Annotated in this window: 52 protein-coding genes, 4 tRNA genes and 2 pseudogenes (2 of these 58 running past the window's edge); 11 read left to right on the top strand and 47 right to left on the bottom strand. The window is 36.6% G+C overall.

Translation table 11 applies throughout. The features are described 5' to 3' along the window. Together BM305_RS06415 and BM305_RS06410 are read right to left on the bottom strand one after the other, a co-directional pair. Positions 1-1163, bottom strand: the 5' portion of a protein-coding gene (locus tag BM305_RS06415) for an amino acid adenylation domain-containing protein (protein ID WP_177214581.1). The gene continues 1903 nt to the left of window position 1, outside the view; 1163 of the gene's 3066 nt are visible here — the first part of the coding sequence; its start codon is at positions 1161-1163; its stop codon lies beyond the left edge, outside the window. A 187-nt stretch (positions 1164-1350) separates the two neighbouring features. Then, positions 1351-2448, bottom strand: coding sequence for a 4Fe-4S dicluster domain-containing protein (locus tag BM305_RS06410; RefSeq protein ID WP_092559872.1), 1098 nt, complete (start codon positions 2446-2448; stop codon positions 1351-1353). A gap of 451 nt (positions 2449-2899) precedes the next feature. On the opposite strand from BM305_RS06410, the gene BM305_RS06405 reads away from it, so the two are divergent. Continuing rightward, positions 2900-5128 (top strand): glycosyl hydrolase, encoded by a 2229-nt coding sequence (locus BM305_RS06405; protein WP_092559871.1) that lies wholly within the window; start codon positions 2900-2902, stop codon positions 5126-5128. A gap of 293 nt (positions 5129-5421) precedes the next feature. Here BM305_RS06405 and BM305_RS06400 read toward each other — a convergent pair whose 3' ends face one another. The 10 genes and pseudogenes from BM305_RS06400 to BM305_RS06365 form a co-directional block, all read right to left on the bottom strand. Beyond that, the gene (locus BM305_RS06400; protein WP_207649460.1) at positions 5422-5721 is read right to left on the bottom strand and encodes a hypothetical protein; all 300 of its coding nucleotides are present in this window, start codon (positions 5719-5721) and stop codon (positions 5422-5424) included. Then, positions 5718-6350: a GyrI-like domain-containing protein gene (locus tag BM305_RS06395; protein WP_092559869.1), complete on the bottom strand. Its 633-nt coding sequence runs from the start codon at positions 6348-6350 to the stop codon at positions 5718-5720. Before BM305_RS06395 ends, BM305_RS06400 begins: the two co-directional genes overlap by 4 nt. Before the next feature lie 39 nt (positions 6351-6389). Continuing rightward, a complete protein-coding gene (locus BM305_RS06390) occupies positions 6390-6779 on the bottom strand; it encodes a VOC family protein (protein ID WP_092559868.1) in 390 nt (129 codons plus the stop codon). Between the two features lies 1 nt (position 6780). Then, entirely contained in the window at positions 6781-7686 is a 906-nt protein-coding gene (locus tag BM305_RS06385) for a helix-turn-helix transcriptional regulator (protein WP_092559867.1), read from the bottom strand. A gap of 217 nt (positions 7687-7903) precedes the next feature. Then, positions 7904-8032 carry a hypothetical protein gene (locus BM305_RS19610; protein ID WP_272481947.1) on the bottom strand — a complete coding sequence of 43 codons (129 nt, stop codon included), beginning with the start codon at positions 8030-8032 and terminating at the stop codon, positions 7904-7906. Positions 8033-8130: 98 nt separating this feature from the next. Continuing rightward, positions 8131-8622 (bottom strand): pyridoxamine 5-phosphate oxidase, encoded by a 492-nt coding sequence (locus BM305_RS06380; protein ID WP_092559866.1) that lies wholly within the window; start codon positions 8620-8622, stop codon positions 8131-8133. A 257-nt stretch (positions 8623-8879) separates the two neighbouring features. Then, on the bottom strand, positions 8880-9134 hold the full coding sequence (locus BM305_RS06375; RefSeq protein WP_143099139.1) for a hypothetical protein: 255 nt from the start codon (positions 9132-9134) through the stop codon (positions 8880-8882). Positions 9135-9425: 291 nt separating this feature from the next. Further along, positions 9426-10199, bottom strand: coding sequence for a hypothetical protein (locus tag BM305_RS06370; protein ID WP_177214580.1), 774 nt, complete (start codon positions 10197-10199; stop codon positions 9426-9428). After that, the gene (locus BM305_RS18930; RefSeq protein WP_177214579.1) at positions 10196-10366 is read right to left on the bottom strand and encodes a hypothetical protein; all 171 of its coding nucleotides are present in this window, start codon (positions 10364-10366) and stop codon (positions 10196-10198) included. Before BM305_RS18930 ends, BM305_RS06370 begins: the two co-directional genes overlap by 4 nt. Positions 10367-10838: 472 nt before the next feature. After that, positions 10839-11042, bottom strand: a pseudogene (locus tag BM305_RS06365) (IS3 family transposase); the annotation flags it as partial. Between BM305_RS06365 and BM305_RS19820 the strand changes: the two are divergent. Then, positions 11031-11194: pseudogene (locus BM305_RS19820) on the top strand (IS3 family transposase); the annotation flags it as partial. The pseudogenes BM305_RS06365 and BM305_RS19820 overlap by 12 nt on opposite strands. 200 nt (positions 11195-11394) lie before the next feature. On the opposite strand, the gene BM305_RS06355 reads toward BM305_RS19820, so the two are convergent. Next, entirely contained in the window at positions 11395-11811 is a 417-nt protein-coding gene (locus BM305_RS06355) for a class I SAM-dependent methyltransferase (RefSeq protein WP_092559863.1), read from the bottom strand. Positions 11812-11859: 48 nt separating this feature from the next. Between BM305_RS06355 and BM305_RS06350 the strand changes: the two genes are divergently transcribed. The 5 genes from BM305_RS06350 (at position 11860) to BM305_RS06330 (ending at position 16385) form a co-directional block, all read left to right on the top strand. After that, a complete protein-coding gene (locus BM305_RS06350; RefSeq protein WP_456297651.1) occupies positions 11860-12090 on the top strand; it encodes a DNA-binding protein in 231 nt (76 codons plus the stop codon). Positions 12091-12106: 16 nt separating this feature from the next. Then, positions 12107-12793, top strand: coding sequence for a response regulator transcription factor (locus tag BM305_RS06345; RefSeq protein WP_092559861.1), 687 nt, complete (start codon positions 12107-12109; stop codon positions 12791-12793). Between the two features lie 8 nt (positions 12794-12801). Beyond that, positions 12802-13839: a sensor histidine kinase gene (locus BM305_RS06340; RefSeq protein ID WP_092559860.1), complete on the top strand. Its 1038-nt coding sequence runs from the start codon at positions 12802-12804 to the stop codon at positions 13837-13839. A 72-nt stretch (positions 13840-13911) separates the two neighbouring features. Beyond that, positions 13912-14595 carry an ABC transporter ATP-binding protein gene (locus BM305_RS06335; RefSeq protein ID WP_092559859.1) on the top strand — a complete coding sequence of 228 codons (684 nt, stop codon included), beginning with the start codon at positions 13912-13914 and terminating at the stop codon, positions 14593-14595. After that, a complete protein-coding gene (locus tag BM305_RS06330; protein ID WP_092559858.1) occupies positions 14592-16385 on the top strand; it encodes an ABC transporter permease in 1794 nt (597 codons plus the stop codon). Before BM305_RS06335 ends, BM305_RS06330 begins: the two co-directional genes overlap by 4 nt. Before the next feature lie 195 nt (positions 16386-16580). Here BM305_RS06330 and rlmD read toward each other — a convergent pair whose 3' ends face one another. The 3 genes from rlmD to BM305_RS06310 all read right to left on the bottom strand — a co-directional run bounded on the left by rlmD (position 16581) and on the right by BM305_RS06310 (position 20428). After that, entirely contained in the window at positions 16581-17987 is a 1407-nt protein-coding gene (gene rlmD, locus BM305_RS06320) for a 23S rRNA (uracil(1939)-C(5))-methyltransferase RlmD (protein WP_242940476.1), read from the bottom strand. A gap of 41 nt (positions 17988-18028) precedes the next feature. Next, positions 18029-18970: a 3'-5' exoribonuclease YhaM family protein gene (locus tag BM305_RS06315; RefSeq protein ID WP_092559857.1), complete on the bottom strand. Its 942-nt coding sequence runs from the start codon at positions 18968-18970 to the stop codon at positions 18029-18031. An 87-nt stretch (positions 18971-19057) separates the two neighbouring features. Continuing rightward, positions 19058-20428 carry a S1C family serine protease gene (locus BM305_RS06310; protein ID WP_177214577.1) on the bottom strand — a complete coding sequence of 457 codons (1371 nt, stop codon included), beginning with the start codon at positions 20426-20428 and terminating at the stop codon, positions 19058-19060. A 238-nt stretch (positions 20429-20666) separates the two neighbouring features. Between BM305_RS06310 and BM305_RS06305 the strand changes: the two genes are divergently transcribed. Genes BM305_RS06305 through BM305_RS06295 form a run of 3 tightly spaced genes read left to right on the top strand, consistent with a single transcriptional unit; the run spans position 20667 to position 25243 of the window. After that, positions 20667-23075 carry an endonuclease MutS2 gene (locus tag BM305_RS06305; protein ID WP_092559855.1) on the top strand — a complete coding sequence of 803 codons (2409 nt, stop codon included), beginning with the start codon at positions 20667-20669 and terminating at the stop codon, positions 23073-23075. A gap of 36 nt (positions 23076-23111) precedes the next feature. Next, the gene (locus BM305_RS06300; RefSeq protein WP_092559854.1) at positions 23112-23822 is read left to right on the top strand and encodes a response regulator transcription factor; all 711 of its coding nucleotides are present in this window, start codon (positions 23112-23114) and stop codon (positions 23820-23822) included. Beyond that, on the top strand, positions 23822-25243 hold the full coding sequence (locus BM305_RS06295) for a sensor histidine kinase (RefSeq protein WP_092559853.1): 1422 nt from the start codon (positions 23822-23824) through the stop codon (positions 25241-25243). The genes BM305_RS06300 and BM305_RS06295 overlap by 1 nt, the downstream gene beginning before the upstream one ends. A 13-nt stretch (positions 25244-25256) precedes the next feature. On the opposite strand, the gene BM305_RS06290 is transcribed toward BM305_RS06295, so the two are convergent. The 6 genes from BM305_RS06290 to BM305_RS06265 all read right to left on the bottom strand — a co-directional run bounded on the left by BM305_RS06290 (position 25257) and on the right by BM305_RS06265 (position 30692). Beyond that, positions 25257-25748 (bottom strand): tRNA (cytidine(34)-2'-O)-methyltransferase, encoded by a 492-nt coding sequence (locus BM305_RS06290; protein ID WP_092559852.1) that lies wholly within the window; start codon positions 25746-25748, stop codon positions 25257-25259. Positions 25749-25786: 38 nt separating this feature from the next. Then, positions 25787-26260 (bottom strand): chemotaxis protein CheX, encoded by a 474-nt coding sequence (locus BM305_RS06285; RefSeq protein ID WP_092559851.1) that lies wholly within the window; start codon positions 26258-26260, stop codon positions 25787-25789. 18 nt (positions 26261-26278) lie between these two features. Then, positions 26279-27436, bottom strand: coding sequence for a pyridoxal phosphate-dependent aminotransferase (locus BM305_RS06280; RefSeq protein ID WP_092559850.1), 1158 nt, complete (start codon positions 27434-27436; stop codon positions 26279-26281). Continuing rightward, complete coding sequence (locus BM305_RS06275; protein ID WP_092559849.1) at positions 27433-27918, bottom strand: Lrp/AsnC family transcriptional regulator; 486 nt, start codon at positions 27916-27918, stop codon at positions 27433-27435. Before BM305_RS06275 ends, BM305_RS06280 begins: the two co-directional genes overlap by 4 nt. 40 nt (positions 27919-27958) lie before the next feature. Then, on the bottom strand, positions 27959-28948 hold the full coding sequence (locus BM305_RS06270; RefSeq protein WP_092559848.1) for an AIR synthase family protein: 990 nt from the start codon (positions 28946-28948) through the stop codon (positions 27959-27961). Positions 28949-29105: 157 nt separating this feature from the next. Further along, a complete protein-coding gene (locus BM305_RS06265) occupies positions 29106-30692 on the bottom strand; it encodes a VanW family protein (protein ID WP_092559847.1) in 1587 nt (528 codons plus the stop codon). A gap of 266 nt (positions 30693-30958) precedes the next feature. On the opposite strand from BM305_RS06265, the gene BM305_RS06260 reads away from it, so the two are divergent. Next, a complete protein-coding gene (locus BM305_RS06260) occupies positions 30959-31570 on the top strand; it encodes a tetratricopeptide repeat protein (RefSeq protein ID WP_092559846.1) in 612 nt (203 codons plus the stop codon). 125 nt (positions 31571-31695) lie between these two features. Here the strand turns inward: BM305_RS06260 and nth are convergent, their stop codons facing one another. From nth to mfd, 25 genes are all read right to left on the bottom strand, one after another. Continuing rightward, the gene (gene nth, locus BM305_RS06255) at positions 31696-32343 is read right to left on the bottom strand and encodes an endonuclease III (protein WP_092559845.1); all 648 of its coding nucleotides are present in this window, start codon (positions 32341-32343) and stop codon (positions 31696-31698) included. A 4-nt stretch (positions 32344-32347) separates the two neighbouring features. Continuing rightward, positions 32348-34111, bottom strand: a complete 1764-nt coding sequence (locus tag BM305_RS06250) for a B12-binding domain-containing radical SAM protein (RefSeq protein ID WP_092559844.1) — start codon at positions 34109-34111, stop codon at positions 32348-32350. 61 nt (positions 34112-34172) lie between these two features. After that, a tRNA-Phe gene (locus BM305_RS06245) sits at positions 34173-34245 on the bottom strand. Between the two features lie 127 nt (positions 34246-34372). Continuing rightward, positions 34373-34774, bottom strand: coding sequence for a hypothetical protein (locus BM305_RS06240; protein WP_092559843.1), 402 nt, complete (start codon positions 34772-34774; stop codon positions 34373-34375). A 32-nt stretch (positions 34775-34806) separates the two neighbouring features. Continuing rightward, a complete protein-coding gene (locus tag BM305_RS06235) occupies positions 34807-38124 on the bottom strand; it encodes a cellulose binding domain-containing protein (RefSeq protein WP_177214576.1) in 3318 nt (1105 codons plus the stop codon). A gap of 238 nt (positions 38125-38362) precedes the next feature. Further along, a tRNA-Leu gene (locus BM305_RS06230) sits at positions 38363-38448 on the bottom strand. Between the two features lie 3 nt (positions 38449-38451). After that, positions 38452-38533: transfer RNA gene (locus BM305_RS06225), tRNA-Tyr, on the bottom strand. A gap of 53 nt (positions 38534-38586) precedes the next feature. Then, positions 38587-40689 carry a glycoside hydrolase family 13 protein gene (locus BM305_RS06220; protein ID WP_330393432.1) on the bottom strand — a complete coding sequence of 701 codons (2103 nt, stop codon included), beginning with the start codon at positions 40687-40689 and terminating at the stop codon, positions 38587-38589. 263 nt (positions 40690-40952) lie between these two features. Continuing rightward, on the bottom strand, positions 40953-42776 hold the full coding sequence (gene ftsH / locus BM305_RS06215) for an ATP-dependent zinc metalloprotease FtsH (RefSeq protein WP_092559997.1): 1824 nt from the start codon (positions 42774-42776) through the stop codon (positions 40953-40955). 27 nt (positions 42777-42803) lie between these two features. Beyond that, positions 42804-43325: a hypoxanthine phosphoribosyltransferase gene (gene hpt / locus BM305_RS06210; protein ID WP_092559841.1), complete on the bottom strand. Its 522-nt coding sequence runs from the start codon at positions 43323-43325 to the stop codon at positions 42804-42806. After that, on the bottom strand, positions 43322-44743 hold the full coding sequence (tilS, locus tag BM305_RS06205) for a tRNA lysidine(34) synthetase TilS (protein ID WP_092559840.1): 1422 nt from the start codon (positions 44741-44743) through the stop codon (positions 43322-43324). The genes hpt and tilS overlap by 4 nt, the downstream gene beginning before the upstream one ends. Before the next feature lie 71 nt (positions 44744-44814). Continuing rightward, a complete protein-coding gene (gene spoIIE, locus BM305_RS06200; protein WP_092559839.1) occupies positions 44815-47148 on the bottom strand; it encodes a stage II sporulation protein E in 2334 nt (777 codons plus the stop codon). A 261-nt stretch (positions 47149-47409) separates the two neighbouring features. Next, positions 47410-47483: transfer RNA gene (locus BM305_RS06195), tRNA-Met, on the bottom strand. Positions 47484-47531: 48 nt separating this feature from the next. Beyond that, complete coding sequence (locus BM305_RS06190; RefSeq protein WP_143099138.1) at positions 47532-47837, bottom strand: septum formation initiator family protein; 306 nt, start codon at positions 47835-47837, stop codon at positions 47532-47534. A 27-nt stretch (positions 47838-47864) separates the two neighbouring features. After that, the gene (gene yabQ / locus BM305_RS06185; protein ID WP_092559838.1) at positions 47865-48353 is read right to left on the bottom strand and encodes a spore cortex biosynthesis protein YabQ; all 489 of its coding nucleotides are present in this window, start codon (positions 48351-48353) and stop codon (positions 47865-47867) included. Between the two features lie 8 nt (positions 48354-48361). Beyond that, a complete protein-coding gene (gene yabP / locus BM305_RS06180; RefSeq protein WP_092559837.1) occupies positions 48362-48646 on the bottom strand; it encodes a sporulation protein YabP in 285 nt (94 codons plus the stop codon). An 81-nt stretch (positions 48647-48727) separates the two neighbouring features. Further along, positions 48728-48967 (bottom strand): RNA-binding S4 domain-containing protein, encoded by a 240-nt coding sequence (locus BM305_RS06175; RefSeq protein ID WP_092559836.1) that lies wholly within the window; start codon positions 48965-48967, stop codon positions 48728-48730. A 92-nt stretch (positions 48968-49059) separates the two neighbouring features. After that, entirely contained in the window at positions 49060-49332 is a 273-nt protein-coding gene (locus BM305_RS06170) for an HU family DNA-binding protein (protein ID WP_092559835.1), read from the bottom strand. A 17-nt stretch (positions 49333-49349) separates the two neighbouring features. Further along, on the bottom strand, positions 49350-50159 hold the full coding sequence (gene mazG / locus BM305_RS06165) for a nucleoside triphosphate pyrophosphohydrolase (protein ID WP_092559834.1): 810 nt from the start codon (positions 50157-50159) through the stop codon (positions 49350-49352). 23 nt (positions 50160-50182) lie between these two features. After that, on the bottom strand, positions 50183-50728 hold the full coding sequence (gene spoVT / locus BM305_RS06160) for a stage V sporulation protein T (RefSeq protein ID WP_092559833.1): 546 nt from the start codon (positions 50726-50728) through the stop codon (positions 50183-50185). 127 nt (positions 50729-50855) lie between these two features. Beyond that, the gene (locus BM305_RS06155; RefSeq protein ID WP_177214574.1) at positions 50856-51875 is read right to left on the bottom strand and encodes an asparaginase; all 1020 of its coding nucleotides are present in this window, start codon (positions 51873-51875) and stop codon (positions 50856-50858) included. A gap of 46 nt (positions 51876-51921) precedes the next feature. After that, positions 51922-53172 carry an ABC transporter permease gene (locus BM305_RS06150; protein WP_092559831.1) on the bottom strand — a complete coding sequence of 417 codons (1251 nt, stop codon included), beginning with the start codon at positions 53170-53172 and terminating at the stop codon, positions 51922-51924. Further along, positions 53169-53948 (bottom strand): ABC transporter ATP-binding protein, encoded by a 780-nt coding sequence (locus BM305_RS06145; protein ID WP_092559830.1) that lies wholly within the window; start codon positions 53946-53948, stop codon positions 53169-53171. Before BM305_RS06145 ends, BM305_RS06150 begins: the two co-directional genes overlap by 4 nt. Continuing rightward, positions 53945-54982 (bottom strand): peptidylprolyl isomerase, encoded by a 1038-nt coding sequence (locus BM305_RS06140; protein ID WP_092559829.1) that lies wholly within the window; start codon positions 54980-54982, stop codon positions 53945-53947. The genes BM305_RS06145 and BM305_RS06140 overlap by 4 nt, the downstream gene beginning before the upstream one ends. Positions 54983-55027: 45 nt before the next feature. Beyond that, positions 55028-57671: the 3' portion of a transcription-repair coupling factor gene (gene mfd / locus BM305_RS06135; protein WP_092559828.1), read on the bottom strand. 896 nt of this gene lie beyond the right edge of the window; only the last 2644 of its 3540 coding nucleotides appear in the window; its start codon lies beyond the right edge, outside the window; the stop codon is at positions 55028-55030.

Here is a 57671-nt window from a genome sequence, read left to right as displayed (position 1 = left end):
AATGGATTTTGAATAAATACTTGTCTGGTTTGTTCTTTTTCCTTATAGTAACCGGATGATATATATGGTGTTCGAATGTATATGTTCCCAATATTTCCAACTGGACACTTCACCATGTTATCATCTAAAATAAGTATTTCTGTTTGAGAAAGTGGCTTGCCAACTGGTATTATACTTCTGTTTACGTCCGAACTCTGAACGCGGTAAAACATTTTTGCGAGTGTAGTCTCAGTTGGTCCATATAAATTAACTAACTGAATACTATCTCCAAACTTCTCAATAAATTCTTTTACACAACTTCCACGAAGTATTTCTCCTGCTAAAAAAATATAATTAAGCGTTGATAATTTTTTAATGCTCTCAATATTTTGTGTCATAATACTAAACAGTGATGGCACCATATGTATTGCGGAAACTTTAGAAACCTCAATCCAATCAATCAATTTTTTAGGTTCAAGAATAATGTCCTGTGTAGGTGGAATGCAGAGTTTCCCTCCTGCACATAGTGGTACAAATATATCTCTTAGAAATGGATCGAATGATGGAGAGGTTAATTGACTCACTACAACATTTTCATTTAATTTAAACTCGTTAATTTCCCAATCTATAAAGTGTTTTAAACTTCTGCTTCTCCCTAATACTCCTTTTGGTTCTCCTGTAGATCCAGATGTAAAATATATGTATGCATACTTATTAACAGGTATATTCATTTTGTCAATGTCCATTGAAAATGAACTTAATTTTTCATTGTGTACATTTTCTATTAATTTTAATTCATCCTCAATGATTAATACTTTCACATTTTTTAATTCAGCAATTACAGCTTTCAGATTCTCTAGTAAACCACACTTTGTAACAATCCATGTTGGTTCTGATTTCTTAATTATCATTTCAATTCTTTTTTTAGGCATATTAATATCAATTGGAATAAATACGAATCCAGCCTTTAAAGTTCCAAGAATTGAAATTACCAAATCAGCTCCTTTTTCCACAAAAATTACTACATTTGCAGCAGCCTTTGAATTTTGAATGAGCTGCATTGCAATATGATTATATTTTCTTTGAACTTCTTCATATGTTAAACATTCATCACCACATTGTATGGCTATTTTATCTGAGTACATTTTCACATTATTCTCAATTGTACACATAATATTGTTCATGTACATATTCCCCACCAACCTATTTCTTTCTTTAGTTTATTCTCTCATTATTCAAGTTTAACTTGAATAACCAGCTATTCATTAACCGTTTAGTAAATCTTCATATAAAACAGCATGATACCAATGGTTGTAGTATACTTAAAATTAAATAATAATTACGAACCAAAGGATCATGCCATAACCTCTTCTATTCATTCATTTTATTCATAATCCACATTACATTCTTGCCTGCTGGACATACAAAAGAACATGCTCCACATTTCAGACACAAATCAGGAGAAAATGCTTCTTTATCCAGTTTAAGTTTCTTATCATAATGACGAACAATTTTTATTACTTTAATGCCCATTGGACAATTTCTTGAACACGCTCCACATTTTCTACATTTCGCTTCATTGTTGTATGTAATTCCAGAACCATATCCCACAAAGTTAATTGTTTCTGTTATGGTTTCTCCATTTTTCAACAAATGTGCATCCATAACACCGCCACCCAAGTAAATCTTCTTCTCCTTTTTTTCTCCTAACACCTTAGCGGCAACTTCTTCAACACTCATACCATAATCAACTCTAACAGCCTTTGCTATTCCATTCGTACAATCTGCTGCTGTTATATATCTGGTATTATTCAGATAGGTACCCTTTTGTATCTGTCCTATTGCAATTACTGTCTGAACATTCATAACAAGAATACCTTTATGTACAGGAATTTCTCCCCTGCTTAACTCAACATTTAGGACATGCTTAATAACCACTTTTTCTGCACCAACTGGATACTTATTAGGCAGTACTTTTACTTCCATGCCTGAAACTCGACCTATATTTTCAATTTTTACAGCTAAATATACCTTTCTTGCTTTTATTAATGAAGAAACTATTTTACTGCCCTCAATAATTTCATCCATTCTATTTCTTAAAAGCCATTCATCGTGTATTAATCCAGGATCACACTCTGCTCCATTTATGATTAACACTTTCTCTGATGCAGTTGATTTTATAACTTCCTCTAATTTTTTATATACTGAAAAACCATTTCCGCTCATTCCAGTAAGACCACTCTGCTTTATTCTATCTAATAAGCTTTCTTCCTTAGTGTTTATATTCTGTCCATCCTTATGTTTTTCTTCACTTAAGTCAACAAATCCACTTTCTTGAACAACCTTTCCTATAAATGCTTTTGGAAATTTGACTTTTATCCTAGAATAACTTTTTTTGCTTTGCTTTTGAATGTTCTTAATTATGCGGTTTCCCTTAACATATTTTTTGGTAATTATCGGACTGTCCACTAGAATCTTTCCCCCTCATTATACTTGTTATACAATTTTTATCATATACAATTAATATATCATATTTAATTCATTATTCAAGTTTTTTTTATAAAATTTTGGGCATAATTTATATATTTATGTTTATCATTATATTCACACGTAAATTTTTAATAAATTTTTACATCTTCATAATTTCATTTTTACATTTTTTTATTTTATTACTTAATGCTGCCATTCCCTTATATGCCTCTTTGCACCCTTTCACGTTTGTTAGTATAAATAGTAATCTCTTTCTGTTCAAATTTTTATAACTAATTCTTTGTTTAATTATATATCATATTGTAAAAAGTAATAATTAAATGGAGTCAACGTTTACATTATATGTTAAATACGCTATAATATTCAAAGGGACACTTATGCCCCTTTGGTAATTATTAACAATAATACTAATAGAAAAAGGAGAATGATTATGAAAGGTTCACTAAAGAAAGCATGCACAATTTTTACTGCACTTACCTTACTGCTTGGTTTAATTACAGTACCAATAATGCCAACAGCACAAGTAAATGCCGCAACACAACTGTACACAATTGAATGTGAAGATGCAGAATTATCATCAGATCTTCAGGTAACCAATAATATTTACGGACAAGTTAAGTCTGGTTACTCAGGATCAGGATTTGCTTGGATGCAGGGTTCAGGCACATTAACTTTTACCGTAACAGTTCCAGAAACAGGAATTTACTCAGTATCTACTAGATATATGCAGGAGCTAAGTCCAGATGGAAGATTACAATACCTGTATATCAACGGAATAAACAAGGGCTCTTTTATGCTTCCATACACTACTGAGTGGGCTGATTTTGACTTTGGAACTCAAAAATTAACCAAAGGCAGTAATACAATCCAAATCAAATCAGGCTGGGGATATGCATACTTTGACACCTTTACTGTGGATTATCCAAACGTTCCTAGTCTAGAAGTTCAGCCTGTATTGGCAGACAGCCAGTCAACTGAAGAAACTCAGCTTCTTATGAATTATTTGACACAGGTTTATGGTAATAATATTATTTCTGGTCAACAAGAAATTTATGGTGGCGGAAATGATGGTAACCCTGAATTAGAATTTGACTGGATATACAATTTAACAGGAAAATATCCAGCAATTCGTGGCTTTGACTTTATGAATTACAACCCATTATACGGTTGGGAAGATGGCACAACAAACCGTGTGATTGACTGGGTTAATACTAGAAATGGTATTGCTGCTGGCTGTTGGCATATTAATGTACCTAAAAATTTCACTTCCTATGAACTTGGAAACAGTGTGGATTGGAAGGAATGTACTTATAAGCCAACAGAAACAAACTTTAATACTGCTAATGCTGTAATACCTGGTACAAAAGAATATGAATATTTGATGCAGGCAATTGACGATTTAGCTCAGCAGCTGCTTATTTTACAGAATAACAATGTTCCAATTATTTTACGTCCTTTCCACGAAGCAGAAGGTAATGGAGGCTTGAACGGAGAAGGTGCATGGTTCTGGTGGGGTTCAGCAGGTGCAGAAGTTTATAAGCAGCTTTGGAATCTACTTTATACCCAACTGACTGAGACCTACGGTTTACATAATATAATCTGGACCTACAATAGTTATAATTACAGCACTTCACCTTCTTGGTATCCTGGTGACGACAAGGTTGACATCGTAGGATTCGATAAATATAATACAGTTTATAACCGCAATGACGGTTTAACTAGTGGCCCAAACGAAGATCCTATCTCATCTATCTTCTACAAGATGGTTACCTTGACTAATGGTCAAAAAATGGTTGCAATGACTGAAAATGATACAATTCCAAGCGTTCAAAACCTTAAAGAGGAAAAATCTGCCTGGCTGTACTTCTGTCCTTGGTATGGTGATTTTATTATGAGTTCTTCGTATAATAACCCTATCACTTTAACTACACTTTATCAAAGTGATTATGTCATTACGTTAGATGAACTGCCAAACTTAAAGAGTGGCGCTGCAACACCTACTCCTGTAGTGACTCCTACTCCTGTAGTGACTCCTACTCCTGTTGTGACTCCTACTCCTGTGGTAACTCCTACTCCTGTAGTGACTCCTACTCCTGTGGTAACTCCTACTCCTGTGGTGACTCCTACTCCTGTGGTGACTCCTACTCCTGTTGTGACTCCTACTCCTGTGGTGACTCCTACCCCTGTGGTGACTCCTACTCCTGTTGTGACTCCTACCCCTGTTGTGACTCCTACTCCTGTGGTGACTCCTACTCCTGTGGTTGGTGCAAAACCTGTAGTTACAGTAACAACCAACAACAATGGAAATTCCATTGGTCAGTCTTATAGTATATCAGCTGAAGGCGGAACAATTGATTTATCCAAAGTATCAATTGTGTATACAGCAACTGGATTTAGCACAGCAGCTCAAAGCGTATGGATTGATCACGCGGCACTACAGCTTAATGTATCCCCATACTATGTTTCAATGAATAGTGCAATAACAGGTAGTATAAGTAATGGCAAATTAACTCTTGCAGTTAATAGCAATACACAACTTGCAGTTGGAACTGGTGCATTAACAATTAATTTACGTTTTGCAAAAACGGATTGGTCTACTTATGGAACACTTACTAATCCAGTAGTACAAGTATATTATGATGGAGTACTTGTTCAATAATACCGACTGACCTATAACAAATATGTTATAAGTTACTTTATTTATAATTAAAAAGCTGGCATTCTCTTATATTTAAAAGATTAACTTTTGATATATGGGAGCAGCCAGTTTTTATTCTAACGATAAAGATTTATGATGACTAGGATCTGCATTATTTTTCTGCATTTCTTAGTAGTTGATGTGCCACTTAAAATTTAGTTTTTTAATTCTTTCCGATAATATCTCATCGTTACTGTTTATATATTTTATTCATATTTCAAAATATTTTCCTATCATAATCTAATTTATCGTACTTAGAAAAAGTATTCATTGAAACAAATAACTTCTATTTCACTCTCGTAATATTGTTCCTGAAAATGTATGGCTTCTGTGATTTCCTTATGAGTAAAGTTTATTCCTTCAGGTGCAGCGACAAGTTTATCTTCCACATCATTATGACGATGAACAATACCAATAAAGTGCGTTTGTAGGTCACCAGTACCGTCATAATAGCTACCACAGGCAAATAAAAGTTGTTCTTTCAAATTAACATTTGGGCAATAATAAAACCCATTATTATTTAATTCTTTTATATCTTCTAGCCATCTCATCATTTCTTCTTAATTGGATGTCTGATGACAGTTTTCCATTTTTCAGGAGCAACCTTTCTGGCATCCGACATATAGATTTCATGATGTAATCTTACATCACTTAAATCACTCTCGTAACCATTATCAGCAAGGAACTCATCCATGATTGCAACTGTAGTTGGTTCATCGTCAAATGAGCCAACGTGCATAATCTGGACACACAATCCTTCCTCGACAGTAAAATATTCAGCAGATGAGCAATCAAGTTTTTTCTTCCTTGTAGCTGTTTGCACTGCCCATTCAAAATTCTCTCTTGTTACAAAATCAGGTAATCTAATAACCGAAATCCAATTAAAAGTATCTTTATTAGAATAATTTACACCTTTGATATTATCTTGCCACCAAAAACCTTCAAGCGGAGGAACAACATATTCATAAAAACCCTCAATCTTATAATCTGTTTTATAGCTCATTTTCAAAGTATATGCAACAGCATACAGTACACTAACTGCCTGCTTATATGCTCCACCTTCTTCATTTGGATTTCCTTTGCCTCGAACAGCTACATAATTTGCTTTTGGAATACTTACTACCGCTGGCTTGTTCTTTGGAATATAAAATTCTTTATATTCTTTCTTAAAATCAAATGCCATAGTATTGTCCTTTCTTCTTTTTTGCGCAGATTGCCATTATCACTCCGTAATAGACCCGATTTCTATTAAATTACCTTCTGGATCAGCAATGTAGCACGTTCTCTGTCCCCACGGCTCAGTTGTCGGCGGCATTACAGCCTGTGCTCCTAATTTCGTCACTGTTTCAAATACTCTGTCTACAGCCGCGTAACTGGCAACGGACAGTGCAATTTCATAATGACCATTTAAACCGTTTACATATGCAAAACTTTTGCCTGTCATTTTCTCAAAATCAGATTTCCTATAAAGTAGAAAAAGCGTACCGTCCTTCTCCAAATAAACATTTGAGGTGTTTTCTTCCTCTTTAATTTCAAATCCAAGCACATCTCGGTAAAAACGAATCATTGTTGCCATATCATCCACCATGATTCCAAAACCGTCTAATTTCATTTTACGAATACCTCTCTTTCATCTTTTCAATAATTTTCTGTATTTCATTTTTTATATTCTTAGGCTCTAAAAGTTCAACCTGTTCCCTGAAGGTCAAAAGCCATGTAATAAGTTTTTCCTTATCTGTATAATCTGCATGAAAAAGCAATTTTCCATTATCCTGTTCTTCAAAACAGCATGGACCAAATTCTTCAACCAAGCGCCATTTACAGCCTTTATCAAAGAGTGCTTTCACTTGAATACCTCCACAAAATATGCGTTCATTTGACAAATCTGGCAACGGGGCGTCTTGCTTTGTAAATACAGATTTTAATACTTGAAGATTATCTAATCGGTTCAGCTTAAACAGCCGAAAATCCTCTCTTGATTTGCACCATCCCCATACATACCAACTAGACCAGCGAAATATAAGATAGTACGGCTGAATACATCTGTCGCTTTCTCCTTGTGGAGCATAGTATTGAAATTCCAATTCTTTGCAAGTATCAATTGCGTTTCTTATAAGTTCAATTTTGGGAGCAAGGGAATCTTTATACCATGAGGATAAGTCGATTAAAACAGACTGATTTCCCGACATAAAGTCAGATGTACCAACCGCCAATTTTTCCATCAACTGCCCATAACGATTTGTACCATTGATGCTGTCAAGGCTTCTAAGTCCAGCCAGAATATCCTGCATTTCTGCATTGGTAAGAAGAGTACGTTCCAGCTTATAGTTATCCATTATGGAAATACCGCCATTTACTCCTTGCTTTGTTACAATCGGTATGCCAGCCTTGCATAAATCCTCAATATCACGATTTATAGTTCGTCTGGACACCTCAAACTTTTCTGCCAAATAAGGTGCTGTCACAACCTTATTCTGAAGCAATATAGATAAAATTCCAATTAGCCTATCTATTTTCATTACATTTCCTCAATTTATAATTAGTATATCATCTAAAACACGTCAACTATATGTCATGTTTATTATAATCTTTTGTATCTATTTTTTCAATGATATCTATTGCTGCCAATAACCCTACACATTCACATATCTTAGTAGTACTCTTAGTCTATCAAAATTTATTTCTTATTTTTGCACAAATAAATTTCACATCTTAGGCAGTTCATCCTCCGTCATATTATTGTGTATAGAAGTGGTTCAAGTTTTTAGCTGCTTCCCACTGTTTTTCTACTACACAATTTTGCTTGCGGAACAACTCAAGACACTTATCAATTGAATCGTCACCACGCTGTACCCTCACCTCCATTAGGAAATAAAAAAGACTACAAAGCATTTCACCTTATAGCCTTTCATAAGACTTTTTTGTACTTATGTTTAATTGTTTAAGAGCAAAAACTTCACTGATTAATAAATACCCCCATTTTCCATATCAGTCTTATTCACAAAATCCATATGGTATAGTTTTTCCCAATGGTTAATGTTTAATGTTCCCTTAGTGAGATGGATTGCTAAAATGCAACAGTTTTCATCCTTTTCATTATTTGCCATATCGTACCATTCAGCAAAAGCTGTACGGAGTTTAGATCTTATTTCTGCATTTTTTGGATCAAGCACCCAACCGAGGTTTTCACCTACTCCATTAGCAGTGAACATCTCTAAACAACCCGCGACCGAAACCTCCGAATTTTGTGAAATTTGCTGCATTTTGTTTGATTTTCCATGTGTTACAATATAAAATGTGCCCTCTTCATAATAAGCGTCCACACTACGGACAACTGGGCGGGACATTCCGTTAGCGCCTGGCTCCCTCGCAATTGTTGCAAGAGAAATAACATTGTCTTTGCCATTTCCGAACTTTTCTTCAATTAATTTTAATCCTTCTTCGTAGTTATTCATTTACTTTTCCTCCTTTATTAATTAATTGTTTTTCTCGCCTTTTCACTTCTGGACCAACAAAATACCTCTAATTACCGTCTGGTGCACTGCTGTGGTAAGCTAATCGGCCTAATTTAAAATAATAACGAACTATCCATCTTCCTTTAATATAATGTCCCTATCAAGAAATGCTTTGCGCTGTGTTTCTCTGATTTGAATATATCTTTAAAGCATAGCAAAGCAGCTAACATTAGAAAGAACCCTTTTATCATTTGCATTCACCTCACCCGGCTTAAGCAGTATAATACAATTTCATATTCTGGTATGTATATCTCACCTTCTCCACTTATCACAATATCATACCGTGCTTGTTTTGTATAATTCTCTAGTTTTTCAAGTGAAAATGTCTCCCAGTAAATATCGTGCACTAAGTATGGATAGAATTTATCATTATCAAGACAGTTATTATGATGCTCTCTAAGATATTGCAGGGAATGTCCTGAGTAGCTCAATAGTCCTTCTGGTTTTAACACCCGTTTGCATTCCCATTCCACTACCTATATCAAGTATTTTTGCCCCGACTGGAAAATTATTAGCAACCCGCTGCTCCCAAATTTTTAACTTTCCCTTATCCCAGCCTTTCATCTCGTCAATATGGTCCTTTTTCCATACCACACTGATACCTTTGAATTCATTAATAACCTCCTTGAATTAGGATCCTTTATACCAGTAATTCCATTGTACTGCATATCAAAAAAATTACTAGACTTTAATTCCAACTTTTAGTACGATACAAATGTACTATGCTTAAAATTTAATCAGCATCAGCGCCATTTGTAGAATATTAGATGTCCTAAGAATTGTTCCCTTTTAAGTATCTGTTCTTTTGTCATCGGATGATTTTGACAGCCGATTGCATAAGTATATCCATCCGAAGACCATGCTGCTACTGACCAGCTGCTATCTTCACCCTTCAAAGTAACATCAGTATCTCCCACCTGCTCAATTTCAGTCTGTGCATATTCATTGGCATCACCGCTGACATTTTCTGCGCCTTCAGCCTTACGGATATAATATCCCCTATCAGCGTCATCTTCAGTGATATAAGCTACTTCTATCATGTTTCCGTCAATTACTGTAATAACTATCTTAGTATAAGGTTTTTCAGTATCTGGAATTTCCATTTCAAATCCAGTCATAGCACGGGTCTCTGCGAGTGTAGACACTTCAGTAAAAGGATTGGGAATTTGTTCCTCTGTGGTTTCCTTTGAATTTTCATCCTCTGCAGTAAGATCTACCTCTACGTCGTCTGTCAGTTCTGCGCTTCCATCAAAATTCACTGAAATATATGCTATGCAGAAGTTTTTTTCAGCATCAGGTACAACAGGAGCAACCGAACAGAATATTGCATAATTATTGCCTGTTTTGACTTGACTTCCAATATAAAAAATAGGCTCATAATCAGATCCGACAAGACCATCAGTCGCTTTATCAAATGCACGCTTTACATCTTCATTTTTATCAAAAACTACATCCCCCTGGTTATATGACCAGCCCCCTTCCATGTTTTTGTCGTTTGCATCAAGAAGCTGCTTCATACCTGTAATTTCAGTGTTTCCTTCAAGATCTTCAAACATCCCTGATTATTTTCCCAATCTCCTACATTTTCATCACTAACGTTCTCTAATATTTCTTGTTCTATAACCTTTTTCATCATCATAATAATTTCGTCCTTTCTGTTATCCGTATCCGAATTGTTTTCCATTTTGTAATATTATTTTTTGCCTTCACATATATAGACGGTCTAATGATGAATCTGGTCACATTCCGCAAAAACTTTTTTCTACTTTTTTATTTTCTTAATTTACTCAACTTTCCCAGCAAACATTTCTAAATAAGGCCTGAGTAAATGAGGCTTGAGAGGATACTTCATGCTTCCATGATATCCAAAGCTATGATATTTATGATTTCCTCTAATATAGGTTTATACTTATCATAAATATCAACCGGAATATAATAAATTCTTTAAAAATTTTTAATTCATGCAGCCACACTTTGTAAGAATAGAAAGACATTCTCAGAACAGTAACTATTATACTATCTAACATGTTTTTTCAAATACGTGGTTAAGTTGACGTTCACCTTAGCCTACCAAAACTGAGCATTTGTGCAATTTTATATTTTCAGACACTCTGATGCTGTACAATAAAAATTGACACACTATTTTATACAATTTTTACATAATCACTTAGTTCTCTTTTCAGTTTCTCTAAATTGCTAAAAACTCTTTTCAATGCAAATTCTGTCTTTATAATCTTATACCCTGCTTCTGCAACTGCATTATCATATGGACACCCTTTTTGGCTTAAGGAGCGTTTTATTTGAAAGGCATTTAGAACCTCATCCATTATTTTATTTTTAAACTCATTTCCTCTGTTGGAAGATGTCATGATAATGCACGCTGTGAAAGTATGTGGGCAAGACTTAAGGAAGAACTTTTATATGGTCGCTATGATACATCTAAAATGACTATAATAGGAGAATCTGCTCTACTAATGGTGGATTACCTCCTATGATTAAGAGGCAACAATAATAAACAAAGGCTGCACACCAATTTTTATCCGCTTCTTTTACATTCCATTTTGGAAATAAATCTATTATAGGTTGAATATTGGTGTCATTATTCTCTAATAATCCATAAAAGGCTTTTGTACAACAGCCTTTGCAACTTCTTCCAATCTTTTTCTTGTGCACATCGTACATCCTTTTTTGTTAATAATTATTACGTTCCATTTACTTTAACCTGCACAGGCAATATAATACAATACCATCTTCTGGTACATATATCTCGCCTTCTCCACTCATTACAATATCATACCCTGTCTGCTTTGCATAATTCTCAAGTTCTTCCAGTGAAAATGTCTCCCAATAAATCACATGTTCAATATATGGATAAAATCTCACTCTACTATCACACATCACCGCTTCTTCGTTTGCTTTATCCGCTACATCTTTGGAAATATCCAGCCCATCCACTTCAAATCCCTGATTATATAGTGCAAACGCCTCCCTTCCCAATCCACAGCCTATATCTAGTATTCTTGCTCCAGAAGGGAAATTAGCAGCAACCTGCTGCTCCCAAATCTTTAACCTCCCCTTACCCCAGCTTTTCATTTCGTCAATATGTTCCTTTTTAACCGGTAATCTCATTGTACTGCGTATCAAAAAAATTGCTAGACTATATTTCCAACTTATGGTATGATGTATTATGTCTATAAAAGCTTCTTCAGATATCGAAGAAGCTTTTATTTATATCCGAATATTCTTTCTGTGAAAGCCGCCTCTGAAAAATGGATCATATCGGAACGGCAAATTCAAAAATTATGTGAAGATAATCGTATCGTAGGTACGCTGAAATTTGATCGTGCATGGATGATACCAAAAGATGTAGAAAAGCCTGCTGACGGACGGCACTCTCTCAAAAAATAAAGGACGGTAAAAACAAATGAAACACATTTTCTTTGTTGAAGATGATTTAAGTTTAATTAGTGGTTTATCCTTTGCAATGAAAAAGCAAGGGTATGATATTGATATTGCCCGCACAAGTCTTGAGGCAAAAGTACTATGGGAAAAGGGAAACTATGATTTGGTGATTTTGGACGTATCGCTTCCCGACGGCTCTGGCTATGATTTGTGCAAAAAAATCCGTGAAACATCAAAAATACCAATTATGTTTCTTACGGCAGCTGATGAGGAGGCAAATATTATCATGGGCTTAGATATAGGCGGCGACGATTACATGACGAAGCCTTTCAAGCTTGCAGTATTTCTATCCAGAATAAATGCTCTGCTTCGCAGAAGCGATAATTTTAATCAAGCTAATACGGAATTAAATTCCAATAATATAAAAGTACAACTGCTAAAAGGCAAAGTAAATAAGAATGGGGAACAGCTTGACTTAACAGCAAGCGAATACAAATTGTTGTGTCTGTTCATGGAAAATCCCGACATTGTTCTTTCGGCAGAACAGATTTTAAGCACGTTATGGGATTGCAATGAAAACTACATTGACAACAACACTCTGACTGTATATATCCGTAGACTGCGTACCAAAATTGAGGACAATCCGGGTGAACCTCAAAAAATAGTGACTGTTAGACGTATGGGGTACAAATGGAATATTGGTGAATGAGGTGTATAATGAAAATATTAGTAAATAGAAATATTAAAAAACTTTTTTGTTTCGCACTGCTACTTATGATGACATTTGTCATACTTTCCATAATTTCTATTATTTTGAGATTTGAATATGCCGCATTTTTTATATTGTTTTGTTCCGTATGTATGAGTGTAGCTGTATTGATACAGGGTTACAGTTATTTCAAAGTGCAAAATGAAATCATGGAAAACGCAGCCGAGCAAATCAAAGAATATATTTCCGGCAATCAAAGTGCGCGAATTGAATGTGATGATGAGGGCGAATTATACAGACTATTCCATGAAGTTAATTCCTTGGTTTCAATTTTGAACGCCCACGCTGAAAATGAAGAAAAATCAAAACACTTTTTGAAAGATACAATTTCTGATATTTCCCACCAGTTGAAAACTCCCCTTGCTGCACTAAATGTCTACAATGGTATTATGCAGGAGGAAGCAAAGGATTATCCCACTATCAAGGAATTTACTACTCTTTCAGAGCAAGCACTTGACCGAATAGAAACATTGATACAGAATCTTTTGAACATCACAAAACTTGACTCTGGCACGATCTTAATAGAAAAATCGGAAGAAAGTATATCTGTAATGATGAATAGCATGGCCCAACAATTTGCCTTTCGTGCAAAACAGGAGGGCAAGAAAATTGTCTTATCTGGCAATAATGATATTACATTTTTATGTGACCGACATTGGTTGGTAGAAGCAATTAGTAATTTTGTGAAAAATGCTTTAGACCATACGCAAAGGGATAATAAAATTTATATTGGCTGGAAACAATTTGCGTCTGTTGTTCAAGTCGTTATCAAAGATAATGGAAGTGGCATTCACCCCGAAGATTTACCACATATTTTTAAGAGATTTTACCGCAGCCGTTTTTCTAAAGACACGCAAGGCATTGGGCTTGGATTGCCGCTTGCAAAAGCAATTATTGAAGCACACAGCGGTACAATCGAGGTTGATAGCACCTTAGGTCATGGTTCTACTTTTACAATCACCTTTCTAAATCCTACAAAATTGTAGGCTATGTGTAATATTGCAGTAGGGTTGTTGTGATAACCTTTCAATATTAAAGCAGAAAGAGGTAGATAACCTATGAATTTATTGGAAGTACAATTCATTTCTAAAACTTACGGCAGTGGTGAAGCTGCCGTACATGCGCTAAAGAATGTCAGTTTCTCCGTGCCAAAAGGTGAATTTGTCGCAATTGTCGGCGAATCCGGCTCGGGCAAAAGTACTTTGCTGAATATGGTCGGTGCTCTTGATACGCCCACCTCTGGCAAGGTATTGATTGACGGTAAGGATATTTTCGCAATGAACGACACCCGCTTGACGATTTTTCGTCGCAGAAATATCGGCTTTATTTTTCAGAGCTTTAATCTGATACCCGAATTGAATGTTGAACAAAATATTATATTCCCTGTACTCCTTGACTATCAAAAGCCCGACAAAAAGTATCTTGAGGAATTATTGACGGTACTTAATCTGAAAGAACGTCGGGGGCATTTACCCAGTCAATTATCTGGCGGTCAACAACAGCGTGTGGCAATCGGGCGAGCGCTCATTACAAGACCATCGCTTATTCTTGCGGACGAGCCAACAGGCAATTTGGACACACAAAACAGTAGCGAGGTAATCGCTTTACTGAAAGAAGCTGCAAAAAAGTATGAGCAGACCATTGTTATGATTAGCCACAGTCGAAGTATTGCACAAACCGCAGATAGAGTACTACAAGTTTCTGACGGCACACTTACCGATTTTGGGAGGTGTCAAGAATGAAAAGCTATCTTAGCCTTATTCCCATTTCAGCGAAGGTGCATAGACGGCAAAACCGTATGACACTTCTTTGCATTATTTCTGCTGTTTTCATGGTAACTGCTGTTTTCAGTATGGCTGATATGGGAATTAGAATGGAACAGACAAGACTGCTTTCCAAACATGGTAGTTTGGAAAGTTTGAGCAGTAGTACAATGGCACAAACATTATATATGGTCGCAGCGTTTTTGTTTGTCCTGATACTGTTTGCAGGTGTATTGATGATTTCGAGCAGTATAAACACTAATGTTGCTCAAAGGACAAAGTTTTTCGGAACGATGCGCTGTATTGGTATGAGCAAACAGCAAATCATTCGTTTTGTAAGGCTGGAAGCACTAAGTTGGTGCAAAACCGCAATTCCGGTAGGTATTGTATTGGGAATTATAATTACATGGGAATTATGTGCTGCACTTCGCTTTTTTGTAGGCGATGAATTTTCCGATATGCCCCTCTTGGGAGTTAGTTTGATCGGTATTATTAGTGGAGTTATTGTCGGTCTTATTACGGTACTTATTGCAGCCAGTTCTCCTGCAAAAAGGGCGGCAAAGGTATCCCCCATGTCGGCTGTATCGGGTAATTCCGAAAATATTAAAACAATACATGGGGTAAATACAAATATTAGACAAGTTGAAATTTCTCTTGGTATTCATCATGCAGTATCAGCAAAAAAAAATTTTATATTGATGACAAGTTCTTTTGCCCTTAGTATTATACTTTTTTTGAGTTTTTCAGTTTTAATACAGTTTGTTGGCTATATCATGCCTCAATCCTCTAATACGGCTGATATCAATATTACAAGTAACGAAGGGGCTAATTCAATAGACGATTCATTGCTTATCAGTATCAAAGCTGTAGCAGGTGTAAAACAGGTCTTTGGGCGTAGAGATGTTCTTGATGTTTTGGCAAAGATACATTCTCAATCTGACACGATTGATATGATTTCCTATGATGATTTTGATTTAGACTGTCTTACCAAAGATAAGCAGCTAAGAAATGGTAGCCATACTGAAAAGGTATATGGAAACAGCAGTTATGTACTTGCTGTTTGGGATGAAAACAATCCATTAAAGGTTGGAGATAAAATACAAATCGGAAGTGAAGAACTGGAAATTTCAGGATTGTTAAAATACAACCCGTTTAATGATGATGGCAGTACCGATGGAAAAGTAACGCTGATTACTTCTGGTGAAACCTTTGTGCGTTTGACTGGAATAACGAGTTATTCCCTCGTTTCAATTCAGCTTACAAGAGACGCAACCAATGAAAACGTAACAGAAATCAGTAATCTTTTAGACGAGAGTTTCACATTTCATGATATGCGTGAGCAGCACACTAGAAGTACCTACATTGCGTTCATGTTGTTTGTTTATGGTTTCTTGATAATCATCACATTGGTTTCCATCTTAAATATCATGAACAGCATATCAATGAGTGTATCGGCAAGAATAAAACAGTATGGCGCTATGCGTGCGGTTGGTATGGATAAACATCAAATTACTAAAATGATAGCAGCTGAAGCATTTACCTACTCTCTATCTGGGTGTATTGTCGGTGTTTTAATCGGTCTATTCATTAGTAAATTACTCTATGACAATCTTATTACTACACATTTTAGCTATGCTGTTTGGAACATTCCTGCCGCACCTATCGCTATTGTTCTTGTGGTTGTTACAATCACTACTATTCTTGCGGTATATGCTCCATCAAAAAGGATTAGAAGTATGGCTGTAACTGATACTATAAACGAATTGTAAAATCTGCTGTACGAGGGCAAAGAAAACAGCCGTTTTTTGCGTTTACACTCCGTCAAATTCCGATTTGCACTCCTTGTAACTGGAAATTTATGTTTTATTTGTATTACCGATTTCAATTAGATTTGTAGACCAAGCTTTGATAGCCGCTTATATTTTGTATCCACATCAGCAAAATTGGGCAACCAAAGGGCTATTTCAAACGTCTGATTGATTCCTTTTGGTGGACGCACACATCAAAACACATGTCTCCACGTGCCCGCTATGCCCAAACATGTCACAGCCCCGTACCCTTGCAAGCTCATATCCCCCATCACATAAAAATCGCAGATCCCTTGCCAGAGTAGCCGGATCACAACTGACATACACCACTCGTTTTGGTGACATTTCCAGTATTGTTTTCAAAAGCGCCTCATCACAGCCCTTGCGGGGCGGATCTACCACTATTACATCTGCCCCCACGGTTCCGTTGCTCTCCTTGTACTGGAATGGAAGTACCTCCTCCGCAGCACCAACAAAAAACTCCGCATTTTCAATGCCATTAATTCTAGCATTCTCCCTGGCATCCTCAATAGCCTCAGGAATAATCTCAACTCCATACACCTGCCTTGCCCGCTGAGCCAGAAAAAGCGAAATCGTGCCAATTCCACAATACAAATCCCACACAACCTCATTTCCCGACAAATCCGCATAAGCAAGCGCAGTCTCATACAGCCTTTTTGTCTGTAAAGGATTCACCTGATAAAAAGAAAGCGGTGAAATCTGATACTTAATATCACCAATATAATCCACAATAAAAGGCTTGCCCCATAGCAGTTCCACCCTTGACCCCAGAATTACATTGGTTTTATCTGTATTTATATTAATAGAAATGCTTGCTATACCCTTCACTTCCTGCAACATGTCCACCAGTATCTGGCTGTGAGGAAGACGGGTGCCATTTAAAACTAGACAAACCATTATTTCCCCTGTTACATAAGCAACCCTTGTAAGGATATGACGGATAAGCCCCTTATGAGTCGTTTCATCATAAGGCTCTATTCGGAACTTCTCTAAAAACTTCTTTATAATCCCAAGAATTTGACTATTAACCTCTGCCTGAATACAGCAATCGGGTGTATCAATAATTGTATGGGTTCTGCCCGCATAAAATCCCATTACCAGATTTCCCGCCTTATCTTTTCCTACTGGAAACTGCGCCTTATTCCGATAATGATATGGGTGTTCCATCCCGATAATTGGTTCCATAATGTTAGAAATCTGCTGCTCTGAAAATTTCCCAAGACGGACCAGACAATTAAAAATCTTATTCTGCTTATAAACCAGCTGCTGTTCATAAGACAGGTGCTGGATTTGACAGCCTCCACATTGACGTGCAACCGTGCATACTGGCTCTACCCTGTACTCAGATGGCTTTACAATCTCCATCAGACGTGCATAACCATAACTCTTTTTTGCCTTAATTACTTTAATTTTGGCAGTATCACCAGGCAAGGCATCCTTTACAAATAAGGTATAGCCATTGACATGGACTATACCTTCTCCCTCCGAACCTAAATCTTCTATTGTAACTTCTATCTCATCATTTTTTTCCAAACCAATCATTTTACTAACTGCTCCACTTTCCATCTATTTATTCGTCAAAGCTATTTAACACTTCTGCATATATTACTTTCAAAAAAACGATTGTATCCAACCCATTCATTTTTCTCGTCGCCTGCTTCAATGGCTTCTATCATCGTCTCTAGCTTTGCATCTGCATTGTCAGCAAAGGTTAATGCTAGTGCCTCTAAGGTTGCTGGCTTTTTGGGTGAACCATACTCCAGCTCACCATGATGGGCTAAAATACAGTGGCGAAGCTGTGAAGAAAGCTTAGCTGGAAAATTAGGTATGGTTCTGATTCTCTGAGCAAGCAGCTCTGCACCAAGATAAATATGACCTAGCAGCTGTCCGTCATTGGTATAATCATTCTCTGGGAATTCTGAGATTTCCTCCAGTTTTCCAATGTCATGAAACAATGCCGCAACCAATAAAATATCCCTGTTAATCATTTGATAATTACTTGCCATAAAGTCACAAAACTTCATAACGCCTAATGTATGTTCTAATAAACCGCCCATAAAACTGTGATGCACACTTTTTGCAGCAGAATGTCTTTGAAACTGTTTTACAAATTCTTTATCCTCTACAAAAAAACTTTGTGCCAGCTTTTTTAAATAAGGATTTTCAAGACTATCAATAAAAGATATTACTTCGCCAAACATTTCATTAATATCTCTCTTAGATGCTGGCATATAATCAGCTGCATTATATTCTCCCTCTTGTGCCATCCGCACCCTTCTGACATTTAACTGTAAAGATCCTTGAAAACTCGTAAGCTGGCCTTCCACATGAATAAAATCCATTGCTTCAAAATTCTCTATGGCATTAGACAAGTCCCATATTTTAGCATCTAAAATACCTGTCTTATCTTGTAACAGCATTGAAAAATAGGTTTTACCCGCTTTTGTCTTTAAATTCTGCTTACTCTTACATAAATATATTTCGGCTATGGTATCTCCCTCACGTAACTCGTTAATATAATGCATACTCAACTTCCTAACCTTTCTAATTACAAATACGTTTTCTTTATTATACATTAACATCTGCCAATAGAAAAGTTAAAATTTTGTTTCTCACTTTTTATTGCTCTTTTTTCCTAACTCAATTGTAAAAGTAACCTCTGGCTTTTCTTTTTTAGAAGTTCTCTTTACCTTCACCTTAATCTTATCCCCTGGTTCATGGTTCCTCAAAATATTAGAGTAAGCAATTGCCGATGCAATTGGTACATCATCTATTTCTGTAATAACGTCACCATTTTTCAGCCCACCTTCCAGTGCTGGAGAATCCGCCAGTACTTCCGCCACATAGACCCCCGATTCTACCTTAATTGCCTTCGCATATTCTCCTGTAATGTCATTCACCACTATGCCAGCATATGTACGTGGTCTCTTATTTATCATATCCTCAATAATCGGCTTTAACTTAGAAATCCCCAGAATTGTCATGCTGTCTGCATTATACTCATCTTTATAATCATGAGTAATCACACCCATAATGACACCTTCTACATTTACAACAATTCCTTCCCCATAAGAATTCTCGTCCATATCCGTGTTATAAACATCCAGCTTATAGTCCGTAATATATTTCTCAGTACATTTATTTGTAATAAATCCAATCATCATAGAATACATATATCCATTGGGACATCCCAGAGCCAGAACTGGCGTTCCTACAGAAAGCTGATAAGAATCTCCTAACGCAGCTACTACTACAGTATCTAATGTTACCTCCGGAATATTCTCCAATGGAATAGAAATCATTGCAATTCCCGTATCAGAATCATATGCATATAATTCTGCTTCTACAGTAGTATTATTACGAAAAGTTACACGAATCTGATTTGCATTTTCTATTTTATCCTTACTTGCCATAATCAACAGTTCCGATTCATTATTCGCAATGACAACACCATAACTTGCATCTGTCTTTTCAAATGGATTATTCAGCCAGTCCACTTCATCGGTAACACTGGATACTGTAACAACCGAATTCTTGGAGTTCTCATGTACCTCTGCCAGAAGCGTATACAGCTTTCTATATTCTTTTATGGTCACTAACTCCAGATGCTCTCTCTCTGTTATAACAGCATCTGTATCTTCATTATCCTCTGATTCTGTGGCTAACCCTGACGGTTTTGACGGTTCTATAGATGGTTCTGTGGATGGTTCTGTAGATGGTTCCTCTGAAATTGCAGGTGATGGAGACGTTTCGGGAAACACAAAGGGTTCCCTGTCTGTTCCAAAAAGTTCATCAAAATAAGGGTTTGATAAATGAAAAACACAACTACTTATCAACCCAAAAATTACTGCTAACACGACTGTATTTGCCAAAGATTTTATTGTTTTTTTCCGACTCCGTTTCTTCTTTGGTAATACCTTTTCCTGCATAAAAGAATAATCCCCTGTTTCACTGCTGCTATCTGGTCTATTATCTGTAGACATACCCTTCTCCTTAACTTTTAACCCAGCTTTTAACATGATGAAAATTACCAAAAACGTTCTTTAAATACTATTTCAATTTTATCACGTAGTTGTGAACAATATATGAATGAAATGTTAACAAACCTTTTAAAAGTCTTCTTAGTAAATTTGCAACTTTATATTTTATTTTACAATAGAATAAGGTAGAATATAGGTTAGAATATATTAATATTGTATGTAATAGAAAGGTATGACCTATATGAACCAGAAAGTTTTAAAAACTTTAGAATTTGATAAGATTGTAGATAGATTTGTTTCACTGGCAACCTCCTCAATGGGAAAAGAGCTTTGCAAATCCTTATCTCCCTGTACTTCTCTCCCTGAGATTCAGCAGAATCTGCGGGAAACTTCAGATGCGCTTTCCATGCTGATGAAAAAGGGAAGTCTTTCCTTTTCTGGCGCAAAGGATATTCGCTCTTCCCTTATGCGTCTGGAAATCGGCTCTACCTTAGGTATTGAGGAATTGCTTTCTGTCAGCTCGCTTTTAAATGTAGTTCTCCGGGCCAAAAGCTATGTCAGAAAGGAAGTTATTTCTGTTGGCAATTTTCAGGAAAATCAAGAGAACACAGATGATACGAATACCCTGACGCCTTACTTTACCATTTTGGAGCCGCTTTCTCCTGTAAACCAAGAGATTCAACGCTGTATTTTATCTCCTGAAGAAATCAGCGATGATGCCAGTTCCACCCTGCGCCAGATTCGCCGGACAGTTAAAAATACCAACGATAAAATTCATGAGCAGTTAAATTCCATAATAAATAATTCTACTACTCGTACTATGTTGCAGGATGCATTGATTACCATGAGGAATGGCCGTTATTGTGTTCCTGTAAAGGCAGAATATAAAAGCCATGTAAAAGGAATGGTTCACGATCAGTCTTCTACAGGTTCCACATTATTTATAGAGCCCATGGCAATTGTAAAGCTGAATAACGAACTGCGGGAGCTTTCTTTGAAGGAGCAGGAAGAAATAGAGCGGATTTTAGCAGAATTAAGTGAACTTGTTGCAGAGCATACAGAAGAATTGAAAATAAATATTGAAACGATTATGAAGCTGGATTTCATTTTTGCAAAGGCAGGACTTTCCCGTCAGATGAAAGCCAGTGCACCAATTTTTAATGAAGATGGCATGATTAACATAAAAAAAGGTCGTCATCCACTGATTGATCCGAAATCTGTAGTGCCTATTGACATTCGCCTGGGAAAAGATTTTAATCTGCTTATCGTTACAGGTCCCAATACTGGTGGTAAAACCGTTTCTCTAAAAACAGTTGGATTGTTTACCTTAATGGGACAGGCCGGCCTTCATATCCCTGCTTTTGACAATTCCTCTCTTGCTGTTTTTGAAGATGTATTTGCTGATATCGGAGATGAGCAAAGTATTGAACAGAATTTAAGTACGTTTTCCTCCCATATGACCAATACGGTTTCCATTTTAAAGCAAGCTACAGACAAATCACTCTGTTTGTTCGATGAACTTGGTGCTGGTACCGATCCAGTTGAAGGCGCTGCACTAGCTATGGCTATTTTATCCCACCTACACAATCAGAACATCCGCACAATGGCTACTACCCACTACAGCGAACTTAAAATTTTTGCACTTTCTACCGATGGCGTGGAAAATGCCTGTTGTGAATTTGATGTTGAAACACTTCGTCCAACCTACAAGCTGCTCATTGGTATTCCTGGAAAAAGTAATGCCTTTGCTATTTCCGGAAAGCTAGGGCTTCCTGACTTTATTATTGAAGATGCAAAGTCAAGAATTGATACCGAAAACACCAGCTTTGAAGATGTTATTGCAGACTTAGAACGAAGCCGCATTACGATTCAAAAAGAGCAATCTGAGATTAAACAATATAAGGAAGAAATTCAACAGCTGAGAAATCAGCTGACACAAAAAAGTGAAAAAATAGATGCTGCAAAAGAACGTATCATACGAGAAGCCAACGAAAAAGCTCACCAGATTTTACAAGATGCAAAGGATTTTGCAGATGAATCCATTCGTAAGTACAATAAGTGGATGAAAGAAGGCAATGTTCAGAAGGACATGGAAGAAGAAAGGGCTGCACTGCGAGGCCATTTGGATAAAACAAAAAACCATTTATCAAAATCAACGGTTCAGAAGAAAAAATCCAACCGCCCAGAAGATTTCAAAATAGGGGATTCTGTTCATGTTCTCAGCCTGAATCTGAACGGCACTGTAAGCAGCCTGCCTAATGCAAAAGGCGATCTATATGTACAAATGGGCATTTTACGTTCCTTAATTAAAATTACCGACATAGAATTAATAGAAGAACCGGCATCTCCATCACCAGCCAGACACAAATCCGGCAGTGGTAAGATTAAAATGTCCAAAACCGCTTCCATTAGCCCTGAACTAAATATTATTGGCAAAACAGTAGATGAAGCTCTTTATGAAGTTGATAAATATCTGGATGATGCTTATTTATCCCATCTTCCTCAAGTAACTATTATTCATGGCCGTGGCACAGGTGCTTTAAGAAATGCAGTTCATCAGCATTTAAAGAAAGTAAAATATGTAAAAAACTTTCGAATTGGAAGCTTTGGAGAAGGAGATCACGGTGTCACCATTGTTGAGTTTAAATAGCATATGTGCTAGAAACAGGTATAACAGGAGGTCTATATGGCTGTAAAACAAAAAATATTAATTGTAGATGATGATAATAATATAGCAGAATTAATCTCGCTCTATTTAACAAAAGAATGCTTTGATACCCGGATTGTAAATGATGGAGAAGAAGCCTTAACTGCATTTTCCACTTATGAACCAAACCTGATACTTCTTGACCTAATGCTGCCAGGAATAGATGGTTACGAGGTTTGCAGGGAAATTCGTAAGATTTCCTCCACTCCTATCATAATGCTGTCAGCCAAAGGGGAAGTATTTGATAAGGTGCTTGGTCTGGAACTTGGAGCAGACGACTATATGATTAAGCCATTTGATTCAAAAGAACTGGTGGCAAGGGTCAAGGCTGTTCTTCGCAGATTTCAGCCAAAGCCAACTTCCCTGCCGCAAATATCCGAGCAGACAGGTGATTATGTAAAATATCCTGACTTACTTATTAATCAGACCAATTATTCCGTCCTTTATTATGGCGAAACCATTGAAATGCCTCCAAAGGAATTGGAATTATTTTACTTTTTAGCTTCACATCCTAATCAGGTATTTACCAGAGAACAGCTATTAGATCACATCTGGGGATACGAATATATTGGAGATACCAGAACGGTTGATGTTCATATTAAAAGACTTAGGGAAAAAATAAAGGACCATCAGTCATGGAGCTTAGCAACGGTATGGGGTATTGGTTATAAATTTGAGGTAAAAAAATAATGAAACGCACATTATTGGTAAAATTGACCATTTGCTATGTGTTAATTGCTGTAACCATGTTTGTATTTCTAAATACCTACTGTGTAAACAGAATAAAGCATCAGCTTATTTGTGAAAAGAAATCTGTATTATATAAAGAGGCTCACCTCATATCCTCTGAATATATGGCAAAATATTATTGCAACAAATTATCTCTGGATGATTTGAAAACACAGCTTTCTACCATTGATACCTTTTTAAGCACCCGGATTTGGATTGTTAAGGAGAATGGTACCATTGTGGCAGATACCCGGGGAAACACAGATAACATCTGGTTTAGTAATGTAAATGATATTGATCCTAATTTTTTGTCAAATAATTATGTTGTAAATAATACTCTTAATGGTGCTTTTTCAGAACCAATGCTAAGTGTCGTATATGCTGTAACCAGCAATCTTCAGGTTCGAGGTTACATCGTAATGCATATATCCATGGAGAGTATCGACACCTCAACTATTAATTACTCTGACTTTACTAATATTAGTCTGATACTATTTAATTTTGTACTTATTTTAATTTTTGCTTACGTTTATTTTATTACCATTCGTCCAATCCAAAAAATTAAGACTGGGATTAAAGAATATACAAATGGTAACTTTTCTTATAAGTTGAATTTGAAGGGAACAGATGAATTTTATCAGTTGGCGGCCGCTATAAACTATATGGCAAGTGAGTTAAAGGAGTTAGATGAATACCAGAAAAAATTTGTAGCGAATGTTTCCCACGATTTCCGTTCTCCCTTGACTTCAATTAAAGGGTATGCAGAGGCAATATTAGATGGAACCATTCCAACAGAAGCTCAAAATAAATATCTGGAAATCATTTCATTTGAAACAGACCGATTAACTAAGCTGACTTCCAACCTGCTTACGTTAAACAATATAAAATACAATGGTGCTTTTTTAGAAATAGCCCCTTTTGATATTCATACAGTGATAAAAAATACATCTGCAAGCTTTGAAGGCATTTGCACTAAGAAAAAAATTACATTAGAACTGACGTTTTACGGACAAGAAAACCTTGTTAATGGGGATATTGGAAAGATCCAACAGGTTTTGTATAACCTTTTGGATAATGCAATTAAATTTAGTCACAGCAACTCTACGATCCACATTTCTACTACAGAAAAAAATGAAAAAATTTATGTTTCTATTCGGGATCGGGGGATTGGAATACCAAAAGATTCTATTTTAAAAATCTGGGATCGTTTTTATAAGACAGATAATTCAAGAGGAAAAGATAAAAAGGGAACTGGCCTGGGTTTATCCATTGTGCGGGAAATAATAAATGCACATGGGGAAAATATTACTGTTGCCAGCACAGAGGGGGTAGGCACAGAATTCATTTTCTCTCTCCCTATATATCAAGAGGACATGGACTAGTAATCTGCACCGTTTACCATGACAAACGGTGCAGATTTCCTTCTAAGTTCATATTTGAGAAATTATTCTGGCGCAATGCTTCATATAATACAATGGCTACTGAATTCCCCAAATTTAATGACCGGATTTCTCCTATCATAGGAATACGGATACAGGTGTCAGGATGCTCCACAAGAATTTCTTCTGGTATTCCTGCACTTTCCTTTCCAAACATAATATAGCAGTCTGGCTCCAGATTCACCTGGGTATATACGTTCTTTGCCTTAGTTGTTGCCATAAATATTTTCGGATGTTTATTCTTTTCTAAAAAATCGTGGTAAGAATCATAAATAGTTACATCCAGCCTGTCCCAATAGTCTAAACCGGCTCTCTTCACTTCCTTTTCATTTATACGAAATCCCATAGGTTCAATCAAATGCAGTCTGGCTCCTGCTGCTACGCAGCTCCTGCCAATATTCCCTGTATTGGCAGGAATTTCAGGCTCTAATAAAACTATATTAATCATATCACTTCTTTCCTCCCATAAATTGCCCAAGACAACCTTTAATGATTATCCTTCACTGCAACATGTACTTCAATTATCTTATTATCCTCATAAATAATAGGAATACATATATTAGTAGTAAAAGAAGAGGAAATCGAGATGCTGCCTGTACATAGAGTTGGCGGTGTAATATCAATACCTATTCCTTTGGTAGAAAAAACAGTAGCGGCATTCCCCATTATCATATTCCCCAACTCGCAAATAGCACTATTTGACAATTCATCCATTTTTTCTATTGGCATCATACACATTTTTGAAGCAATATCACATGCTATAGAATATTCAAAAGCAATCATAGCCTGACCGCTCATCTCCCCGGTAATTCCTATCATAATAATATACATATCATGAGTACTAACCATAGGCTTAACGCTTGGCTTACCAATTTTAGTCTCTATCAGACATGTCTCCTTCAAAATCTTTGTTGCTGCAATTAAAAATGGATTTACATGATTTGCATTCAAATCAGCCATCTCGTTCCTCCTTTGCTATTATAACTTGTTAATAAAGTTCTCCAGTCTGCCCAATGCTATTTTCAGGCTTTCAATAGAATAGGCATATGAAATACGTAAAAAACCTTCGCCTCCGTCTCCAAATGCTGTTCCTGGAACAACTGCAAGCTTTTCATCCTGTAGCAGCTTATTAGCAAAATCATCTGAGGTCATACCAAACTTTTTTATACTCGGAAATACATAAAATGCCCCAAAAGGTTCAAAGCAGTCCATGCCTATTTCTCTTAATGCTTTTACTAAAAATCTCCTTCTTTCATCATAAGACTCCCGCATCATAGCTACATCAGAATCTCCGTTTTTCAACGCTTCAATTGCTGCATACTGGCTGGTTGTCGGTGCACACATAATAGCAAACTGATGAATTTTCAGCATTTGCTTAATGATTTTAGCTGGGCCTGCTGCATATCCTAATCTCCATCCTGTCATGGCATATGACTTAGAAAATCCGTTAATTACAACTGTTCTCTCTCTCATTCCAGGGAAAGAAGCAATCGATACGTGTTCTCTTCCATAAGTTAATTCTGAATAAATTTCATCTGAAATAACATATAAATCCTTCTCGATAATAACATCCACAATTTCTTTAAGATCCTCATATGTCATAATAGAACCTGTTGGGTTGTTAGGGAAAGGCAGTACCAATAATTTAGTTTTATCTGTTATATGATCTAATATTTGTTGTTTTGTCAATCTAAATTCATCTTTTTCTAAAAGATTAATAATAACAGGTGTACCATTCGCCAACAAAGCACATGGCACATAAGATACATAAGACGGCTGTGGAATCAGCACCTCATCACCTGGATCAAGCATTGCACGGAATGCAACATCAATTGCTTCGCTTCCACCTACAGTAATCATTATCTCGCTTTCATATTCATAATTCAGCTGAAACCGTCTATGTAAATAATTACATACTTCTTTTCTCAGTTCCTTTAATCCCGAATTAGATGTATATATCGTTCTTCCCTTTTCAAGAGAATAAATTCCTTCTTCCCGAATATGCCATGGTGTGTCAAAATCCGGTTCACCAACGCCCAATGATATGGCATCTTTCATATCGCTCACAATGTCAAAGAATTTTCTAATTCCAGATGGCTGTATTTCCGTAATTTTTTTTGATAAAGGGTCTCTCATGGCGTATACAACATCCTTTCATCTACATTTTGTTCATTCACAAGTTCCATCCCATGTTCTTTGTATTTCTTTAATACAAAATTTGTAGATGTACTTAATACCGAATCCATTGGTGCCAGTTTACTTGATACAAAATTAGCAACCTCTCTCATTGTCTTACCCACAATCAGCACAGCTAAATCAAAGGTTCCTGACATCAGGTACACACTTTCCACTTCTTCAAACTTATAGATTCTTTCTGCTATCCGGTCAAAACCCTGACCTCTCTGAGGGGACACTTTAACTTCAATCCAGGCTGTTACCTTTTCGCAGTCTGTTTTATCCCAGTTGATAAGAGTTGGATATCCGCAAATAATAGATTCCTCCTCCATCTTCCTTATCTCTTCTGCTAATATGTCTTCTGCTATATCTAACATCTTTGACAAATCGCTTAGAGAAACTTTACTATTCTTATCTAATGCTTTTAATATTCTCTCTCTCACTGCAATACCCTCCTGATTATTACTCTCATAAGATATATAATCATCTGCCAATTACCTTATAAAGCTCATCACTTTTTGGTGGCTCAAGATATCTCTTTTCATCTTCATTTATAACAACCCTGTCATTCCCAGCTGTTACCCTTCCAATTACTGCCGACGAAATTCCCTCTTTTTGCAATGCATCTACTAATGCATTACCATGATCGGTTCCGATCAACATGCAGCCACTAGAAATCAACAAATATGGATTAATATCAAATATCTCACAAATTTCTATCGTTTCCTGCTTTATCGGAATCTTTTTCAAGTTTACTTCAATTCCAACATCTGATGCTGCTGCCATCTCCCACAATGCACCGAAAATTCCCCCTTCGGTTATATCATGCATAGCACAGGCACCTGTTTCTTTTGCAATTTTTGCTTCTTTCACAACTGAAATAGATTTCATCATGCCTTTAGCACTCTCTATAAAATCCATAGAAAATCTTTCTTTTAATACTTCTTCTTTTTCCTGTGCAATGATTGCAGTTCCTTCTAAGCCAGCCCACTTAGTCATTACAATTTCATGTGTCGGTTTTAAGCCTTTGGTCAAAATCAACTGTTCCTTTTTGATTTTTCCTACACCTGTCACTGAAATGACCGGCTGGTTAACCGCGACTGAAATCTCCGTATGCCCGCCAAGGACTTCTATATCCAGTTCAGCACAAACCTCTTCTATCTCTTGCATCATTTCCCGCAAATCTGATTCTCTTGCTCCATCTGGCAAAATTATCGTTAACAATATTCCTATGATTTCTGCACCACTAGAAGCAATATCGTTAGCCGTAATATGCACTGCCAGCTTTCCTATTTCATGTGCAGTTCCTGTAATGGGATCTGTGGACAATACAAAAGCCTCTCCCTCACTAATCTCAAGGGCAGAACAATCTTCTCCGACTCCTGGTCTCACTAAAATTTCGCTGCGGCGGTGTTTTATCTGTTTAAAAACAGAACGCTTCAAAACAGTTTCTGGCACTTTTCCAACCTTCATTTTCTAAAACCCCTCCTTCTATCTTAAGTCATCTTCATAATTGTACTAATACTCCTAGCCGCTTAACAATGCAAAGAACAAAACAGGATAACTGCCTCTCCACGTCTTTGGAAGCCGCTATCCTGTTCTGGCATCATCCTAACACTTCTATATAGTTTTATTCCTCTAATACTGCTTCTTCTTCCTGTCCTGCTTCTTCTTCCTGCTGTCCTGCTTCTTCTTGCTGCTGTTCCGCATTTTCTTCATCTGGAATACTAACTGTTTCTTCTGCCTCTTCTGATTCCTCTGTTTCTTCTGGATCAGCACTTGGTTTTGCCGTAGCTTTAGTACCCTTCTTGCTATCCTTTTTTTCCTTCTCTTCTTCTTTCTCGTCTTCTGCTTCTTCTTTCTTAGTTCCCACAGTCACATAACGAGGCTCTGCTGCATAAGAGCTGTAATTAACTTTTTCGCGGCTTACTTCCACTCCATCTTCATACACAATCTTCCACAAGTAAGCTTTATATCCAATATGCGCAGTCTGATCTACCTTCATATAACTCTCTGGCTGTGCAGGATCCTTTGTCACAATATCTGCACCAGGCTGAATCGTCTCTACAACCTCAGACTTAAATTCAATTGTACGTTTGTCATGATCTCGTGTATCCTCACCATATATAACAAAAGTAATGGTTCTGCCAACGGTAAAGGATTCAATATACACAGGTACATCCGAGTTATTCTTAAATTTTAAATCCTTGTACCCCTCAGAAATGGCTGCATCCATTGCTGGCTCTACATACCCCACAATCATAGAATGATTATAGCGCTCAGTAACTTCTAATTCAGATAATAAGACTGCATTATATAATGTTGTTGCCGCCTGGCAAACACCACCACCAACACTATCTACTACCTTGCCGTTCAAATAGGCACCTGCTGTTTCATATCCATTTTCTTTTGTAATTGGAGCCATTTTCCCACTTGTTGAAAATTCTTCTCCTGGATAAATTATCGATCCATTAATTAATCTTGCCGCATTCGCCAAATTTGCCGCTCTGCTGTTAGACGATGAAGTATAGGTCGTACTAAATTTCCCCAGCACATCCTTGCACCTTGCCATAACTTCACTGGTATATACAGGCTCTGCATCTATTACAACTGCTTCTACTGCTGTATCCTCTTTATTCCATTCATTCAATATGGAATTCTTAACTTTTGCAACAGTTTCTCCTGTATCAACTTTACGTCCCAGTACATGTTCTCCAATTACAAATTCATCATTTTCCCTTGTAATCGTAGCATCCACTGGCTCCACATCATAGGCAGAGCACTCTGTACTCACAAACTCTTCTAATAGCTTATCATCAAATTCAAACTCAAGTGTATACACCAGGTTCTCATTTTGTACGTCCTGCAACTCCTTATAGCGCTTAATTAGGTTTCCTTTTTTTCCCAAATTCAAAGCTTGTTCCACATAATCGTTCTCAAGACAATGATATCCTAATGTTCCTAAAGTAGAAACAACCTCATGCTCATCCACTTTAATCGTAAGTGTTTTCTGCTTTAATTCTTCTACATAATTATTTACTGCATCTTCTGCTTCACTGGAAGTCATTCCTCCCAAAGAAACGTTATCGATAAAAATGCCATCTGCAATGGTATCTGTATTACTATCTGCATAAGTCTTTATCCCTATAACAGATAAGGATGCGCAAAGTAAAAACGCAATAAGCGTACCAATGTAAATCTGTCTTTTTCGTTCCATTTCAAATTCCCCTTTTGGCTCATAAAACTTATTGTTTCATTTTAACATAACTACAGATAATATCAACCCTGAAATTCAAGGTTTGACTTTTCACACATATTTATGTATATTCTTGTTATGCGACTACGTAAACCAACGCTGGAATAATCATTGCTAAAATTAGAAAAATTATAATAATAGTAGATATTATTTTTTGTGTTTTCTTATTGTTCATATTCATATCGTTTCACCTCATTTATAATACTATTTAGAAAGGTTGTGCATTTATGAAATTACCTATCGTGGCTATTCTAGTACTTTTATGGATTGTTATTTTCAGCATTAAAAAAAGTAAAGTAGAACGTTTGGAAAACGAATCCTCTAAAAAATTCTGGGAAAAGGAGCGTTCTTCAAACATGGTACGTAAAAGTGATATCTCCCAGCTTCCTTATATCCAAATCCATCTTAACCAGCTTCCATTTCAAGAAAGTGACGACACTGTGCTTTTGCAATATCAGGATACCATTACTTCACTTTCTGAAAAACAAATATTAAACCTGACGGGAAAAACCAATACAGATTTAAAATTGGAATATGGTCCCGGGAACCTTGAGTTTCTGTCAGCCTGTGACCAGAACTTTACCCTATTAGCACGAACCCTCTATAACTGGGGTCTTTATTTGTATCATCAGAACCAACTGGAACATGCTGTCACTGTACTGGAATTTGGAATCCAGTGCAAAACAGATGTAAGTGGCAATTACCTGATTCTAGCTGAATTATATAATAAATTAGGAAAGCCCGAAAAGATATCAGAGTTACTTTCTGTTGCCTCTTCTTTAAATACACTAATGAAAAACTCCATTATTAATTCCTTAAACAATTATCAGATAAAATAATGGAACGCTGTCATATATTATAATATCCATTTAAAGTAAATGTATGCTTTCTAATAGAATTCTTTGATTGCCATTCTATTTTATGATATTTACACGTAACTTACAAGATATTTTTTATGCACCAACTATTTTCTTTCCTTGCAAAGCTCCTTTAAAAAACACTGCTCACACTGAGGAGCTCTTGCAGTACATAAGCCTCTGCCATGGGTAATAATCTGTATATTAAATAAAATCCAATGCTCCTTTGGTAACACCTTCATCAAGTCAAACTCAATCTTAACAGGATCCTCTTCCTTGGTCAGTCCCAGCTTCCTGGAAATTCTTTTTACATGAGTATCTACCACAATGCTTGGCTCATGGTAAATATTCCCTCTTATTACATTAGCTGTTTTTCTCCCTACACCAGCCAGCTTGGTCAGCTCCTCTATATTCTCCGGCACCTGCCCTCCATACTCTTTTAACAGCATATTAGTGCAGGCTATAATGTTTTTTGCCTTATTTTTATAAAACCCTGTAGAATGAATATCCTGTTCCAGTTCCTTCTGGTCTGCACTTGCAAATGCCTCTAGCGAGGTATACTTGTGAAAAAGGTCCTTTGTAACAAGATTCACCCTCTCATCTGTACACTGGGCACTTAGTATGGTTGCAATCAGGAGCTGCCACGGCGTTTCATGATTTAAGTAGCATTTATATTCTCTTGTATAATGCTCATCTAATAAGTCTAAAATCTTTTGAATACGCTCTTTTTCCTTTTTTGTTATTCTTCCTGACACATTTTCACCTCAATTCGACTGGTATCGCAATGGTTTTTGCCTGATTATCTAAAATACATCTTTGTTCATAATCGAATATAGTAAAATTAGCCTCACCTGAAGGATTTCCTGTTCTAACAGTCTCTCTAATATCTACTGAAAAATATTCCATGTGAGTAACTCGGCTCATTCGTTTACTGCTATAGTCTGCATACCCTGGGAGCAATTCTCTTACTCGTTCCTCATCCTCATAGAATACCCTGTATTGCTCCTTATAAATACCATAATCTCTCGCAAATACTGGTCTGCTTTTTAAATTTTCCCTTAAATACAAGTCATAAACCAGGATTTCTGCAAATAATTCACTTTGTTTTTCATCCCATACTTTCATTACCTGCTTCTCAAAAAATATACGCAGCAACTCATATCTGGCAATTCGGGAGTGGTTCAGCCCAAACAAATGGTTATCCTCGTAATAACTTCCCAATGCTTCATATAATGCAAATGGTGTGTCAAAAAAATGTTCCAAATATGCAATTGCCATCTCAAACTGTCCACTGTTGTAATAAACTTCTACCATATCTTCTACCTGCTTTAACTGAAGAACCTCTTCATATGAAAGCCATTTGGTATATAGTACCTCATATGGCGCAGACGATTTATATACAATATGATTATCAAGTGCATCGTAATAAATAGGAGCACCCTTCAGTACCTTTAAAAATCCCAGTTGCAGCTGGTTTGGCTTTAAACCATATACCTGATTAAAGGAATTTTTAAAGCTGTTTAAGTCCTCATTGGGAAGCCCTGCTATCAGATCTAAGTGCTGATGAATGTTTTTTCCTTGATTGACTTGATTTACCCTATTACTTAATATGTTAAAATCCATCTTTCGATTTATCGCTTTAATGGTTTCCAGATTAGTAGACTGTACGCCTATTTCTAACTGAACCAGCCCCGGACGCATCTGATTTAATAAAGTAATTTCATCCTCTCGTAATATATCTGCTGATATCTCAAAGTGAAAGTTTGTGATGCCGTTGTCATGCTGGTGGAGAAAGCTCCATATTTCCATAGCATGCTGATGATTACAATTAAAGGTCCTGTCAATAAATTTGACCTGTGGTACTTTATGTTCCAAAAAAATCATAAGTTCTCTTTTTACCTTGTCCAGGCTGCGGAATCTTACTCCTTTTTCAATAGACGATAAGCAATAGCTGCAAGAATACGGACATCCACGGCTTGTTTCATAATAAAGTATTTTATTAGAAAATGCTTTTATGTCATCATAAGGAAACGGCACATCATCCATGTTCAGCCCTTTTCTTGCTTCTGTCACCAGAATTTCCGACTGCTTTCTGAACACAATTCCTTTAATTTGATTTAGAACGTCTGGCTCACTTTTTATATAGTATTCTACTAATTCCTTAAAGGTTTCTTCCCCTTCTCCATACATAATTCCTTCAGCATAAGGCATTTCCATAAGCTGTTTTTCCATTTCATAAGAAACCTCTGGACCACCATACCAGATTGGTGTTTCAGGAAGCACTTTTTTTAATTCAACAGATAACGCTTTAACCATCTCAATATTCCATATATAACAAGAAAAGCATATGACATTTGGCTTCCTCTTAAATATATCCGAAAGTATATCATCCATCTGGTTGTTAATTGTATATTCTGCTACTTCAATCTGTTCTGCGTATTCTTTTGCAAATGCCTTTAAATCATAAACAGCAAGGTTAGAATGAATGTATTTTGCATTAACAGCAGTTAAAAGAATTTTCATAACTTCTCCTTTTTTGATAAAAGAATAGACGCCACATTATGTGACGTCTTCTAAAAAGTAATGCCCAGAACCGGAATCGAACCAGTGACACGAGGATTTTCAGTCCTCTGCTCTACCGACTGAGCTATCTGGGCATGTAATTTGCTATGCAATTACCTTACAACATGTGATATTTTACAATGATTTATCCCAATTGTCAAGAAAAATCTTATTTTTTTCAGAAAAATGCTGCTCCACTTTTTATATGGAGCAGCACCCCTTCTAAACTTTTCTGTTGATTACTATTTGTTTAATAGGTTTTAGAAGTCTAATTCCACATTGAAGCAAAAAAACACCTGCTGCAAACCCTAATGCATCAATCTGGGCTGGAAAAAAGTCCAACCCTCGCCCATTTCCACCTATTCCATACAAATCTTGTGGGTGGTACAGCATAATGGCAGCCCAAAGCATAATAATTCCCACCAGCCAATAGCCCACTTCCCAAACATGCCAGTAAATCATCCAACTGCTGACTGCCACAACCAGAATGAAATCAACTGAAATCCAAATCCAGTCCGCAACACCTTTTACAAGGAAAAATGGTACTACAAGAAATAACATGCAATAAATTAATATTTGTGCCAACATGACTAAAACAAGTTTGTTAAAAATTTTTTTACTCATATCCTGCTTTCCTTTCCTTGTATTTTTATTTATTAAAAATTAGAAGCCTTTACATGATTCGCCAGTACATAATAGCTTTCTGCATAATGTGGATGCTCTAAGCCTCCAATTGCTGAAGCTATAATATTACTTTTGGCATCCTCATAGCGGTCTGCTACATCCAGCTCTACCACAAAACGATATGTACTAATTGTGCCTGCCATTTGAGCCGCCAGCACCTGCATAAAATAACTTGGAGTCTGACAACAGTCAAAATTCCATCCCACACATAAAAATCCAGTATATCTGGTTATTTTGCAATAAGCAAGCGCATTTACTGGAATTTTAGCAATAGCTCCTTCTCTGCTGCTTTTTGACATTCCATAGTTTGTAATTGTAATATTATTTTTAGAACCATCTCCATGACAGGAACAAGTATATTTGTAGCAATCCACCCTGTCTTTTGCTATTTTTGCAAGGGAATTTATGGTATCCTGCATACCATATGTATCTGGATTATAATCCCATATACCTGTTAGTTTTTCCCACTCGGACTCATAATTATCCGCTAAGCTTACCGTTGCTGTTCTTCCATATCTTGTAAAGCCCCATGCTGTCATCGGAAGATATGGAACAAAATCATCCGAGTTCATAATATTAAAAATACTTTTATAATTCTTTGCTGTAGCTGCTGTTGTTGTATTTGGTGCTGCATAGGTATATGCAAATGTAGTATACCCTTTATCTACAAGCCTTGCACCTAAAATATTAGAAATTGCTGCACCACGGGAATGTCCTGTTACCCATATTGCTTTTGTAACAGAGCTGTTCACATAAGCAGCCAGATAAGTGGTCAAATATTTTAATATCCTTGTTGCTGCTATGTCAAATCCCTTATGATTTGCTTTTACTGCCCAGTCTGACGATGTTGTATATGTACTTGTGTCACCCACATCAAAATTGCTTGCCCACTCCGCTAAGGTTGAATTTGTTCCTCTTACAACTACGGCAACAACTTCTTTTGTCACACCATTATATGTCACTTTTCTATGTCCAATTGTAACCTCTGATAAATGATAATCTGTATATGCAGAAGAAAGCTTATATACCTTAACATCTGAAAACCCTTGATAAGCCATTAAAGCATTTAAACTGTATGTAGTTGCATTGGCGGAATTTAAAATAGTTATATTATTATATGCCCCAGCAGCATACACAGATGAGGTAACGCTTAATGCACTATTGTAGTCTGAACTGCTTCCAAAAAATGTTCTGTAATCCAGGGTATAGCTGATATCAGCAGAGATGTCTGCGCCAGAATCCTTTAATTTTCCTGTAAAAACACCACTTCTTGGGGCTGTATCTATATTATCATTTCTACCGTCAAAATCGGTATCCGTTAAAGTTGGATTTGAAACATAATTATAAACGTAAATGGTTGTTTTACCGCTGTAGTATTCGGATGGTATTCCATTTGCCACCAAAAACGTATTAATTAATGCAGTCATGGTTACTGCCTTTAAAGTACCCAGCTCCTTATAGTCTGTCACGCCATCCCCATCTGTATCTACTGTACTAGTGGAGGCTACTGGTCCATTTAATTTCACATATTGATAATCACTAAGCAATACCCATGTTTCACCTGATACTGCCATTGCCGCTGCCTGGTTATTTCCTTGGACAAATTTCTCCTCAGAAAGCAGCGAGACTGCCGCGCCATCCAGATTTTCCTCTACATGTATTCCTACGCTGTTTAAGCCAGTATTTACTTCCATAACAAAATAAATACCTTCCTTTTTAATTTTAGTGGACAGCGTTTGATTTTCTATTGATATTTCAGTACTAAGGGGTATCAGACTAGAATTTTCTAAGCGACAAATAGATAAATTATTTATTCTCTCTTCCTCATAGGAGGCTGTCATTTGTGCAAAATGAAATGTCAAATTAAGTTCAACTGGTTCTAAATAGGAAGAAACCACTTCAACTGGCTCGCCAATTAAAGCACCACTCTCTGCAAATGCATCCAGCACAGTATCTTTACTTAAAATTGAAATATGTTTATTGATGTTTCCGGCAACACTGCCTGATAATTCTGGAACCAGTATGCCTTCTTCTGTCAGCAGACCTTCCTCTATATTTTCTTTGCTCAGACTTTGGGAAATCAGACGCTTTCCATCCAAAGTTATACCATCTGAACATTGCTCCAGCGGGTTTAAGCCTAACGCCAGCTCCTCTCCATCCTCTAACCCATCTTTATCTGTATCAGACAAAACAGGTGCTGTATGATATAGTAATATTTCATCTCCATCAGAAATTCCGTCACCATCGGTATCTGCTTTTTCAGGTGCAGTATTTCTTGTCTGCTCTTCTAAATTTGTAACTCCATCTCCATCTAAATCTTCCTCTCCATCCATTAAACCGTTTTCATCGGTATCGCAGGATGCAGGATCGCTATGGAATATCGTCACCTCATCAAAATCACTTAATCCATCTTGGTCTGTATCTGCACTGTCTATGGATGAATTATAGTACTCCTCCTGCCAGTCCAGCAGTCCATCTGAATCAGTATCCAGGTTTTCATCGGTCACACTATTTTCTTCTTCCTGATTTCCTGCAAAATCAACATAGGACAGTTCAAATTCCTCTGGATAAAACCTGGTATCCGCCTGTCCACCCGAAAGAATAACTGTGACACTGCTTCCTGGCTCAATATTTTTTTCATATGTACTATGTTGAATCACATAGTTATGTCCTGTTTGTTCTTGAATAACTCCATTGATTGCAGAAGTAATTTCATTTCCAAATTCAAATGATACACTCCAGTCTGCTAATGTTTTTTCTGTCAAATTTGTAATGGTTAAAGATGCTTGATAACCAGATTCCCATACACTGCTATATTCCAATGTAATCTGATAATCACTGCTGTCTGCGGTAACTCTTTGTGTGGGAATTCCATAAGCCGTTGGAAGCACTATTTCGCCTTCTGTCACGCCTGAAAAACCAACTACAACCGTTTCTCCTGCTTGAATATCCTGATTCCAGCCTGCATTTTTTAAAATGTAAATGCCATCCTGGTGATTCACAATATCACCATTCCAAATGCTTGATATTTCACCATTCCATTCAAACATCAAATACCAGTTTTCCATTGTTTCCTGCCCAGTGTTCTTAATTTCAAGTTCCCCTTGAAATTCGTTTTCCCACTGGTTATTCAAGGAAAATGTAACCTCATAACCATCTCCTTGAAAAACAGACTTTGTTTCTGTTGTTGCGGCAGCCAGTTCAATATGATTTATCATACCCATTAGCATGGACATAATAACCAACATTGTGACTAAATTCCGCACACTTTTTTTCCTTTTTCCTTTCATTTTGTTTCCCCCTGACATATTTTTAGGGATAAGTTGTCATAAAAATATTATAAGTATGCTGGCAACATTATCCCTTAATATTATTGTATTATGTCCTAAATTCTTTCGCAAGCAATTCTTTTCGACTTGTTTCAACATGGCAAACGATGGCGAGAAATGTTTCTCATAACTTAAAAAGTTTTACAACACAAAAAAGACCCAACCCCATATAAATAAAAGGTTGAGTCTTATAATAGACTGCCGGCGACCGGAATCGAACCGGTACGGGAGATTAGTCCCGCAGGATTTTAAGTCCTGTGCGTCTGCCAGTTCCGCCACGCCGGCTGATGGATGGAGAAGGATTCGAACCTTCGAAAGCGTTGCTAACAGATTTACAGTCTGCCCCCTTTGGCCACTCGGGAATCCATCCATTCATGTCCTGACAAGTTAATATTATAACAGATTTTTTTCAAATAGCAAGTCCTAATTTAAGTATTTTTCTAAATCTTTTAAAACAATACCCGAAACTGGAGGAAGTGACAACTCTAAAGTTCCATTTTTCACATAAAAAATCTCCGCACGCAGTTCAAATCCTGTCTGATTCGTTCGAATCATGCTGACTAATGCCACATCATCCGTCACTCCAATTTTCCAAACAGGAACAGAAACTGTGATTCCGTCCTTTCTATTATTAATCGCAATGACAAAACTATCCTCTCTGTCAAATCTTCCAAAACTCATAAAATGATCTTGGCCAGTCAAAAATACCGTAGATCCTGTTTTAAGAGCAGAATAATCCTTCCGTATCCGAATCAGCTCCTTGTGATAGCGGATTAGTTCCTTATCCTCTTTTCCCCATGGATAGGTACGACGGTTATCTGGATCTGTCCAGCCACACAATCCTGCCTCATCACCATAATAAATCGTTGGTGCCCCAGTCCATGTCATCTGTACCATTACCGCTTCTCGCAGAACACCTTTGTCAACACCTTCATTAGCAAGCTCAGGTCCTCTGCTGGCAGTTCTCCCAACCTTCTGATTGGTTCTCGTTAAGAATCTGGAATGATCGTGGTTTGAAAGTTCATTCATGGAAGTTTGCAGCGACTGAGTATTATACTTTGACATGTGATGCTTCATAGCACCGACAAAATTATCCCACTTTCCGTACAAATCTGCCCGAAATTCATCACTATGCTTTTCCATACCTGTTAAAAACCAGGTCAGCGGTTCCATAAATGCATCATAATTCATTACCGTATCCCACTGGTCTCCAGAAAGCCAAGAAGATGGATCGCCATAATGTTCTGCCAAAATAATGGCATCTGGGTTAGCCTCCTTCACTGCCTTACGGAACTTTTTCCAAAACTCATGGTTATATTCACTGGAATGGCCTAAATCTGCCGCCACATCCAGTCTCCATCCATCTACATTATACGGAGGTGCAACCCACTTCTTAGCGATACGCATAACATACTGAAGCAGTTCGTTAGAGTCTTCATAATTAAGCTTTGGAAGTGTATCATGCCCCCACCAGCCATCATATTTTCCATTATACGGCCATTGCTCTCCATAAAATTTAAAAAAGCTGCAATAAGGACTATCCTTGGAAACATATGCTCCCTTTTCGTATCCGTCTTGGTTTTCATATAGTCTTTCCCGATCCATCCACTTATTAAACGAACCACAATGGTTAAACACACCATCCAGAATAACCTTCATTCCTCTTTTATGCACTTCATCTACAAATTCCGCAAACAATTTATTACTTGCCTCTAAGTTAATCCGGTCTGTTACCCTGCTGATATACTTAGATGCGTACTTATTTTCCATTTGCCCATCACGTAATACCTCACCACCATCATTTATAATAACACCAAAATGAGGATCGATATAATCATAATCCTGAATGTCATATTTATGATTGGAGGGTGAAACAAAGACAGGATTCAAGTAAATAACATCTACCCCAAGATTCTGCAAATAATCCAGTTTCTTTAAAATCCCCTGAATGTCACCACCATAAAATTCTCTTACCCCCATTGCTGCGGGATATTTTGCCCAGTCTGTTATTCTTTTCACTGGCGCACCAATATAAAAGTACTCATTATCTAATACATCATTTGAAATCGTGCCATTACAAAAACGGTCTGTCATAATCTGATAAAAGACAGCTCCCTTTGCCCAATCTGGTGTCTTAAAACCTGGCATAATCGAAAACCGGTATTCCTTTTTCTCCACATTAGAAACACCAACACAGTTATAAAATACTGTACTATCTCCGAAATCAACTTCAAAATAATATTCAACTTTTTCATTTTCAAGCTGTATCACTGCTTTATAGTAATCAAAATAGCTGTCTGCTTCTGTCTTTTCCATCGTAAGTCGTTCTTTTGAGGTCACTAAGTATACTTTATCAACAGCCCCTCTTGCTGTGCGAAAACGAATTGTCACTTTTTCATAAGGTAAAGGTTCTGATGGTGAACGAAACAACTCCGTTCCATCACTAAATAGTGCCTCTTCCCTAAAAAAAGGCAGCCCCGTCTGAAAATTTAAATTCATTTTTTCATACTTGGATAATTTATTCATGTTCAAATAATCCTCCACAAGAACACTCCTTTTCACTCTCATATTTTTATCTCAATGAAATGTACAAAAAGGACAGCTTTCCGAACAGCTGTCCTTTTCTTGGAGAAGGTATTTTTGTTACTTATGGGGTGTAGCAAAAACTATATAATGTATTGGGGTTTACAAGAGTAATTATATCACCCAACACAACATAAGTGTGCACAAACATTACAATTTTTACAGCGCTTTTTTGTAGCTTTTTACAATCACCCCATCGGCCCAATTTAAATAGTATCGTCGCTTGTTACAAAAAGGGCTTCAAACTCCTCTCTTCCGATCCGTTCCTTCTCAATTAACAACTGTGCACATTTGTGTAACACATCCATATTTTGTTTTAATAAACTACTTGCTTTTTCATAGCAGTTATCAATAATACTCTTAACTTCCATATCAATATCATGAGCAATTCCCTCACTAAAACTTTTAGTATGGCCTAAATCTCTGCCAATAAAAACTTCATCATCTGAGTAATCATAATTAATTAAACCAATTTTACTGGAAAAACCAAACTTTGTAACCATGGCTCTTGCCTTTGCAGTTGCCTGCTTAATATCCTGTGATGCACCTGTTGTAATATCATCAAAAATCATTTCTTCTGCAATACGTCCTCCAAGACTGACAATAATGTCCTGTGTCATTTTTCCTTTTGTATCAAACATTTCATCCTTTTCAGGCAGTGGCATCGTATAACCTGCCGCTCCCAATCCAGTAGGAATAACTGAAACTGTATAAACGGGACCCACATCTGGAAGAACATGAAACAAAATTGCATGGCCGGCTTCATGATACGCTGTAATTTTCTTTTCCTTTTCTGAAATAACCCTGCTTTTCTTTTCTGCTCCAATGCCAACCTTAATGAATGCTCTTTTAATATCCTCTGAAATAATAAATGTTCTATTTTCCTTTGCTGCAAGAATTGCTGATTCATTTAATAAATTCTCCAAATCTGCACCAGTAAAACCTGCTGTTGTCTGTGCTACCTGCTTCAAATCTACATCTTCGCTGAGTGGTTTATTTTTTGCATGTACCTCTAAAATCTCTTCTCTTCCTCTTACATCTGGACGTCCTACCATAACCTTACGATCAAAACGTCCTGGTCTTAAAATCGCTGGGTCCAGAATATCCACACGGTTTGTTGCTGCCATTACAATGATTCCTTCATTCACTCCAAAACCATCCATTTCAACCAAGAGCTGGTTTAATGTCTGTTCTCTTTCATCATGGCCGCCGCCTAGACCTGTTCCACGTCTTCTGGCTACGGCATCAATTTCATCAATAAAAATAATACATGGTGCATTTTTCTTTGCCTCTTCAAATAAATCTCGAACTCTCGACGCACCTACACCAACAAACATTTCTACGAAATCAGAACCAGAAATACTAAAAAATGGAACCCCCGCTTCACCTGCCACTGCTTTCGCCAAAAGAGTTTTACCTGTTCCAGGAGGTCCTTCCAATAATACTCCCTTTGGAATTCTTGCCCCTACCTGAATGTACTTTTTAGGTGATTTTAGGAAATCTACAATTTCCCTCAGTTCCTCCTTCTCTTCTATAAGCCCTGCTACATTCTTAAACGTAACACTGGTATTATCTACCGACATCTTAGCCCTGCTTTTACCAAAATTCATAGCTTTATTATTTGCACTGCTTCCACTTGCCTGATTCATTAAAAAAGAAAATAGCACAAGAATCAAAATAAAGCCCAGCACATACGGAAGTACTGTTGTAAGAATCCAGTTAGGTTTCTTGACATCCCCCACCGTATACTCGATACCCTGTTCTTTTAACTCCTCTTCTATTTCAATTGTACTAGAAACATTAAACTCCTTTGGGTCTCCCTCTTTAAATGTTATCTTTACTTTACCTGATGGAGTTTCTTGATTTTGCACAATAGAAATACTTTTAATATCATCGCCATTTTCCTTTATATCCTGAAGGAAATCTGCATATACATATTCCCCCCTGGCGCTGTCTTTTATGACATCTGATATTAACGCTAGTGCCACTAAAACCACCACCACAATAATAAAAAAACCATAACCCTTCATTTGTTTCCTCAAACTCTATTCCCTCCTCTATTCTTCTATTACACCAACATATGGCAAATTCCTATAATTTTGAGCATAATCCAACCCATAACCTACTACAAATTTATCAGGTATTTCAAAACCAATATAATCCACTTTCACTTCTGTTACCCGGCGCTCTGGTTTATCTAATAAAGTGCAGAGTTTAAGTGATGCAGGTTTTCTTGCACCCAGCAAATCCATAAGATAGCTTAGTGTTCTACCCGAATCAATAATATCTTCTATTACAATTACATTTTTCCCATCAACCGCCTCATCCAGGTCCTTTACAATTTTTACCCGTCCGGAGCTGGCAGTTCCATCTCCATAGCTTGATACCGACATAAAGTCCAGTGTAACGGGAACTGTCAATCGCTTTGCTAATTCACATGTAAAAAAGATACTTCCTTTTAATACACAAATTAAATGTACTGTTTTCCCTTCATATTCCTTTGAAATCGTGCTTGCAAGTTCTTCTATCCGTTGATTCACTTTTTCCTCTGAAATGAGCACTTTAATTGAATCCGTCATGTTTGTGTACCTCCGATTATATTCACTAGTAGTATTCTTTGGGTTCTCTCGCTCACCTTGTAATATTCACTTATACGAAAACCAATAATCCACATTATATGATTGCCATCTGCCAAGAGCTGTATACTATCTCTTTTCTCACTTGGAATTTTTTCTTCAATTAAGAATTCCTTAAGCTTTTTTCTATTGCCTTTCTGATTTATGCAAAAGAAATCTCCTGGTTTTCTTCCTCTGAGCAAAACCGTATTTTTTATTTTATCATAATCAAACCATTTCGTATAGTCATTTTTAGGAATAACATGAATTTTTTTTCGTTTTATTTCATCTAGTTCTTCCCCTTCTATTAGCCTGAACTCGATAACTTTATCCTCAAAAATAAACTTTTGATTGAAACTGGTAATTTCTTCAATTTTTACACATGAAACTTCTTTCTTTTTCACTGGCTTTCTCTTTTGAATTTTCAGTTCTGTATACCCTCGGACTCCTTCCATGCCATAAGGTAACGTTATTTTTTTTCCAGTCTCTTTACCCAAAAGTGCTATTACACTATTAATATGCGTAAATTGAATATCCTTTAACTTCTTTGCCAATAATAAATATATTTTACGAATTACCGCTCTCTGAACAACAATATTTTCTCTTTCAAATTCTGGTAGCGGGATAATGAACGCCTCTTTTTCCTGAGTAACAAACATTTCAAAAAAAGTATCTGCATAATTTTCAACAAATACTTCCACTTCTCTCAGCATATTAGCCGTTTCGATAATATGAGCAAGTGACTGCTGGTTAATATGATTTGTCAAATATGGGATAAGTTCCAGCCGAATTTTGTTTCTTGTATAAATTGTTTCAAAATTTGTAGTATCTATTCTATATCGAATGTTCCGTTTTTCTAGATACTCCTCAATTTCCATTCTTTCCACAATAAGGAGAGGACGCAGAATATTGTTTCTAACAGGTTCCATCCCTGTTAGTCCCTTCAATCCGCTTCCTCTGCACAGGTGAAACAGTACCGTCTCCCCTTGATCATTTTTATTATGCGCAACCGCTATTTTATTGCATCCATATTTTTTGCAGGCCCGTTGAAATGCTTCATAACGGACATGACGCCCCGCCTCTTCTTCCGACATCCCATTCTGTTCTGCAAGCTTTCTTACATCCTCACAGACACACTCAAATATGACGTTTTCTTTTTGGCACAGCTCTTTTACATACTCCTCGTCCTCTTTTGCTGCTTCGCCCCGGATTCCATGATTTACATGTACGACCACAAGCCGTAAATGATAAACCTTTTTCAACTCCAGCATAATAAAGAAAAGGCAAACTGAATCTGCACCTCCAGAGACACCCAGCACTACACCATCCTCTTCTGAAAGCATTTGATTCTTTTCTACATACTCACGTATTTTATTTATCATATATGCTCCTTATTTTTTCTACAGTAATCACTCCATCTGATTATTTTATACCGTAAAATCTTATAATGCAATCACGACTTTTTCCATATTCCAGTTACAAGCACTGTCATGTCGTCTCTTACCTCTCCCTGACTTTCCTTCATAACCTCTTCCATAATACATTCCGCCATTTCTTGTGGGTTTTTCAACTTAATCTTTTTTAAAATAGCTGTAAATTTTTCTTCCTTATTTTCTTCCTCCAAGGAGTCTAAAATACCATCTGATACCATAATAATATAATCGCCATCCCCTAGCTTTTTTGTGCAGCTCTCCAGATTCAGGCTGGCAAATACCCCAACTGGAAGATTACTGCATTCTACAATTTCGATTTCCGTATTTCGTTTTATAAAGGTGGCACAGCCTCCTATTTTTATAAAATTGCATTCTCCTGAAAACAAATCAATTCTACTGATATCCAATGTAGAAAAGCTCTGATTGTCATTATTTAAAACTAGACTGGCATTAATCAGCTTAATTGCCGACTCCTCCTGAAATCCCGCTTCTAAAAATTGTTCTAAAAGTTCAATTACCGTCTCACTCTCTTCACATGCCTTTTCACCGGTTCCCATTCCGTCTGACAAAAGCATTACCATCTGCCCATTTTCTAAATTTAAAAAAGAAAAATTGTCACCTGAAACTTTTTCACCATCCTTTGCCACACGCACCTTTCCTGTTAATGTTTTAAAATCTGTATCCTCCACAAATACTATGCGTTCATAATCTTTATTAATAATATTTTTACTTTCTACAGAAGGCTTCATTTTCTTTTCACATACCTTGGAAACCATTGCTGCTGCCTCCCTGGAAGTAATACATCTTCCCTTTCTGGTCCGCATTTCACAAAAGATCTGTCTCTTTTTATTTTTCTTTTCAAAGATTGAAATTTTCTTTACCTCTAGATAATTGCTCTTTAAATACCGTACAATATTATCCTTTAACTTTTCTTCTACTTCTCTTGTTTCATGAATGGTTTTTGAGAATTCATCAATAATCTGGGATACCTCCCAAAGCTGGCTGGCAATTGCCTCCCTGCTTTCTGCCATTCGATTATACCAGTTCAAGTTCATACTTGCCAAGGCAAGTTCCCTATTTGTCTCATTTACAAAAGCATTAAAATTGACACACCTCTCTTGAAAAGCCTCTGGAAGATCTTCTGGTGTCACAAAACCTTCTTTTTTTGCAACCTCAAGGATAGACGCCGCTGTCTGCTGGGTATTATAAAAATTCTGACTCCAGCATTTTTCATAATTTTCACATTCACTACATAGCTTATTAGACAAACTGTCAAAAATACAATCCATTTCCTGACGCCCCAGTGCTTGTCTAGTTTTTGCCAGCGCATCAAAAGTTTTGGATAGCTTTTGAAAAGACTCTGAAAATTCATTCAGTCTTTGTCTGGTCAGCTGCTGAATATTTTGCCTGGAAAAATTATTTTCTTTGCTTTGCAATTCATATAAATATACTCGAAACATCCATGGTCTTGGTAATAATAAAAATATAATTCCAGATGACACAAGGGCTCTTACTTGAGAAACATATAAATAATTTTTTGCATAAAGACTGCATAACAAAACGTCTAATACTATAAAAACTACAATCGCTGCAAATCGCCCCAGTTCCCGGAACATCCCACTGCAAATTCCTAGTATGCAAAAAATCCCAACCACCGCAACATTTCCATTTAGCAAAAAAAATACAATTCCACACGCCGTTCCTACAACAGCTCCTGCCCCTGCCCCATATTTATATCCCAGACAAAGAATAAGCAGATACGCAACCGTCTCTACCACTGAAAATTGATAAGGAGCAATTTGTGGCATACCGTAAACAAAAAAACTAGATAAAATAGCAATGCTGATTATTTCTTCGTTGGACAAAATCTGTCCACGGTTTCCACGAAGTATAAAATTTATGGCAAGGTGAAACAGGTTTACGCATGCCATCACCAACAGTCCTTCTAGTGCTCCTATCAGAATATTTTCAGAATACTCCATGCGAATACTTCCATAGCTAATAGAAATCATAAATGTCAGAAGTCCCGCCAGCATTCCCATACTAGTAATCGTTAACGCCTTTCCTCGTTTTTCAATTATTCCATTAGCAAACCAAACACCAAACAGTATGGTTACATATTTTATCATTTGCTGCTGGGTATAAACACTTCCCATTGCCATTCCAAACACCATTGATATAATCAAAAACAACCTGTTTTTCTTTTCCAAATAGGCTGCTGCAAAATATGCTACTGCAACTGGATTCATAGAAAGAAACAAAGTCCTTGCCATTATAATTCCTATCAAATCTACAGCAATGTATCTTATGTTGATACATTTTATACGTTTCCATGCTTGACTAAAATTTTTCATTATACTACGCTCCCCTTTTCTTTTTGCTCTGCTATTCACGTATTATAGGGGTATCATTTTGAAATGTTTGTCAAACTAGCGATTGGGAACAGAAAAACTTTTTGACAATTTCTTATTGGAATCGTGTTTTGAATCGAATACAGGGAGTTCACACCTATTAAGAATATCAACTATAAGGAACATAACTTTGCTTGACAATATCCTATCACATAAAAAAAGAACAAGTAAAATCTATACTTGTCCTCACTCCCGAAAATTAAATAGCGGAAAAGGGATTTGAACCCATGACACCACGGGTATGAACCGTGTGCTCTAGCCAACTGAGCTATTCCGCCGTAAAAGCGTCTTTAATTATAACTGGTTCTTTCCCCTTTGTCAACTACTTAATTATCAGAATCAAAAATAATTTCATCTTCATATACAAGCCCCAGCTTTTCCCGTGCAACTTCCTCAACATATTTCTTTGTTTTCACATAGGCTTCATATTCACTGATTTCATCCTTCTCTTCTACCAGTTCCTGCTTTTCTTTTTCTAGTTCTTCAATTCTCTTCGCACTTTTTTGTACAGTTGCATTTAATTCCATTTTCTTATAGGAAACAAGTCCACACAGTAAAAGAACTGCAATTGTAATAATCCCCGCACCGCTTTTTGCTTTCTTTCTTCTTTGTGTACGTCTTTGCTTGCTCAATATCTCACCTTCATATTCTTATTGGAATTATTTTTTCGTTACTGCTATTTTAACTGTTTTCCAAACTTTTTTCAATGCTTTTATAGCAGCCCGCAAAGGTTTTTTCATATGTTTTATGACAAAAAAACCAAACCACTTTGCCCTGCGTATTAACCATACGACTGGTTTCATAATAATAGCTGTCATCTTCTTAATAAATCTGATAATTTTCTTAATCAATCCTGTCATAGATTTTACTAACCACTCACTTACAGCAGCATGATACCAAAACATCCCCAGACACATTCCGAAAATAGAAAAACTGCGAATAATTCCGCTGTTCTGTTCATACATCAAATAAAACATAGAAATAGCACTTGCAATCCAAAAAATAATGTCCTCTAAGGCACATACCCATTTTGCATGAGGCAGAATTCTTCTAATAATTCTTAATATGTCATATACTATTAAAATTATTATTCCTAATAGTAAAGAGGACAAAAAGAAGACAACTTCTTTCTTCATTTCTTCTATCATCCACTCACCTACTTAAATAATCTGCCAAACAGAGATTCTCCAGATTTTCCATATCCTCCATCTGAATAAGTTAAACTATCAATTCTGCCATCTACATCTACTTCTCCTTTTTCTAATGTTAAACGGCTCACATGCAGTTCCTGTCCCCGAATCATTAGAATTCCTTGCTCTGTATCCAGCAAAACCTCCCCTGCATCAAATGATAACACATCATTTACCCCACTAATAACCGCTGCCTGTCTTCCACTCAGATTTATTCTATGGCTGCCTCTTTGAATTTGCTTGTCATCCATGCAAAAACCTCCCGATATACTTTAAGTATTTTATAAAGTATATTAGGAGGTTTCACAAAAAATTCTTATGACGTAAGGTTTTTATAAATATCGATAAAGTTCCTTTGCCACATCCTTCTTTACCGTTTCTTGTACATCAAGAACCTCAACTTTTACATTCTTGTTACCAAAACCAATTTCTATTATATCGCCTTCCTTTACAGAAAGGGACGCTTTTGCAACCTTGCCATTTACAGAAATCCGGCCTGCATCACAGGCTTCATTGGCAACTGTTCTTCTCTTAATCAATCTGCTTACTTTTAAAAATTTATCTAATCTCATCGTTAAATTTACTATCCATGACACTCTATAAACAACTGCTTGCCCCATATTCTTGAAATAACGAAAGGGTTGCCAAAGCAACCCTATATCCACTAATTAAGTGCATCTTTTAATTGTTTACCTGCTTTAAACTTTGGAGCATTGCACGCAGAAATTTCCATAGTTTTACCCGTCTGAGGATTTCTACCCTCTCTAGCAGCTCTTTGTGAAACTTCGAAAGTACCAAAACCAACTAATTGAACCTTCTCACCTTTAATAAGTTCTTCTGTAACAACATCAATAAATGCCTTTAAAGCTTTTTCAGAATCTTTTTTGGACAATTCTGTCTTTTCTGCAATTGCAGCTACTAATTCAGCTTTGTTCATGGATAAAACTCCTCCTCTTAATCTTCAAAATTGTTATTCTTATTCTTTTCTTTCACACGCTCCCATAGTTCATTCATCTGATCTATAGTAAGCTGGCTTAGGCTCTTTCCTTCGCTAGTTGCGATTCGCTCAATACCTACAAATCTATTTATAAACTTATCTATGGAATTTGTCAAGGAATTTTCCGCATTTAGCCCTAAAAACCTTGCTAAATTGGTCATTGAGAACATAAGATCACCATACTCCTCATCAATCTGACAAGAATCCCCCTCTTTCATGGCCTCTTTCAATTCTCTCAGTTCCTCCTCTACCTTGTCCATTACCTGTGTAATATCTTCAAAATCAAAACCTGCCTTAGCCGCTTTCTTTTGAACCTTCTGAGCTCGCATATTTGAGGGTAATACTTTTGGCACTTTCAAAAGCCCCTCTGATATAGTAATCTCATTATGCTCTTCTCTTTTAATCTCTTCCCATTTTTTCACGACTCCCTCAGCATCTGATATTGTACTATTACCAAACACATGGGGATGCCTTCGAATCATTTTTTCACTTACTTCATGAATCACTTCATCTACTGTAAATTCTCCTGTTTCCTCTGCGATAGCACTATGTAAGGCAACTTGAAGAAGAACATCTCCAAGCTCCTCTCTTAAATTAGGTAAATCCTTTCGCTCAATCGCATCTACTACTTCATATGCTTCTTCAATCATACAAACTCTTAAACTATCATGTGTCTGCTCCCGATCCCATGGGCATCCATTTTCCCCTCTTAAATGCCTTATAATTTCCATGAAATCAGAGAACTCATACTTTTCCTTTCGTTCCATATCCTCACCTATTCTCTATTAAATTATTGTTCCATCTGTCTGCCCAGAAACCCTGCCGCAGACTGAGCCATTTTAACTTCTAGCTCACCAAATTTTATTTTCTGCTCCTTTGTTAATATAATAACCGCACCAATTGCATCACCCTCGCTAAGAATTGGTGTAATGACTTCATAACTATACTCTTCATCATCATTCGTAATCTTGCAGTAGCCTTTATCCTTAACAGAGGCAACTATATTAAGCCTGTCGCTAATGGCCGTCTCAAGCTCTTTATGAATTGGCTTCATAATCAAATCTTTTTTACCACCTCCAGATACAGCAATCAACTGGTCTCTATCTGCTATGCAAACAATATGACCTAAGGTCTGTGCTAATGATTCTGCATATTGTTTTGCAAACTGTCCCAATTCACCAATTGGAGAATACTTCTTTAAAATTATTTCACCCTCGCGATCCGTAAAAATTTCTAATGGATCTCCTTCCCGGATTCTTAACGTTCTCCTGATTTCCTTCGGAATTACAACACGCCCCAAATCATCTATTCTCCTTACAATACCAGTTGCTTTCATAAAATAATTCCTCCATTTTGCTTAAATTCATATAACTCATTTATACATAATATTTTGCGTTAAATAGAGGAATTTATACATATACTTCTCAAATTTGTTTTATTTATTTAATTTTTATTTTAGGCAGTTAAAATAATTTCTGTTCAATAAATCTTTCTGGCTCTATCAGATTCTGGTTATAGGCAACTAAAACCAATGCATATGCTGTTTCTATTGACACATTACAAAGTGGTTTTAAACTTAGCTCTATTAACTTTTTAGTGGAAGCATAAAAAGCTCCATCCTGATGTTTAAAAGACACACCATAAACAACAATCCTTTTTTCTTTACAATGTAAAAGAAACTCCAACAATCCGCTTTCCTTTTCAATGGGACCTGTGGCCGAATGATATAACCACAAAATAACCGCTTTGACATTGCCCCTTATTTGTATCATACTAAAATCAATTCCTGGATACATTTTTAAAAGAATCACTTTATTCTGATACAAAAACGCTTTACTCAAATCATTACCCAGACTGTTTTCTTTGTTCCATTCTGTTTCTGCTTTCCATTTTTTGAGGCACCACAAGTCAGGTTGAAATTCCCCATTTTTTATACAGCCTAATGCCTTTCCATCAATACTTCTGAACTGGTCAAAGTAAGGGTCTGATTCCATAATTTTTACCCCAGGAAATATTTCATTCTCTCCTCTGTTATTTTGATACGCAACAAAAACTCCTGTCATTAAGCGTTGATGAATAAAATGAACCGCACTGATAAAATTAGCAAATCCATTGCTCCTTTTATCCTCTAGTGAATAGTTAGCAGCAACAAGCATAATTGGAACTTTTACATTGGCAAAAAGAGTTCCCAGAAATGCTGCCGTATAGGATAATGTATCTGATCCATGGGTAATTATAATACCCTCATATCCCTTTTCAATTCCCTGCAAAACTGCCTCAACCACTTCCTCCCATTTTGCAGGAGAAAAATTTTCACTTAATATATTCATAAGTTTTACGATATCAAACTTCTGAGAATCTCCAAAACGCTTTCTGTAATCTATAAGTAACTCCAGTGTCACTTCATCATCCACATTAAGAATATTTTCTTTTTTTATACTGCTAATTGTTCCACCTGTCATTATGATTAGTATTCTTTCCATGTGAACCTCCAATGTCATTCTAATTTCTATATTCTCTCATTTTTCTTTACACATTAAACATCACTTTTTCACTATTAAATGCTTTTATGATAAAAATAGTTAATATCGCTGAAATACAAACCGTAGAAATAACATTTACTCCAAACTGGGCAAGCGTTAATTCATTTGTAGTAATTTTTTGTATGGCAATCGCACTGCCATACACTGGTATACCAAACATACCAATATCTACAGTAAAATCTCCTGCAAACATAGTCATAATTCCAGACAGAATTACTATAATATAGACTGGAGATATGTACGAACCTGCCTCCTTTGAACTTTTACTCAGCACAGCGATTAGCCCTACAATGGTTACATATAGATACACAAGCACCACCATGACAATAAACAGCCAGACCATCTGCACTGGCTCGATTCTAACAGTCCCATTTCCCACTGCGCTGACCTTCTGTACATCGGGCAGTCCTACAATAATAGAAACGGAATACACCACCGCAGATAGGCAGGATAAGATAGAAAGGGCTAGCAGCTTTCCCAGAACAAGCTGACCTCTTTGCATTGGTGTAATCAACATGCTTGCCAGTGTCCCCCGTTCTTTTTCTCCTGTTATTGCATCAATTCCCAGATTCATAGGTCCAGTAAACAAAAGCATAATGACCAGGTAAGGAAGCATCATGGAAAGTGTTTTTGCATTGGCTCGCGTTTCATCCATTACATATGATGCCGCTGGATCCCGATCCACATCAAAAACCATAATCTGATTCAAGTCACCAATACGCTTTGCAAGCAAATAAGTCTTATATTTATTAATAACAAGCTCCATAAATTTATTTCTGGCTTCTTCAGAATAATCCTCTGCTGGATTATAATAGGTGCGAATCTCAGGAATAATAGAACCCTCTTCATAATTTTCTACCTGATTCAGAAAATCCTCTTCAAATACCACCAACAGGTCGATTCTGCCACTCCGAATGTTTTCCTTAATTTCCTCTGTGGATATAATCTTTTCTCCTTCGTCTGTTCTCGTTAAAACATTTTCTCCATAAAAATAAATAACACTGCCTGGAAAATTCAGCTGCTCCACGTAAGAATTAAAGCCATCTGGCATATTCTGCACATAAATAGTTGGTACATGCTCCTGTACATCGGTGACCATAATATTAATTAATTTACCCATTAATAAATATATTCCTATCATTAAAACCGCAGGAAGGAGAAACAGGCTGAATACCAGCTTTTTATCTTTGAATACACGATCCAGTTCCTTCTGTATCACATATTTTGTGCCATTCATACTTTTCCCCTTTCTGTATATTGTAAATACAAATTAAAAAATGCATCTTCCAAATTTCTTGTCCCAGTAGTATCCATTATGTACTCCAGACTCCCATCAATTACTTTCTTGCCGTTTACAATGATTGCGACTCTGTCACAAAGCCGTTCAGCCTCTGACATAATATGAGTGGATATAAGCACCAGCTTCCCCTCTTCCTTCAACAGCTGCAAATAATTTGTTACGCTTCTGGCTGTCACAATGTCTAACCCATTCGTAGGTTCATCAAAAATAATAACTTCTGGATCATGAACAAGACTAACTGCAATAGATATTTTCTGTTTCATACCAGTAGAGAGCTGTTCTATTTTTTTATTCTGAAATTCTTCAATCTCAAAATAGGAAAATAACTTTTTTCTCCTTTCCCCAATGACCTCATCATTTAACCCATGCAGATGCCCAAAAAATTCAAACATATATTTTGCGGAAAAATCCGGATCCATTCTTATTTCGTTGGTCAAAAAACCAATTTTTTTACGCACCTTTTCAGGATGCTTTATTGTATCATGCCCACACACACGAATACTTCCCTGGGTTGGTTTCAATAATGTTGAAATACAACGAAGTGTCGTTGTCTTCCCAGCTCCATTTGGTCCTAAAAGACCAAATATTTCTCCTTTGGGAATTAACAATGACACTCCATCTACTGCTTTTCTAATGTGGTTTCTTGTTTTCAGCTCCAGCCTCTGTTTTTTACTAAGTTTATATACTTTTGTAAAATTCTCAATTTCAATCATTCTTCTGTTTCCTCCCCGAAAACAATCCTTTCCCACAATGGTTTACTTACCACTACCTTATATTGTTCAGACCACGTGGAGTAAGAACTTTCAAATACCGTTGTCTGCCTCTGCTGAATGATTTCCTCTTTCTTTTCAAAGGTTGCATCCTCATCACAGTCACTGACACAATATACAATATAATACCCTTGATTTCCCTCTATTATTTTACTAAGCTCCCCTGTTTTTAATAAAACCGCCTGACTGCCAAATTCATCTGGCTTTTCCTCTTGTCCAAAAATAAGCTCCACTTCATCCAGATCTGAATTTGCCATTGCAAAATTATAAAAATCAGTACTCTTCTTTGCCTCTTCATATAACTTCTTTGCCTCTTTATATGCCGCTTTCTTCTCCTTTTCATTCATCTGAATATTTTTTCCCTCTTTGTTAACGCCGTTAGTCATTATAAGCAGATACTGTACTTTAATCTGTCGTACCTCCTCATTGGAAATGCTTGTATCAACTTCTCCTGTTGTAACATCAAACATTTTATTGGCTAACGCATGTTCCCCATAAATCTTTTCAATTAATTCCTGGGTAAAGCCATAGGTTTGAATATCTTCCTCAGATAACGAATAAAGAAACGTATTAGCCTGCTGTTTTAAATCTGCCAGTTCATCGTCTGTTAATGTCACACCCTCTGAAACTGCCTGCTGGCATATAATCTTAAGTTCCGTAAGTTCATTTATAATTTCTTCTTTGGCATAGTCTTCAAAGGATACCCCGTCCGCTACTTCAAAAGTCCAAACGCCTGCACTTAATGTTTTTTCATAATCTTGTTTTATTTTGTAAATATAAAACAAAACCTCTTGATACTCAATTTCTTCGTCCCCCACTGTCATTACTACAGTATCTGTTTCCAGTGTAGTATCCTGCTTCTCATCTAATGCTTGTGTCTTTTCCGGAACCATATTGCCAACAGCAACTTCTTTTTTGCATCCCGAAAGCATCAGCATTGCCATAACTCCCCAAAAAAATATTCTCCTAGCGTTCATTCTCTATTTCCTCTCAGTGCATGATTACAACTCTATTATAAGCCACTATTTTTTTTGAAGCAACTCATATATTTTACTAACTGCTTTTTTGATGCATTCAAATACCTTATCCTGTTCTATTTTTCCTTTACCAAAAATTTTATCTAAGCGCAAGGTAAAAAACGGATTGGTATCTTTTGTAAACTCCATTGCATGATTATATTCTTTGATCAAGTCAGGAATTTTAGTTACATCAACCATAGCCTTACCATACATCACCATTTTAATACTTTTTTCCTGCTGCTTAACCTGTATAATAAATGCCTTATGTGCAAGTGCTTTAATAAATGCAACCTGAAGGAGATGATTTACGCTGCTTGGTATATCACCAAAGCGATCCAGAAGTTCTTCCTGCATATCCAAAAACTCTTCTTCGTTTCCAATTTCAGCAACACGCTTATAAATTTCAAGCTTTTGAAATTCACTTTTAATATAGGTGGCCGGAATATATGCATCCACATCCATATCTACAGATGTTTCAAACTCTGCCTCTTCAACTGCCTCTCCTTTTAATGCTTTTACCGCATCGTTCAGCATTTTACAATATAAATCATAACCAACTGCCTCCATATGGCCATGCTGCTTAGCACCTAATAGATTTCCTGCACCTCGGATTTCTAAATCCCTCATAGCAATTTTAAAGCCCGAACCCAAATCAGTAAATTCCTTAATTGCCTGAAGTCTCTTTTCAGCAATTTCTCTCAGCATTTTATCTCTCTTATACATCAAAAATGCATATGCCGTTCGATTTGATCTTCCTACACGTCCACGAAGCTGATAAAGCTGTGACAGTCCAAGACGATCCGCATCATCAATAATCATAGTATTAACATTGGAAATATCCAGGCCTGTTTCAATAATAGTAGTTGCCACCAATACATCAATCTCACCGTTTATGAATTCAAACATAATTTTTTCCAGTTCTCTTTCCTGCATCTGTCCATGGGCAAAGGATACATTAGCTTCTGGTACTAAAGCAGCAATACGATTTGTTATTTCGTCAATATTGTTTACATGATTATAAACATAATATACCTGCCCTCCCCTTGCTAATTCCCGGTTAATTGCCTCACGTATTATTTCTTCATTATGTTCCAATACATAGGTCTGAATAGGCAGTCTATCAACAGGCGGTTCTTCCAGTACACTCATATCACGGATTCCTACCAAGCTCATATGAAGCGTTCTTGGTATAGGAGTGGCAGATAGTGTTAAAACATCCACATCCTCTTTAATCTGTTTAATTTTTTCCTTATGGGTAACCCCAAACCTCTGCTCTTCATCAATAATTAATAATCCCAGATTTCGAAAGGCAATATCCTTAGAAAGCACCCGATGGGTACCAATAATAATATCCAAGGAACCTTCCTTCAGCTTTTGAATTGCCTTCTTTTGCTGTGCTGTTGTTCTAAATCGTGATAACATATCAATAGTCACAGGAAAATCTTTCATTCTTTGCGTAAAGGTATTATAATGCTGCTGTGCCAAAATAGTAGTGGGAACAAGAAAAACAACCTGTCTTCCATCTAAAACCGCTTTAAATGCAGCGCGTATAGCAACCTCTGTCTTTCCGTATCCAACATCACCACAAATAAGCCGGTCCATTATTTTTGAACTTTCCATATCCTTTTTTGTTTCTTCAATTGCCGTCAGCTGATCCTCCGTCTCTTCATAAGGAAACATTTCTTCAAATTCAGTCTGCCATACTGTGTCCTTGCTAAACTCATGTCCTTTCTTTGACTGTCTCTTTGCGTAAAGCTCAACTAAATCCTTTGCAATTTCTTTTACAGCACCTCGTACTTTTGCTTTTGTATTTTTCCATTCGATTGAGTTCAGCTTATTCAGTTTTGGCTTTTTAGCATTTGAATCTGCATATTTCTGAATAACATCCAGTCCTGTTGCCAGTACATACAAGGTCCCACTGTTGGCATATTCGATTTTAATATAATCCTTTGTAATTTTATCTACTTCAATTTTTTCTATTCCCCTATAAATACCTACTCCATGATTTTCATGGACTACATAATCTCCTATATTCAAATCTGTAAAGCTGTTAACCTTAGTTCCCTCATAAGACTTCTTCTTTTTCTTCTTTTTCTTCTCTGCACCAAAAATATCTGATTCTGTAATAACTACAAACTTTATAAGTGGGTACTCATAACCTCTGTGCAAAACTCCATAGGCAACCATGATTTCACCTTTTTGCACTTCCCTGTCCAGCGTTTCACTATAAAAAGCATTTAAATTGTATTCACAAATATCTGCACTTAACCGCTTTGCCCTTGTTCGTGAACTGGAAAGCAGCACAACCCTATAGCCCTGATGCTTCCATCTCTCCAAATCTTTTATTAAAACTTCAAAGTTATTCTGATAAGAATTCATTGATTTCACTGTAATATTAGCTGAAGTATGAGCGGAAAACTCTTTATCGGTATAATCCATTGTACTGATTAATACTAATTTTTGTTTAAGCAGCTTTGCAAATACCTCTCGAATAGGATAGACCGCATCCATTTGTTGTGGTAAAATGTATCCTTTTTCAATTCGGCTCAACATGCTTTCCCTGAATTCCAGTTCAACCGCTTCTCCTCTTTCTTTGCAACGATTTGGTTCGTCCACGAAAAAAATAGAATTTTCCATTTGTAGATAA

Source organism: Anaeromicropila populeti, from assembly GCF_900112775.1.
GTDB classification, from domain to species: Bacteria; Bacillota; Clostridia; order Lachnospirales; family Lachnospiraceae; genus Anaeromicropila_A; species Anaeromicropila_A populeti.
This window is presented reverse-complemented; position numbering and strand designations above follow the sequence as displayed.

Bases quoted from the DNA above. Each gene is read 5' to 3' on its own strand.
- BM305_RS06405 (WP_092559871.1), top strand. From the start codon at position 2,900: ATGAAAGGTTCACTAAAGAAAGCATGCACAATTTTTACTGCACTTACC.
- BM305_RS06400 (WP_207649460.1), bottom strand. From the start codon at position 5,721: ATGATGAGATGGCTAGAAGATATAAAAGAATTAAATAATAATGGGTTT.
- BM305_RS06395 (WP_092559869.1), bottom strand. From the start codon at position 6,350: ATGGCATTTGATTTTAAGAAAGAATATAAAGAATTTTATATTCCAAAG.
- BM305_RS06390 (WP_092559868.1), bottom strand. From the start codon at position 6,779: ATGAAATTAGACGGTTTTGGAATCATGGTGGATGATATGGCAACAATG.
- BM305_RS06385 (WP_092559867.1), bottom strand. From the start codon at position 7,686: ATGAAAATAGATAGGCTAATTGGAATTTTATCTATATTGCTTCAGAAT.
- BM305_RS19610 (WP_272481947.1), bottom strand. From the start codon at position 8,032: ATGGAGGTGAGGGTACAGCGTGGTGACGATTCAATTGATAAGTGTCTT.
- BM305_RS06380 (WP_092559866.1), bottom strand. From the start codon at position 8,622: ATGAATAACTACGAAGAAGGATTAAAATTAATTGAAGAAAAGTTCGGA.
- BM305_RS06370 (WP_177214580.1), bottom strand. From the start codon at position 10,199: ATGAAGCAGCTTCTTGATGCAAACGACAAAAACATGGAAGGGGGCTGG.
- BM305_RS18930 (WP_177214579.1), bottom strand. From the start codon at position 10,366: ATGGAAAACAATTCGGATACGGATAACAGAAAGGACGAAATTATTATG.
- BM305_RS06355 (WP_092559863.1), bottom strand. From the start codon at position 11,811: ATGAGATTACCGGTTAAAAAGGAACATATTGACGAAATGAAAAGCTGG.
- BM305_RS06350 (WP_456297651.1), top strand. From the start codon at position 11,860: ATGATGTATTATGTCTATAAAAGCTTCTTCAGATATCGAAGAAGCTTT.
- BM305_RS06345 (WP_092559861.1), top strand. From the start codon at position 12,107: ATGAAACACATTTTCTTTGTTGAAGATGATTTAAGTTTAATTAGTGGT.
- BM305_RS06340 (WP_092559860.1), top strand. From the start codon at position 12,802: ATGAAAATATTAGTAAATAGAAATATTAAAAAACTTTTTTGTTTCGCA.
- BM305_RS06335 (WP_092559859.1), top strand. From the start codon at position 13,912: ATGAATTTATTGGAAGTACAATTCATTTCTAAAACTTACGGCAGTGGT.
- BM305_RS06330 (WP_092559858.1), top strand. From the start codon at position 14,592: ATGAAAAGCTATCTTAGCCTTATTCCCATTTCAGCGAAGGTGCATAGA.
- rlmD (WP_242940476.1), bottom strand. From the start codon at position 17,987: ATGATTGGTTTGGAAAAAAATGATGAGATAGAAGTTACAATAGAAGAT.
- BM305_RS06315 (WP_092559857.1), bottom strand. From the start codon at position 18,970: ATGCATTATATTAACGAGTTACGTGAGGGAGATACCATAGCCGAAATA.
- BM305_RS06310 (WP_177214577.1), bottom strand. From the start codon at position 20,428: ATGTCTACAGATAATAGACCAGATAGCAGCAGTGAAACAGGGGATTAT.
- BM305_RS06305 (WP_092559855.1), top strand. From the start codon at position 20,667: ATGAACCAGAAAGTTTTAAAAACTTTAGAATTTGATAAGATTGTAGAT.
- BM305_RS06300 (WP_092559854.1), top strand. From the start codon at position 23,112: ATGGCTGTAAAACAAAAAATATTAATTGTAGATGATGATAATAATATA.
- BM305_RS06295 (WP_092559853.1), top strand. From the start codon at position 23,822: ATGAAACGCACATTATTGGTAAAATTGACCATTTGCTATGTGTTAATT.
- BM305_RS06290 (WP_092559852.1), bottom strand. From the start codon at position 25,748: ATGATTAATATAGTTTTATTAGAGCCTGAAATTCCTGCCAATACAGGG.
- BM305_RS06285 (WP_092559851.1), bottom strand. From the start codon at position 26,260: ATGGCTGATTTGAATGCAAATCATGTAAATCCATTTTTAATTGCAGCA.
- BM305_RS06280 (WP_092559850.1), bottom strand. From the start codon at position 27,436: ATGAGAGACCCTTTATCAAAAAAAATTACGGAAATACAGCCATCTGGA.
- BM305_RS06270 (WP_092559848.1), bottom strand. From the start codon at position 28,948: ATGAAGGTTGGAAAAGTGCCAGAAACTGTTTTGAAGCGTTCTGTTTTT.
- BM305_RS06265 (WP_092559847.1), bottom strand. From the start codon at position 30,692: ATGGAACGAAAAAGACAGATTTACATTGGTACGCTTATTGCGTTTTTA.
- BM305_RS06260 (WP_092559846.1), top strand. From the start codon at position 30,959: ATGAAATTACCTATCGTGGCTATTCTAGTACTTTTATGGATTGTTATT.
- BM305_RS06250 (WP_092559844.1), bottom strand. From the start codon at position 34,111: ATGAAAATTCTTTTAACTGCTGTTAATGCAAAATACATTCATTCTAAC.
- BM305_RS06240 (WP_092559843.1), bottom strand. From the start codon at position 34,774: ATGAGTAAAAAAATTTTTAACAAACTTGTTTTAGTCATGTTGGCACAA.
- BM305_RS06235 (WP_177214576.1), bottom strand. From the start codon at position 38,124: ATGAAAGGAAAAAGGAAAAAAAGTGTGCGGAATTTAGTCACAATGTTG.
- BM305_RS06220 (WP_330393432.1), bottom strand. From the start codon at position 40,689: ATGAATAAATTATCCAAGTATGAAAAAATGAATTTAAATTTTCAGACG.
- ftsH (WP_092559997.1), bottom strand. From the start codon at position 42,776: ATGAAGGGTTATGGTTTTTTTATTATTGTGGTGGTGGTTTTAGTGGCA.
- hpt (WP_092559841.1), bottom strand. From the start codon at position 43,325: ATGACGGATTCAATTAAAGTGCTCATTTCAGAGGAAAAAGTGAATCAA.
- tilS (WP_092559840.1), bottom strand. From the start codon at position 44,743: ATGATAAATAAAATACGTGAGTATGTAGAAAAGAATCAAATGCTTTCA.
- spoIIE (WP_092559839.1), bottom strand. From the start codon at position 47,148: ATGAAAAATTTTAGTCAAGCATGGAAACGTATAAAATGTATCAACATA.
- yabQ (WP_092559838.1), bottom strand. From the start codon at position 48,353: ATGATAGAAGAAATGAAGAAAGAAGTTGTCTTCTTTTTGTCCTCTTTA.
- yabP (WP_092559837.1), bottom strand. From the start codon at position 48,646: ATGGATGACAAGCAAATTCAAAGAGGCAGCCATAGAATAAATCTGAGT.
- BM305_RS06175 (WP_092559836.1), bottom strand. From the start codon at position 48,967: ATGAGATTAGATAAATTTTTAAAAGTAAGCAGATTGATTAAGAGAAGA.
- BM305_RS06170 (WP_092559835.1), bottom strand. From the start codon at position 49,332: ATGAACAAAGCTGAATTAGTAGCTGCAATTGCAGAAAAGACAGAATTG.
- mazG (WP_092559834.1), bottom strand. From the start codon at position 50,159: ATGGAACGAAAGGAAAAGTATGAGTTCTCTGATTTCATGGAAATTATA.
- spoVT (WP_092559833.1), bottom strand. From the start codon at position 50,728: ATGAAAGCAACTGGTATTGTAAGGAGAATAGATGATTTGGGGCGTGTT.
- BM305_RS06155 (WP_177214574.1), bottom strand. From the start codon at position 51,875: ATGGAAAGAATACTAATCATAATGACAGGTGGAACAATTAGCAGTATA.
- BM305_RS06150 (WP_092559831.1), bottom strand. From the start codon at position 53,172: ATGAATGGCACAAAATATGTGATACAGAAGGAACTGGATCGTGTATTC.
- BM305_RS06145 (WP_092559830.1), bottom strand. From the start codon at position 53,948: ATGATTGAAATTGAGAATTTTACAAAAGTATATAAACTTAGTAAAAAA.
- BM305_RS06140 (WP_092559829.1), bottom strand. From the start codon at position 54,982: ATGAACGCTAGGAGAATATTTTTTTGGGGAGTTATGGCAATGCTGATG.